The sequence below is a fragment of the Pseudodesulfovibrio indicus genome (assembly GCF_001563225.1).
In the GTDB taxonomy this organism is placed as follows: Bacteria; Desulfobacterota; Desulfovibrionia; order Desulfovibrionales; family Desulfovibrionaceae; genus Pseudodesulfovibrio; species Pseudodesulfovibrio indicus.
Genome location: NZ_CP014206.1, coordinates 1,994,543 through 2,051,662, shown reverse-complemented (window position 1 = coordinate 2,051,662; position 57,120 = coordinate 1,994,543). Strand labels below are relative to the sequence as shown.

Below are 57,120 nucleotides of genomic sequence, written 5' to 3'. Positions count from 1 at the left end.
TGACCCTACAACCAATGAAAGTCGATTGAAGGTTATTGCTCAAGAAAACACCCAGAAATCTATGCACGATTATTGGCTGGCTCCAGAAAAAGATGCATGGATCACATCTCCTGATGCGGAGCAGTATAGTGCCATGATGCAATCTATGGATGCATCATCCCTTAATGTTACTGGAATGCCCTATGGAAACATGGATGCACTTTGGGCATATGCGCCAGTCGATCAAGCCGGAGTCTTCTTGCTGTTGATTATTCCGAAAACCGACATCGTCAAGGAGGCTCAGTCATCCAAGGAATTCATTCTTAATCAAGTTGATAACCACAACACGAAAATGGGGTTCATCGTGTTGGCTGTTGCGATCTTCGTTTTGGGACTGGCTTTCTTCCTATCAAGATTATTTACCCGTAATATTTCAGAACTGGCCACTACTGTCCGAAAAGTTGCCAAAGGAGATTTTTCTGCTCGGGCAGTCCTTCATGGGAAAGATGAAATAGGCCAATTAGGCGAAGCTATCAATCAGATGATTCCTGAGCTCGAAGAGAGGGTCAATATAAAGAATTCCTTAGAAGTCGCGCAGGAAGTCCAGCAAAGTTTGCTCCCTATTGATGCACCAACTTTTTTGGGAGCAGATATAGCAGCAGTGAGTAAATACTGCGATGAAACCGGTGGAGATTATTACGGATTTATCCCCCGCGATACAGTTGACGGAAAAAGCCTTGTCGTGGCCGTAGGCGATGTCAGCGGCCATGGCATACCAGCCGCGTTGATGATGGCGTCAGCAAGAGCTTATCTTCGCTCCAATGTCGGCGGAGGTGGCCGTTTAGACGCAGTCACAGAACATGTGAATGAACTCATTTGTGATGATGTTGATCAATCTGGACGATTTATGACTCTCTTTTTGCTGGAATTGACCGAAACCAATACAATTCGTTGGATTCGAGCTGGTCATGATCCTGCTATGGTATACGACCCCTCAAAAGATAGCTTCACAGAACTAGCTGGTGAAGGTCTACCTCTCGGTGTTACTAAAGACGCAAGATTTGAACTAAACGAACACCATGATTTACCGCCGAGCGTCATTATTATCATTGGAACGGATGGAATATGGGAGATGCACTCGCAGAATGGTGAAATGTTTGGGAAAGATAGGCTTAAGAATTTAATACGAGCAACACGTGCCGAATCTTCAGATGTGATCATTCAGACCTTAATAAAAGAACTAGACACATTCCAAGGTGAAGCTGAGCAGGATGATGACATTACCATCGCGATCATAAAGACTCCCACCGCATGATATGATGAATCAAAAAAGATAACCGATTTTGCCATCTTAAAATTATACAGGCACTGCTCTTTGCCTGTATAATTTTTAATCACACCAGAGTAAACTTCAGGGGATACATCACAACTTTTTTCCAAATAAATATTGATATCTAGTTGGAACAAAAGGACATACAAGCCTGATAATCTTTGTTGGCACGCCGTTTGCCTAAACCATGGAAACAAACACGTCGAAACAATCGACAAACCATGGAGAAATTATGCAACAGATAGGCAAAACAAAAGTTGTCGCAATTATGGCCGTTATGATGATATCCTTGATAGCAGTCTCACCTTCTCAGGCTATGATGGGCGGTGGCGGCAGTTCTTCCGGTGGTTCTATGGGAGGAGGAAATTCCTCTAGCGGAATGATGGGAAGTATGGGGAACATGATGGGAGATATCTTTGGTGGTAATTCCAACCGAGGATCTCAAAATAATGATCAATACGGAGATAAACCCGAAGTTGTCTCTTCTCAGATGCAAGCCGAAACAATGGTCCGTGAGAATATCGCACGCAATCCCAATGTAAAAACAGGGGCAGTATTGAACGTGAAAATGACTTCACCGTTGATATCCTGACCAAGGACGGGGCTGTAATAGATCAAATGATCGTAGACAAAAAAAGCGGCAATATTAGTTCAATTTACAGATAAAATAAAAAAACTGATTGTCCCCACTGAAAACTGAAGCAAGGAGTAAGCCGTGAGTAATATCCGCAAAGAAGGCCTAAAAAAGTACGTGCTTTTATTAAGCATTGTCGCAATTTCAATCCTTCATTTCAGCGGCCTCCATGGAAGCATTGGATTGCATGGAATCCACAGGGAGCTTTTCTTCATACCGATCCTTCTTGCTTCATTCTGGTTCGGACTTAAGCCTGGGGTAGTAGTTTCAATAGTGGTGTCTGCAATATTCATTGCTGGGATCTATGTGGATGGTTCACATATGCCTGCAGCACTCACGATTGCCCAAATTGCAATCTTCATCTTCGTAGCCTGTATGCTCGGCTGGCTTTCCGATCACCAGCGCAGAAAGAACGAAGAACTTGTCGAAGCAGAAAAGCTCAGCATTCTTGGGCAAACCGCAGGTGTTCTCAGCTGGGAAATCAAGGACAGCGTGAGGGCCATCAAGAATCTCTTCGAGAGGGGCAATGGCCTTACGGAGTCACAACTGAACAAGGATTTCACGGACGAGCTCGACGCTGTTGATGCTTTAGCCCAATCAATGACAGAGTACGTAGCCAAGGAAAGCCTCAATATCACCACGGTGGATCTCAATGATGCCGTTAAGGATATGGTTGATCGATACCATGCTCACTTCAAGGAGCGAGGCCTCCACCTAGAAGTCAGCAATGACGCCAGCGGTTGCCCAACAAAGGTCGACCCTTCTGCCATCTCTTGGGTACTGGCAAAGCTGTTGGATAACGCCATGGATGTCTCAAAGAAAGGGAATAGTGTCTTCATTTCTACGAGTCGTCATGGGAGTCACTGTACGCTGGAAGTTGAAGACCAAGGTGTCGGGATTGCTGAAGAGCATGTGAAGAAGCTGTTCACCCCGTTCTTTAGTACCAAGCCTGGCGGGAGCGGCATCAGTTTGGCTGCATGCAAGAAGACCCTGCGTGAAATTGGTGGCGATATCAGGGTCAAGAGCGTAATTGGAAGCGGAACCTCATTCACAATAGAGATTCCTCGCCAGTCTGATTTATAACCCATACTCCATGAGATTATTCCTTGAAACTTGGAAGAACTCATAGAGACATACCTCCCCTCAGAAAGAAGGCCGCCCAAGACAAGGCGGTCTTCTTCTTTTTCCGTATTGATCTGCCCTCAATTTATGCACCGGGCTTATGCGAGTCGGCACTCTAACTGCAATCCTATTTCTCGATTTCAACTTCATATTTCTTTATCTTATTGTTAAGCGTCGTGCGGGTTATGCCAAGAAGTTTGGCGGCCTCGCTTTTATTGCCTTTCGTTGTGGAGAGCGTTTCAATGATTGCTATCTTTTCTATATCATCAAGAGAAAGCCCCGCCATGGTTTCCATGCTGGGATTATCTGTAACATCAGCAAAATGGTCTTTAATTGAAGCAGGAAAATCTCGTTCGGTTATGTAGTCACCCACTGAAAGAATCACAGCTCTTTCGATTGAGTTTTCAAGTTCTCGCACATTCCCTGGCCAAGGGTACTTCACAAGCAGATTCATTGCCGCAGGAGTAAAACCTTTCATCTTTTTCCTGTTTTTATCAGCAAATCTATCTAGGAAAAATTTAGCAAGCAATGCCACATCCCCATCTCGATCTACCAATGCAGGAACAGTAAGATTCACAACATTAAGCCTGTAATACAGATCTTCCCTAAATTTTCCTTCCTTCACTTCATCAAGCAAGTCTCGATTTGTGGCTGCAATGATTCGGACATCAACATGTATCGGAATGTCACTGCCAACACGTTGTATCTCTCGTTCCTGAATAGCTCTCAGAAGCTTAGCTTGCATCGGCATCGGCACTTCACCGACTTCGTCCAAAAAGATGGTCCCTTTGTTGGCTTGCATGAACCGCCCTTCACGTCGCTTGTCGGCCCCGGTAAAGGCTCCTTTCTCATGGCCGAACAACTCTGATTCAAGAAGGGTATCAGTCAAAGCAGCGCAATTCACAGTCACTAACTCATTGTCTTTTCGATCACTAAGATCATGGATAGCTCTTGCAAACAACTCCTTGCCTGTTCCGCTCTCTCCCGTGATGAGAACAGTGGCTTCTGTCGGGGCTACCGTTTCGACCATTTGTGTAAGTTCTAACATTACTTCACTCGAACCAATTATATTGCCGAGACGTGAATCTTGAGACAGCTTTAACTTCAAGGAACGATTCTCTTTGGCCAGAGACATATGCTCCAAGGAGCGTTCAACGACTAACCTCAACTCATCAAAATTTAAGGGCTTGGTGAGATAGTCATATGCCCCTAACTTCATGGCTTCTACTGCAACATCAACAGAGGAATAGGCCGTCATTATGATTACAGGAATGGAAGGGTTGTATTCATGAATACGTTGTAGCGCCTCAATTCCGCCGATATTGGCCATACGCACATCCATAAGAACACAGTCGAAAGAGCGCTCCCGGACTTCTTCTATCGCATCAGCACCATCCTCTGCTCCGGTTGCTGTATACCCCCAACCGCTAAAGATGGTTTCAAGCATCGAAAGATGCGCCTTGTCATCGTCAACAATCAGTATTGATCCACTCATGATTATGCACCTATCTGGAGATGTGTGGTAATTGAATTTTAAAAGTAGTGCCTCTTCCCAATGTTGAGTCTACGTCAATTTTTCCCCCATGTGCTTCAATGATTTTGTGCACAATGGAAAGCCCCAAACCAGTACCCGTAGATTTCGATGTGTAATATGGGTCGAAAATATTACCCACATCTGAGGGTGGAATGCCACATCCTGTGTCACTGATAGTCAGGGAAACGTGGCCATGTTCAGTTGCAACAAGAATCTCCATAGTTCCTCCATCATCCTTCATGGCCTGGATCGCATTGAGATATAGATTGATTAAGGCTTGGGAAAAACGGTCTGGATCGAGAGACATGAGCGGGAGGCCATCGCTAATGACAGTCGAAATGACAACTCCTGAGTTTTCAGCTTCCTGTTTCACCAAATCCAATGTGGACTCCAGCAAACTGTCAAGCTGTGTGTCCCGGCGTTGAATGTCAGAAGGCCTTGCAACTTCAAGTAATTCCGAAATAACACGATTAAGCCGCTCAACTTCAGATATGATAATATCTGCAGCTTTTTTGTTAGAAGATTCCTCCTCAAACAACCCGCTAAAATAGGTAGCATAGCCTTTTATCGAACTAAGCGGATTTCTTACTTCATGCGCAACCCCAGCAGCAAGATTGCCTATTGCAGCCATCTTTTCCTGTTGCTGTACTTCCCTTTGGAGTTGTTTGATTTGACTCAGGTCTCTCAGAACTATCATTTCTCCAACAGACTGTTTATCATCAGTGAGGATTGTCGTCGCCATAATGGCAAGCGGCAACACCCCACCGTCGGACCTAGCAATTTCAATCTCACGCTCTTGAACATTCCTTCCTTCTAGCAAAGAGACCAAGATGGTTTGCACTTGTCTGGGAAGAATGTCCGCAATGGTCTTTCCCTTTGCCCGATCCCTATTAATTCCAAGCATGTTTGAAGCAATATTATTTATATATGTTACCACACCATCGGGCTGAGTAGCGATAATTCCTTCAGGGAGACTGGCCACCATTTCAGAAGCAAATGCACGAGTGTCTTGAAGGAGCTTTTTGGATTTAGCGTATCGTTGTGCCCAGAAAAGAGAAGCGACACCAGCCAGCCCTAAAAGCAGGATTATGCCAGAAGTGAGGCCGGTGATTTTGAGGTCTTCAGTCATAGCTGCCTCAACAGGAGCGACATCCATACCAATAAATATCGTAGGTGCTGAATCTAAAGCCAGAACATTGTTGTCTGTCGTAGTCAGGCAGCCCCCCGGAGCGCACCAATCAGAATCATCCTTATGACCCCACTGCGCCCCGTGCATCATGTTTCGATTCTGCATAGAGGACGAACCATGCAGACCTGCTGGATTTTGCAACGGAAGAAATCTACTATATACCTCAAACGCAGTTGGCTTCTTTCCCGACTCCACAACTCGCCATTGGGCATCCCCTGTAGGTGAAATTGACCTCATCATTTCTGCCGTAGTGAACTGCGTCCCGATTTTACTATTTTCATTATGGGCCAGCACCTTTCCAGCGTTATCAACAAGGGCAATATAAAGAATATCCGGCAAGGTTGAAGTTTCTTCCAAGAGTGCCTGTAGGCCTGCCCCTCGTCCCATATTCCCCATCATCCCTGTTCGGGCTCCAGCTTCAAAGGATTTAATAAGAGCAGCACCTTTTGCGCTTAGAAACTCTCCCATCACCTCCTTTTCTCGGTTGTAATTCATGAAGGCTTGTATGCTGATTGCGAGAAAAAGGATCAGACTCATACCAATGATGATCCAAGGAGAAATACCTCCTTGGGATAGCTTAAAAGTTTTGGTGGATAACATAGTAATTCTCTTTTGTCAGAGGGGAGAGGTGGTTAATTGTTAGTCAGCACCACCCGCTTGTTGGTTATTTTTTAGACACACCCCTCTAGACTTTGCAAGCCTTTATTCCCTACCTTACGGGCTCACCAACAAAAAAACATGATATTTCATGGCACTATCAACATTCGGTCGGATTGGCGCAAGGCTTGCTAACTACAACTCGCTTAATCAACACTTCAAATTCAAATTATAGCTGGGAGGACAATACAATGGCATTTCTTGCAAGGTACACAATAGGAACAAAGCTAAAAGTCTGCTTCGCCATTATCGCATGCATATTCATGATTAACAGCACGTTGAACTTTATTCTCATTTCTTCGGTTGATGAAAGCGTTATGGAAGTAATCGACGAGTCTTTTCCCCGAGCTTTGAGCGCAGACAAGTTAGGAGACAGTCTGCTCCGCATTCAACAAAATTATGCGACCCTCGCCATGCAACAAGAGTCAACGCAGAACCTTCAAGCTGAAATTGATCGCCTGTCGGTTGCCTTTACCGAAGTTGCCTCAGAATTTTCTTCCCACTTTCAATCAGAAGGAGATGAAGCAAATCTTCAATTAATCACCGACATTCAAGAGTCCTTTGAATTCCTAATAATGGAAAACATAAAAACTGTGACTATGTTTCGGGAACAGGGAATGAATATGGGGCATGCAGGCCAGGAAAAGACTGGTGAGGTCTTTGAAAAGCTGGAAATGCTTATTGAAAAATTACGCACAACCCAGATTGATTTGGCCCACGATACAGCAAATATGACTGATGAGATTGTCGACCTCATGCGCATAGTCATTTTTGTAAGCGGAGCAATTGTTCTGATTGCCTGCATACTTGTAATACTCTTTGTTCGTCAGAGTATAGTCACTCCACTGCGGTCTATTGCAGCTATGGCAGGCCGGATAGCGGAAGGTGAAACGAGTTTACGCATAAATATCTTAGGGCACGATGAAATTGCAGACCTTTCTCGAGCAATTGACCTCCTCCTTGATAGGATTGGGAAATCATTGGCTCTCAATAAAGCTGTCCTCAATGCTGTCCCGGATCCCATTTTTATGACGTCTGCGACTGGTGAAATCAAGCTAGCCAACACAGCAGCAATTCAAATGGCAAGCATTCCCGAAGAAAAGGTCATAGGGCAGGACTGCACGGATACATTTAAAACAGGCACTTGTGGTACCCCCTTTCACCCCAATTCCCAAGTTGGAATGGACCTCGGTATCATTGAATACGAAAATTCTGCCGGTATTGCAGTTTATTACCAGCCCAAAGCTGTAGAGGTGACAGATGAGGCTGGTGAGAACATGGGGTTCTTGGAAGTGGCCAGGGATGTGACTCAAATGGTCGCCAACGAGAGGGAGGTCGCCAAACACCTTGAAAAGCTTAAGACAGTAAACGCTGAAGTGGACGAGGCTTCTCAGGTCATCGCTGAAACAACTGACGGTATAGCCATCCAGATGGATCAAGTCTCCTCTGGTGCCGCTGCGCAGACCTCCAAGGTCTCCCAAAGTGTTGAGGCGATGGGACAGGTCAAAATCAGAATTGACGAGATAGCAGAAAGCGCATCACAGGCATCACAGCAAGCGACAAAGGCTCAGGAACAAGCACGACAAGGTGCCTCTGTCGTTTCCAATGCAGTAGAGGCTATATCCGTAGTAAAGGTCCTGTCTGATGAATTGAGGAAAAACGTTTCCTCTCTTGGGGGACAGGCTGATTCAATTGGACGAGTCATCAATGTGATCAGTGATATTGCAGACCAAACCAATTTATTGGCCTTAAATGCAGCCATAGAAGCCGCTCGTGCCGGGGATGCCGGGAGAGGATTTGCTGTCGTTGCTGATGAGGTTCGCAAATTGGCTGAAAAAACAATGTCTGCCACAAAGGAAGTTGGTCAAGCAGTGGAACAGATTCAAGATGGAGTACGAAATAATATTGAAGGGATGGAAAAGGCCAATGGTGCAATTCAACATGCTGCAGGCCTGGCTACTGAGTCAGGAGAATCCCTTGAAGGCATAGTTCCAATAGTTGAGACTTCTTCTGAACAGATTAGCCTCATTGCCCATGCGGTGGAAGAGTTGATTTCAATAAATGACACAGTGAACAACTATATCCAAGAGGTCGATGCCGTATCCACTGAAATATCGTTTGGGATGGCTACCTCAGCAAAAGCGACAGCAGATCTGGCAGCTATGGCCCATAAACTAAAAGAGTTGGCGGACAGCCAGCAGACGTAGCGTAGAGGCGTCTTATTACTACCAATTACGTCCTGCCCCCGCGACTATAGGCTTCATAAGTATGCTTATTGGAAGAGAGCAAACAACTTTCGCTTTCAAGTATACTGGATAAACAAATAGGGTTAAGCACTCAATATGATGAATAACGCATTGTTGAAAATGTCTCCTGGATACTTCATCAAAAGGCGTATGCAAAACCTCATGCTGACAATGTATACGTTTCAAAAGTGGAGAAAAGATCACGTCAAAGCACGTCATCAGCGGATTATAAAGATAATACACTTGTTCAGCGCCTGCCTGTGGGGTGGAGCGACAGCAAGTATGACGCTTATTCAATGTCTTTTCCAACCGGAAAACACAGCTGAACTCCATGCGAGCAGCGCGTTGGCAATGTATATCGAACTTTATTTGGTGGTGCCCTCAGCATTTGGCTGTTTGCTATCGGGATTTGCCTATGCAGCACTCACGAACTTTGGCTTTTTCAAATTCAAATGGATTCTTTTCAAATGGATTGTAAACATTGGCTATCTCGTGTTTGGCTTCATTTGGTATATGCCTTGGCTGGAAAACTTGGTGTCGTACTCTGAAACAGTTTCTGCAAAAGGAATTGCTGAGACGTTAATAGTGTATCTTATGCGTATATCAATGGATGTGTTCCAAATATTGGTCGTGTTCATCATCGTTTGTGTTTCGGTATTGAAGCCTTGGGGAAGAACCACCCGATAGCAGGTTGTCACACTGACGGTTGAAACCCAACAAACCCAAAACGAGTCACCACAGGTTCTCCTTTCGGTTCGAGGAGATTTCAAGCTTCGACTAACCAGCTAACTCATTCATCTTGTCGTTATAAATGGCCACATCCTTTCGGGTGTGGTCATTTTTTATACACTCGCCTCACATTTCGATTATTTTTTAAGCACCCCTGAACTCAGGGCAAGACTCATGGATTGCTTTTTCTCAAGCACTGAAGGGTATTTAATGTATATTTTCAAAAGATTACAACTTTTCATCAGTTGTTGGCACGCTGCTTGCCTTAAGAAAGCATAATCGAACAAAACTAACTTAAGGAGATTTTAAATGAGGAATGCAACTATTACTTTGACTTTGGCCCTGGCTCTCGTTCTTGGACTGTCCACTGTAAACGCTTTCGCTTGGAATTGTTGGGGCAACGGATACGGTTCTGGCAACGGCTACATGATGAATGGAAGCCGTGCATACAATAACCCGCAGTATGACGCGTTCATGGCCGAAACCCAAACTCTCAGAACTCGTATTGCAACTGAACGCGGTGAATTGAACGCTCTTATGGCCAGCCCTAATCCCGATAGCCAGCGAGTGCGCCAACTGACAGAAAGCATTAGCCTTGGTGAAAGCCGACTCGCTGAAATGGCCCGCTCTCAAAACCTTTCTTTCGGGCCGATGATGAGCTACGGATATGGCAATGGCTGGAACTGCGGCATCGTAAGCCACAATCATGGATTCGGTAACTGCTGGTAAGTTATAGGAAAACGAGGGTGGTTTTCCTCCCTCGTTTTTTCCGCCCAAGCACTAAGGAGAATTTTTATGTGGAACTGTGATTGGATGACCCCCTTCGGCTCGAACATGATGTTCATGGGTGGCGGATTATTTGGTGGCCTGCTGAGCTTCCTTATGATCTTAGCCGTGATCTATCTCATCTACAGACTCATCAGGGCATTTGTCCCGACACAAATTGCAGCCTCTGACAAGAGTGCGTCACTCGAGATACTAAAGACCAGATATGCCGAAGGAAAGATTTCTGAGGATGAATATCAACGGATGCGGGATATTCTTGTCGGCTAATTCCCGATCAACTTGTCGGCAAAGTGGCGAGCAATCGAGACTGAGAACCATTTATATACCGCACAGTAAAATGCAAATTTTATAAGTAGTGTATGAATTTAGATGAGAAATGTATGAAGTGCATGTGTGAGCACTTCTTTGCCCCCAGATACTTTCTCATCGCGATCCCGCCAAAGTCATGTGGCGGTGCCTCCCCCAAATCCCGGGCATCGGAAACGGTGTCCGGGACCAAGGAAGACAAGCTGGCAGTTCATTGCAAAAACAAGGCATGTGTCATTCCAAGGCCGATCAATATGTATGATTTCGTCCAGCCCATGAGCCACCAGTCGAAAGGCTTACCGATTTGAAAACCATTATTTCAAACACACCTCTCGTATTAACCCTTTAACCTCCACCCCCGAAGAAGGCCGTTGTCTTGCATCGGCCTTCTTCCATTGAGAACTCACGGCACGGCTTTTTTTCAGTTTTCATACACAACGGCGAGTGACTATGGTAAAATACATCAAAAACAGTCGGTTGGGATTCTCTTAGTTGAAGTTGCTTAATAAATGACCTCCTCTAAGGAAGTCATTCCGGAATCACAGGCTTCAGGCTATGGGGATCAGGCGACAATAGGGTGTATCTTCGGATTTGTCGTGATGATGACTCTTGATGTCGCCCTCGGTTGATTGTGATTTGAGGGCATCTCCATTCTGCTTGATCCCAATATGCGGAATCAGCTAACCCTCTGGCTCATAGCCAATCAAACCGAAAGGGGGGCCATGGTAGATTCATATCCTCGCAGGAGATTCTTGAATCTACGTAAATCTTTCCCCTGAAGAGTTTTTACTGGCGGGAGCTCCAAGGTCATTGGATTTATCCGTCTTCCCTCTCTGGAAACTTCGTAGTGCAGATTCGGCCCTGTTGTAAGCCCGGTTTTTCCAACATATCCGATGACGGTACCTTGGGTAACTCTAACGCCGGGTTTCACTCCTTTGGCATAGGCGCTCAAATGGGCATACCCGGTTGTATACTCTGAGCCATGCCGTATCCTGACGTATTTTCCGTAGCTGCCGTATCTACCGACTCTTTCAACTACTCCATCTCCCGCTGCCAGGATTGGGGTCCCGATTGCGGCAGAGAAATCTATCCCTCTGTGCATCCTTTTATACCCCAATACAGGGTGCGTCCTGGCGCCGAAAACAGAAGAAAGATGGCCACTGCTTAGAGGGGTCTTAAGGAGATGGGTATCAACACTTTCTCCATTTTCGTTGAAGAATCCAGAATATCCATCAAGTGTGGTATAACGATAATACCCGATGGTTTTCTCTGGCAGAGTGAGAGAAGCGTATAACAGTCGTCCGGCATGGATACCACCCAGTGGACTATCGTCATTCTCCTCGTATACGATGCTGTATCTGTCTCCCTTGCGGATATCTCGCTGAAAGTCGACTCTGGAGCTGAACATGTTGTAAAATTCGGTAAGAACTTCTCGCGGTACACCGCTTTTCCTGGCCGACAGAAAGAAGGAAGTATTTATTTCACCTGAGTTGATCTTGGTCTCGGTCTTATGCTGCAGTTCCAACCTTTGCCCCGGAAACATATCATGATCGATATGTGTCAACTCGATAAGCGAATCACGCTCGGTCATTAATCGAAACCTTTCAACGCATCGCCTACCGTTGTCATTGACTTCGTCGGACAGCCATATCTCCATCTTGTTACCTGGTCGTAATCGCCGCAAGTCATGAAACTCTGATACAGCTTTGCTCAGTTCATACCTTTCATTGGGCATCACTGATTTTCTGGAAAGGATCTCAGTCAATGTATCATTTTGTGCGACCTCAACTATGGTCCCTGGATTTTCGTATATGGTTGAGACTTGATTCAGCATGGCCACACCGACTAAACGCTTTGGAGGAAATGTACATTCCTCTTTAACCCCCACTAAATCATTCTGAGGTTGTGTCGGCCTCGACACCGGAGGCGACTGGTCATAGCATCCGACTAAAGACGCAATGAGAAACAAGGTAATCAAGGGGGTATGTATTTTCATATTAAGCAAGAATGTGAGCATTGAGAAATGCCGGTAGGTTGATGTCAAAAATGTCTTTGTTGTAGTTAATAGATAAATGGAGCCCGTGATCATGAGATCCACTCACGGACTCCACATAATTACATTTTAGCAAGCTCTTCACGGACCACACCTACTATCTCCTTGTCGTCCGGATTGAGTTCTATGACCTTTTGCAGGTATTCTTTGCCTTTGCTGGAATCATCCAAATAGTAGACATGAATCATTCCGAGATAGTAATATCCGTGATAATTCTTTGGATTAATTGCAACTAGTCGTTCAAATTGGGCTACGGATTCATGAAACTTGTCCAGGTTCAAAAGAGCTATCGCATAATGGTAGATAGCCTTTTCATCCTGCGATTCAAGTTTCAAGTATCGTTGCCAGAATGATGAGGCCTTATCCCATGAACCGGCTTGCATGAAGAGCTCGCCAAGTCCGACCAATGCCTCAGTATTCTCTGAATTTCCTTGTAGCATTGCCATGTACTTTTGAATTTCAGCACCTTTCTCCTGACTCATTGCAGCGGGTGCAGACTGAGAAGCAGGCTTTGATGTTGCTTGTACTGGTCCTTGCAGACGATAAAAAAAAGATGACATGGCCATGACTGCCAAGCCTATGGCCAATGTCATTAGAACTATATTCTTTCCGCGGCGTGATGTTGTATTTTGCATTCCTGTTCTCCAATCTACTCTGCGGCGGTAGCCGATTCTCTATTTCTCTTGGGCAGCAAGACAATAAATGGGAACAGGCAAACGAAAGTTCCGCCTAACCATACCCAATTCACCAGCGGATTCACGCTGACGATTAACGGCTCCAGACGACCATCCTCCACATCGTGGATAGTTGCGTAAAGCTCCTTTCCAAAGCTGAACAAGGTCGACACTTCCGTATGTGGGTGGTCATTGTTCGGAAAGATGAGTTGAGATGGCTCAAGAACACCTATCTCTTTGCCTTTGTGACTTACGATGATTCGCGCCACACGAGATTTGATACCGTTGCTCTCTGAATGGACCATCTCTTTATATTCAAAATTGTATCCAGAAAACGCAAAACTTTGCCCTTCTGCCAAGACCAGCTCCTTTTTACTTTGGTACGGGCCGGATATGGCTACCCCCACAATCATCAATGCTATGCCGAGGTGTGTGCCATGAGCAATCCAAAATCTCCTGCTTGTCAGTGCCTTTTTCTGCAATGCCAGCATGATGGTTGAAACGATTACCCCGGCTCCGGCGCTGAACCCGACAAGCGGCAGAACCATTCGAATCCCGCTGAAGTATGCAGCACCCCCAAGACATACCGCTGACAGAGTTGATATGATAAAGCGCTCCCGATGCTGTATTCCTTCTTTCCATGAGAGCCATGGGCATACGAGAAGCAGCAACCCTATGCAGATAAACAGTGGCATAGTTACGGTATTGTAGAATCCTGCTGTCACGCCTACAGGATTTGATTCCCACCCCAGGCTGATAACCGGCCACATGGTCCCGAGCAATATGACACTTCCCAGAGCCAGGAAAATCCACACGGAAAAGACCAGAAGCCCTTGCCGGCTCAGTGCAATCATCTCATGTTTCGGTTTGTCGGTGTGGGCCTGCGCTGTCCCGACAAGAACAAGAAAGAGGTATGCCAATATGAATACGAGGAGAGGGCCTCCCACGCCACCGCCGCCGAAAGCGTGCACGGATTCAATAATTCCACTACGGACAATATATGTACCGACTATGCACAATAGGAAAGCGAGGTTGATGAGAACAATATTGATTCGTTTGAAGAGCCCATACCGTTGCCCAAGAATGGACGTGTGAAGGTATGCGGTAGCTGCAAACCACGGGATAATTGAAGCGTTTTCCACCGGGTCCCAGGCCCAATAGCCGCCCCAACCCAACTCCATGTAGGCCCACCAGCCGCCGAGTATGATCCCCGCGCTCAAAAAGGCCCAGGCAGGGAGAACCCAGCCACGAGTCAATTTCATCCAAGCATCCTGACCCTTTGTCAGAGCCATGGACAGAGACAGGCATGCAGGGATCGTAAGAAATCCGTATCCCAGAAAAAGTAGAGGTGGATGGAACGCCATCCCTGGATTTTGCAGAAGCGGGTTCAAGCCCTCACCGTCGGCTGGCACGGGAGACAGCGCAATGTATGGCTGGCTTAAACTTGTGAGCAGGAAAAGGAAAAAACCTTGGACTGTGAAAAACAGTAACCAAAAGGCCACTTTGGTTTGCTCAGGCAGATCACTGTATTTTTTGGTTCTAAGAAAAACGGTTCCGCTCACTGCGATGATGAGTAGCCAGAAGAGGAGAGAGCCGGAACGTCCTGCCCAAAAGGCTGTTACAGCATAAAAGTCCGGGAGGTTGAGACTCGTATATTGATAAACATATTTGAAGGAAAAGTCCCGCGACATCAACGCTGTCCAGAGTATCCCACTTGCCAGAACAAGGAGAGAAACAACTGAGTACTGCCCTCTCTCCAGCCATCTCAATGTACCAGACTGCCCCTGATACGTATCCAGACAGGCCCAGGCAGCAGCGATCAACGACAAGAGCATTGCGGCCATAAGACCAACTTCCATTAATACATGCATGTTTTCTCCAAACAGTTGACATAAATACCAAGTCCAAAACAACAAACTCTTTCGTGTAAGTCTGGATGCTCAAATGCACGCCCTAGGTGCTTACGGTGAATTCAGCAGAACTCACTTCATACATTAGATTGCTATGCAATTAAGATTCCATACTGCAACCGTATGGAATTGCTAAAAATGTTTGATTTCAGCAAGTTGAGCGAAAGAAAGATGTGCAAAGGGTGTCACAGGTGTGCATCATTTCTGTACGCCCGCCTTATCAAGCAGGCCCGATGCGAGGAGTTGGTTGGGTTTCACCCTGCTGATGAATGCGAAAGGTAGCACATGAGTGCAAGAATCGTGTGCAATCAATCACCCAATCCGCATGGCAAAAATCAGACCAATAAAGAGTAACATCATGATTTTATTATATAAAAAATATGGCACGGCTGTTGCTAAAGGGGAGAGCAGATGCATGTTTAGTCACTCTCATCATCCTCGCTGCCACGTTGTTGTGGCAGAACTCCGATTCCGTGCCGGATAGCCATGGTGGCATCCGGCACGGATAGGGGGAACTAGGTAATACGATTCTACCTTTGTTCCACTTCAGGCGAGGTTCTCTCCCCCCGCCCAGAAGAATTCATAAGTGTAGAACTTGATCATATACCGGACCAGCAACAGTTTAACCACAATACCTCCTTGACTGTTGAACACCCCCCAAACCGAAAAGGGCCACACCATGTGGCCCTTTTCACTATGTTTTGTGCAATTATGCGTTAATCACCAACAACCGTTGTTTGTTTGGGTTGAGCTGGAACTCAATATAATTGGATTAATTGGATGGAACATTTAGTGCATCTGATTTATGTTGGTCATTTTAAAATACTTTTTTGATTCCTGGCATATGAATACGGCATTGGTCGCTAACTCTAAGCCCAAATTCTTTTCAACCCAAATGACTAGGTAGTTCTATCAATGCGAGCACTTTTGATTATCTCATTTTTGTCTTTGACCATGCTATTCCCCCCACAATCTTATGCTGCAGATGAGGATGGCTGTGCGCCAAAGTTCCTGACTCTCACGGAGAGCGCTCGTGTTGAGCTGAAAGGTAAAGGCGACTTTGATATCGTCGTAGCCACTGATCCTCTTTGTGGGCATTGCAGACTTGGACACAAGTTGTTGAAAGAATACCCGGAAAAGTATCGTAGTTTAAAATTATTATTTTACCCTCGACAAAGCTTCATTGGCTCGGACATGGCAGCTTGGATTCTCGAGGACTTTGTCGGTTCAGATAGGCTGGAGACAATGGTCGATTTCGCTTATTCGGATCTCAAGCAACCCAAGACGAAAGATCTGAATGAAGCGCGCATGGGCGTGTTGATGCAATTTACAGAAGAATTTCCTAGTTTGCTGGCCAACACCACGTTACCCAAACTTTTTGTCAAACTTGGTCGAACCCATCGTGAACGGGTTCTCAAGGGAGCTTCTCTCGCAAAGGCCGCTGGACTGCCAGGGACACCTGTTCTCCTGGCTGGTGAGAATATCGTCATGGGCTATGGACCGCAGCACTGGCTAACTGCTTTGGATAAAAAAGCAATATGTAAGTAGTAGCAATATTTTTGGATCTCAGTTGATAAATAATGAAGCCCGCCTCACTGTGACTTAACAGTGAGGCGGGCTTTTCTTGAGGTAAAATTATTTTAACTCTTCAGAATTCTAGCGGAGTTTGCCAAGGCCAACAATGCCGTTCCAACATCCGCAAAAACAGCTTCCCACATCGTGGCCAAACCAAATGCACCAAACGAGATGAAGATCCCCTTGACGACGAAAGCCAGCAGTATGTTCTGCCAGACGATTCGCCGAGTCTGCTTGGCAATGGAAATAGCTTCAGCAACCTTGAGGGGAGAATCCACCATAAGAACGACATCAGCAGTTTCCACGGCTGCATCACTTCCCATAGCTCCCATCGCGATGCCAACATCCGCCCTAGCAATGACAGGCGCATCGTTAATCCCATCCCCTACAAACGCGATTTTTCCACTATCTCGATTGTTCGAATTGATCTTCTCAAAGTAATCAACCTTGTCTTCCGGCAACAGGTTTGCATGAAAGCTGTCCAGACCTAGGGTCTTGGCCACAGCAGCAGCTGTCTGTTCATTATCGCCCGTCAGCATGACTACTTCTTTCACCCCCATATCCTTGAGAGAGCGAATGGCCTGGCGTGCATCGGAGCGCAAATTGTCTCCGATAGCTATGTGCCCAGCGTATTTACCGTCTACGGACACATGGGCAATAGTGCCTTCATAGTTCTTATTCTGGTACTCTACCCCGTTTTTCTCCATAAGGCGGTTGTTGCCGACAAGGACTCTATGTCCTTCGTAAACAGCTTCAACCCCCATGCCAGAACGAACAGTATGCTCGGATATCTTTGATTCCTGGACTGGCTCTCCTTTGGCGTTCTGTATATCGACAATAGAGACAGCGATAGGATGAGTTGAATGGTATTCAGCTGCTGCGGCAAATTCGATCAGTGAATCTTTAGTGAACCCATTGTTTGTGACGACATCATTTACCTTGAAAACGCCTTCCGTCAGTGTGCCCGTCTTGTCAAAGGCGACTGTGGTAACAGATGCCAGTACATCAAGATAATTCGAGCCCTTGACAAGAATGCCTTGCATTGAAGATCGGCCAATTCCTCCAAAATATCCAAGAGGGATACTGACAACCAGTGCACAGGGGCAAGATATAACAAGCAGAACCAGTGCCCTGTATATCCATTCGCTAAAACTCGCTCCCATGAACAGAGGCGGAATAAGTGCGATGCCTGCCGCCAAAAAGACGACAAATGGGGTGTAGTATCGGGAAAAGCGAGTGATAAATTTCTCGGTCTTGGCCTTATTTGCCGTGGCGTTCTCCACCAAATCCATAACCTTAGCTATGGAAGACTCCTCAAAGGGACGGGTTACCTTGATTGTCAGTGCGCCTGTCTTGCAGATTTGGCCCGCGAGGACGCTATCGCCTTCTTCGACTACGATGGGTACGGACTCTCCCGTCAAAGCAGAAGTGTCAATCTGCGATGAGCCGCTGGTCACTTCACCGTCCAGAGGGATCTTGTCTCCAGGCTTGACCACAACGGATTGTCCTACCTGAACCATTTCCGGCTTTACTTCTTTCAGACCATCAAGCTCCAACAAAAAAGCTTTATCCGGCCTTGAGGCCAGCAAAGACTTGATTGAGCGACGAGACCGATTGACTGCAAACCCTTGAAGCAATTCACCGACCTTGAAGAAAATCATGATGCCCACAGCTTCCGGGTACGCATGGATCGCAATTGCCCCGATCGTAGCGATGGTCATCAGCACGTTTTCATCAAAAAACAGGCCTTTCTTGATGGTCTTGAGTGCCCCCAAAAGAACGTTCCATCCCGCAAGAAAATAGGCGACAAGGACAAATGGGACTTCCCAGCCACTCCACTTTGTTTGGTGGAACACATCCTCATACACAAGGGTAAAAATAAACATAGCCCCAGCGACTGCCAGGAGAATTAAATCACGTGGCTTGTCGCTCTCTTCTTGTGCTGCTTCGCTGGAAGCAGGGAGGTTGGAATAATCGATAATGCCTACTTCTGGCTCAATTACCTTCACCTTAGCTTCAATATCAGCCACATCCTCAGCTGTAATAAAAAGCGTCATTGTTGCAAAATCAACCACAGCCTTATCTATGGTTTCCATATCATTAAGGCCGTTCTCAAGCTTTGCTGCACAAGCAGCGCAGTCCAAGTTTTTCAATCCGAATTTTTTCGTAGTCATGGTGTCCTCTATCCTTTTCAAAATGGCAGAGCCAACTAGCAGGCACGGGCCATATGAACACCTATTCATTCGTTTGTCGAGTGTCAACTGTGCTTCAAAGACTACGAGCCAAATACGCTTAACAAAGAGAAGACATTGTTATGTAGACGCATGATGATAGACATAGATTTTACGCTTCTAAGTTTTTGCGCAATTTCTCAAATTCTTCTTCATCAATTTCGCTGTTTGCAAATCTGCGTTTGAGAATCTGTAAATGATCGCTGGAATATCCATTCACGTTTGGACGTGCTCTGAAGTGTTTAAATAGTCGGGTGGCGAGATAAACCAAGGAAATGATTATCAACAGGTTTAGCACCATGCCAAGCAAACCGCCCCCCATGCTCCAACCAGACCCGTGATGTCCCCAATTTGAATACCACATTATGGGCTCTCCTCAACACTATGACGAGAGGGGAAAGCCCCTCCCGTCAAGTAAGTTATCTACCAGCAACCATGGTAGCCATTGTTCATCATGCCGGGACCCATCATACCGTTGCCCATCATGCCGTTGCCCATCATACCGTTGCCCATCATGCCGTTGCCCATCATGCCGTTACCCATCATGCCGTATCTGCCGTTGCCCATCTGGGGAAGATTCTGTGCAGCTGCCTTTTCATTCAGCTTGGCAATCTTCTCGTTCATCTGCTCTGTCACGGTTCGAGCCCTCTTTGCGTCAGGGGACGGACTGGCCATGATAGCTGACAATTCGACTTGGTCTGCCGCAATACTAGCTCGGAGCTTAGCAGTGTCATTCAGGAAATCCTGATAGGCTTGAGAGTTAACTTGGGAGTTGACTCCATTATTGTAATGCATGTTGTGGCCGTTTCCATTCCAGCCGTTCATTCCCCACGCCATAGCGTTAGTTGAAATAAATGCAACAGTCATAACCAGTGCGAGTACCATAATAGTCTTCTTCATGAGTTAATCCTCCGATAGTTAAATTGTGTAATTGAAAACTATAAGGCAATCGGTGTGCCAAAGAAGCGCAGATAAAAATAACAGCTTAAAATATATTACTTTATTTTCTAAAAATTAGTCTTTTGTTGGGACGTATATTTGAACACTCCATCAATATTTGTCCATTTTTTAGGCGCACCACACCCATTGTGTTTAAAAAATGGACACACATGCATAAAGCACCTTTGCCCTAGCTCATGAAATGCACGAAGCTATCGTGGTCAAATATACATAGTGTTAAGCCACTGCGTACTGGTTAGAACGATACGAAGCGCCAACTAGAATAAGTAGCAATTGCGAGCATGCTTTGCTTACACGAGATGCGTTCTTCAGGCTCAGAAGATTATGTTGAAACGCATGACTAATTGCGATGACGAGTCGATTGACAGTGCTTCCACTCGCAAAGTAACCGATTATGGACCTTTAGCAGAAAGAATATATGCAAGTTGAAAGAAGACAATATATTTCCAAATCCCCCCCCGACAAAACGGGTGACAGATCAGAACCAATAAGGAGATTCTTTCGACGAAGGAGTCAAAGCTCTGGGTCTCAAAAATCAACGCTCACTATGATCTATTGACTGGTGGCAGGGGAACATCCAAATCCGCTTTTGTTACCCCTCTAACATTTGCGTTGTATGCCCATTGGGCTAGTTGTCCAGTGAGGATTTCAATCTGTTTTTTCATTCGCGAGTTTTCCTTTTCTAACCGCTCCAGCCTATCTAGAACTTTCTTCATTTGCCGGGGTGTATAGTACACAGGCTCAAACTCTTCACCGCTCAACTGATCTTTTTTGCGATAGTAAGCGTCTTTAATACCGCTATATTTTGACAAGGTTTGCCTTGAATACCGCCAACCAAGAGAACGCTCTACGGCTTCGACAATAAGGGGCCAGGTGAGCTTCCCTGTCCACTCATCTATGATATAGACTATTTTGTTAACCAACTTTTCATCTAAGTGCGGAGGCATAATTCACCAACCTTTATAAGAGGAATAGTGGCAGAGTTAGTTTGCCCTAAGAGTTTATTATTTCTTTTGTAGTAAGCTAGGCGCATCCTAGAATAATCACTACCTGGTAGCAGTCTAAAAAACGATCCGTCTGGGACCGTTTTGTCAGACAAGACAGCTAGGATTGACTTTAGGACATAAAGCGTTTGTTCGTCGTGTTTAAGCGCAACATCTACTCCCGTAGGCAACATGGTCAGTTTCCGATTTTCAACCAAGTTTTCATAAAAGCGTACACGTTCAGGCAGATTCGCATAAAGGCGAACATCGCCCTTAATGTAAACGTGGTCGCTACAGAGGAGATGATCATTAAATTTGTCACATATTCTTTCGCTGCCCATAACGCAGTACCCTACATCAGTCACATGAACAGTGTCCTCATAGTGAGTTCTGAGTAATCCCGCTAAAGCTTCAGGCTGATTAAAAACGTCTAATGAGCTATCAACGTTTGCTGGCGACAGTTGGCTTTGATCATAGATACCCAATGACTTATCAGCTTTGTCTAGAAGTGAAGCATGGGAATAAGCTTCATTCTGTCTAACATCCTTGCGCCCAGCGTAAAAAGCTCTGAACGTTTGGGAGACATGACTATGATCTAAAAGGCTGTCTTGGTAATGCCTAGCTGAGTGGGGTCGGAAGCGAATCTTTGATCCATCAGGCTCGTAAAGACCATACTTCTCAAAAATCGACTTCCCAGACTCATGACCGGTTTCTGCCCCATAGAGATTAGACAAAGTGCTATAAACCAGTTTTTGGACCATGACACTGGAGTATGTGTCGTAGGATCGGAAAAAATTATAAGGAAAGACAAAAAGGCTGTCTGAGTATTTCAAGCCAGAGGACTGGTGGCGAAAAGGAAAGTCTTTTGGCAGCAAAGTTAGCACAAACTTCTCCAAATCAGAAAATCGCATCAGTTTAGGCTTCATGTAGCCACCATATTCTAACATGATCCCATGTTTAGAAACGATACCACTAGAGAGGGTTGTGCTAGAAACTTTTAACAACTTCATCGCTGTTGTGCTGTCGATATATTCCTCTCCTCTTAGGGGGGAAAACTCGGGAGGAAGATACATTTGGGTTGGATTATCTTCATACCACTTAGCTATTTTCCTTCCTTCTGTGGACAGCTCTAGAACCTCATCAACAACATCCTGAAGAATGTCACGCCAAACACCCTGAATGGGCTTAACAAATGGCTCTCCACCTTTTTCCGGGAAAATCCTAAGTCCAAGCCCATCAGATTTTCCTTGATGACCATGCACCAAACAATCTTTATCCAAAGTTAAAACCTCTCCAACTCTGCATGGGTTGGAGAGTAAGATAATAGCGATACCAGCAGCGAGCCTATTTACTGGGTCTGATGATGAATGAAAAACGTCTGCTATAGCATATAAGCAAGTGTCTGTTGGAAGTTTGTCAGTTCCGTCACCATTGAAATCAACATTGTCCGTCTTTTCCCTTCTAATAGAGTGTTTCCACTGAAAAGGTGGATAAATCAACATTCTATTTTCGTTTAAAAAAGCTGATAGTTTCTGAAGAGCTTGTCCATCCCTCGCTCCATTTTTGTATCGCTTGGAAAGAAGAGACTGGCTCCTGTTGAGCACATCGACAGTGACTTGAGTAATGCATGGAGCCAACGACATTTCTAACAAAACACGTTCCAACGCTCTAAAAGCATTGAGAGGTGCGTGTGGAGATTTATTCTTTTTAAGTCCCTGAGAATACCTAATATATGCTTTGGCAAAATCACCCAGAGGGGCCTGTAAAGGTTCTCCTGTGCTGTGGCGATTGGTGTCCCAATTGCCCCAAATGAGATTCCTGTAAACGCCCCCCCTGCTCTTATAATGGTCACTCATGTCCCAGGTGGTTGCATCCCAATCAAGATCAGCACCAAACACCGTCAACTCATTCTTGGCCATCTCAATGAAGGCACTGACATTCTCGATTGCGTCTACCTCACGTTTGGGCTTGAAAAGAATGATCTGTGCTTTGCTCATTCTACCACCTAAATCCTACACTGCGACAATCAGCCGCGAATTTCCGTTCTAAGGCCCGTTCTATTTCTTTTTTGTCTCCTATGAGCACGACCTGTATTTCTGCTCGCGTTATCGCCGTATAGACCCATGAGGGGTCAAGTAATCTCGTCTGGTAGACAGGGATAATGACTCGCTTCACTTGGCTGCCCTGGCACTTGTGACAGGTGATCGAATAGGCCAATGAAAGGTCGATGAGCTGGCTCGCATCGAAGCTGACAACTTTACCATCAAGGTTTGCCGTGAGGTTGTATTCGTCACGATCCACGTCCAGCACCTTGCCCAAGCTGCCGTTGAAGACTGTTCGTTGGTAGTCGTTCTTCAAATGGATCACCGGCTCTCCTGGGCAGAAGTATTGGCCCAAGCTGCCCTTGAGTTCGGGTAACCTTGCCTGCTGCTTGTACTTGTCGTGAAAGAGACGATTGAGACGACCTACACCAGCCGGACCACGGTTGGTTGCCGTTACAATCATCAGCTCCCCGTCGAAACCGCCAAGGTCTTCTGCTACCTGTTCGACAATTGCCGGAATAGAGTCCAATGAGGCCGGGATTAAGGACACGCCTTCCCTTCGGCCTTGATACTGAGAAAAGGTTGGCATGCACCTTTCGCGCAAAGCCTTTGCAACCTTTGGAATACCGCTGTCTGCGGTCTGACGATAAATTTTGTTGAGCCGAACCGTGAGAGAGTCGTCCTTCACAAGCTCATGGAAGACGAGGCCGAAGCCAATTGGGGGCAACTGCGCCGGATCACCGGCCAGAAGCAGCCGGGAACCTTTCTTCATGTGCTTCATCAGCGCGTGGAATGTAGCAAGATCAACCATACTGGCTTCATCTATGACCACCAGAGTCCTTTCGTTGATTTCAGCCAGGTCGTGTCCTTCTTCGTCGTGATCCTCTTGGAGTTCGACCAAGGTGCGAGTCAACGTTTTTGCCAGCAGGCCAGTTGATTGAGACAGTTTCAAAGCTGCCTTACCGGAAAGAGTTGCCATCAAGACATTGCCGCCAAGTCTGCGCCAGAGCCGCACGACGTAGCGCAGGATCGTAGTTTTGCCTGTTCCGGCCCCGCCAATGAGGCAGGATAAAGGAGACCGGAGAATGTGGATCATGGCCTGAAACTGTTCTTGGTCGGGTTTCACATGGCCAGCACTGAGCGTTGTTAAAATATCTCTGACGTTCCGTTCTTCGACGTTGATCTGGCCATCGTCATCAAGTTGTCGCAAAGCACCAACGACAGCCCTTTCCATGTAGGCTGATCCGGGCGGCATCCACTTGCCATCTTGAGAAATGATAGCGCCGTAATGAAGACCGAGCTGCACCGCATCGAGAATAGATTTGGAATCGTCCAATTTGTCTTCTAGAAACGATTCAAGATCAAAGAGGCCAACAGAGGTTGAGCCGGACGCCAGAATATCTCTGGTAGCAGAATCAACGGCCCCAAGGAGTCGTTTGTTTGACCGCTCCGGTGCAGCCGATCCAATCTCAGCCAGCACTTTGAGGCCAATGGCATCGCATTGTTCCCAATTCATCATTGAGGCCAGACACCACGGGTTGCTGCGGAGTCGATCCACAGCTTGTTTACCGAAGGTGTTGGCGCACATTCTCAAGAGCTTTGGAGAGTCAATGCCATGTTTTTGAAACCAAGCAGCTAGGTCAGATTCGGCTTCTTGCTTATTCCACTCACGGCAGACAAGAGAGGCCAGCCGAACAGAAAGCAGGGGGCGACTTGGAGCGAGAACCTCTGAGATCTCAGCGATGTTGCCATTAGAGAGAACATCAGCCAGATCGTTGCCCCATTTGTCCCATAAACGCTTTGCGCGAGTCAGGCCGATGCCGGGGCAGTTACTCGACAAAAAAGAGACTATGAGTTTACCTGTAGGCCTTTGACGATAGGCATATTCAGCCTCTACCTGATCACCCCATTTAGTGCTCTTGATTGGTCCTGAGACTTCCCATGTTTCACCCAAAGAGGGTATGCCAACCAGACGCGCAGCATATGCTTTTACCTGGATGGAACAACCTGTCTGCTCGCCATCGAGAACTTCACCCGCGAAGATGGTCCCGTAAGCCTTTTGACTGACTATGCGCTGCACATGGATCTGCATTAATCCTCCGGTGACTCGGTACGGATTGCAGCACCAACGGACTCGATCTGAGCCAACCGCGATAACAACATGGTATTCTCTTCGCGTAAGGATTCGATTTCAGCTTCTTTCTCTGCTAAAGCGCGGGCAAGGTCATTCCTTTCCGTTGCGGTCCTTGCAAGGCGATCTACGGCAGCCTTGTCGTGCTGATCTGAGAGCAGCCTGGAGCCAATAGACTTGACCCCTTGAACTTGAGCAAGCGCGTTTACAGGGCTGGCCAGTTCTGGCTTGCGAAAGAAATGTTGTTCCTGAGATTGTCGCAGGCCAATAGCCTTGGCAATGCCCCTCACGTTAACCTTACCATCAGGTGTGATAGGCAAAGTGGGCTGGCGCAGGCCTTCGGGTTGGGCCTCCCAGGATTGATCTAGCTGTTCAAGGTATGGCTCTAATTTAGAGAGAATTTCAGGAGTAATACTCTTGGGCATATTGGACCTCAGAAGGAATCAACCATATCGGTTTCAAGGTCGAACTCAGAGATATCGCCTGCTTCGATTTTAGCGATAACATCTTCTACTGCTCGAATCATCGGGGCATAGCTCACAGCAAGCCCCGGCTGTGTGTTGAGTCCTTCTTCATTAAAGGACTTCAGAGACAGTTGCTTTTCTCGTTTGAGAATTTCAAGATGCTCCTTGTGAACTTCTAGATTATTGAAAGCATTAAAATTCCAACAACGATAACAAGAGAAAGGAACTCTAGCGAGAAAGGAGCTTGGTTCACCTATATCAATCGAATAGATTGCACACCCTGAAGGGTTCACACACATCCCCAGTTCTTCAGTATTCAAGGAGGACCGGACAGGATTGTATGTTTGCCTAGTACCGAAGAGGTTTGGCTTTTCGATGAGCCGCCCTCGAAAAGCGTCGATCAGAGGTTTCTGATGAGGAGCTAATTTCTTATCAATTTCATCAATAGCTTCTTGCCCAAACTGAATATATGCTTTGCATGAATGCAGATGAGAATGATCTAAAGCATGGGCAATCACTCGTCGTCCACAACCATTTACTGCCATGGTTGTTCCAATGTAATGTCGAGCACGACGTGAACCCACAGCCAGATTTTCACCTGTCCGATGGGATTTCTCGCTTATTGCTCTGCGAATCTGAGAACATGCAATTTGGGCAATCCTATCGTTGCCAGAGTGATATTCATAATCTCCTTGGCTCTTTATGTTTATCTCTTTCTTTCTTGGTTTCCAAAGAGGGAAAAGAGGAAATAATCCTTCATCGTATTTGAGTTTAATGCCCCGGAAAGATATCTCGTTTTTTAGTTCATCAATCCAAAGATTGAGATACTCCCCGATTTCGGACCCTAGCTTTCTATTTGTAAAAGCAGTGCGTTCTCCAACGTCTCTCTGCTTCACACGGGGGACATTCAAAGAATACTCTATTCCCCCTGCCTCAGTCGCACTTATAAGAAAATCACAAATCTTTAGTACTGCTATTTGCTTTGGCCTCAACCCAAACACGTTTACTAGAATCAATATAATGTAATATTCATCTCCTATTTTGCAATTTTCGTATGCTTTATGGATAGCAGAACGCAGGCCTTCAAACTCTTCAACTGTGTAGGGACCTCTAATTGGATCTAGTGTTTTTTGGGCCAGATATGGCTCGGGAGGACGCAAGTATACTTGGTTAATTAATTCAATGTCATCGGAAGTCAGCCCCCAAGGCCTAGATTATGCAGAATTCTCAAAAATCGCCTTAGTGTTTTGCTGTAAGCAGGCTCACAGACTTGGGTAAAATTCACGAAATCCAAACCTGTGATGCTATCAACTTCGCTTTCGTGCTGATACATTTCACGCAAAAAAGTCAAAAAGTATCGATAATGAAGTTGAGCTGTAGCGACTGCCAATTTGTCTAAAGAGACGACTAAGCCTATCTTTACTTCATCGACCAACTTTGAGGACAAGCACTTTCTCATTTCATCAAAGCGAAAGTGACGTCCTCTACCAGCACCCACAATATACCAGTGATCATCCGAGGGGTCATACTCATAACCATCTCTAGTGAAGCGAGAACCGCTTTGAATATAGTAACCGAGAGAAGAGACACTCATTCCTTAGAATCCTTCTTAAAGAAATTATCCTGCATCTCTAATGAAATCTCATCAGCCTTTCGTATAGTAAATCTGCGATCATAAAGGTCTGGCATTCGGGAATTTACAGACCACCCCATGAGAAAGCGGCGAGATTCCATCATAACATCATGTGGAGTTCCTTTAGCCTCTCCTGCTTCCGAAAAACGCTCATTCCAGGCATGTCGAATCAAATGTTGGGTTAGGTTGTCAGGCATTCCCGGAACTTTTTGCCTTAACTGATAGAAGATTTTCATTGCTGCTTCATAGGAAAATTCATTCCCATATCGAGAAACAAACAAATATCCATGTTTTCTGGCGTTTCTCATCCTGCGCCAGTATTTATCTATGTATAAACGGAGCAAGGGATACCAATCTCTACCAATAGCTAAAGGGCGTTCTTTAGTTTTTACTTTTGGGGCGCGCTTTCTCTTGTCTTTGGGATCATCCACACGCCTACGAATTGCGATATGAGGAGTTTTTCCAGACAGGACAACATCTTCTGTTTTAATTTTTAACGTTTCACCTAGTCTTATTCCAAGGGCCAGACAGATGGTTATATATAGTTGGTTCCTAATTTTAACGAAGTCATTTTTCCAAGGATTCTCAGGGTGATCAGACTCTATAACTTCCATAATCCGTTGCTGAACACTCAAGTCAAATCCCTTTGGTGGAACAAGACTGTTCCCACCGACTACGGTTGCTTTAGGAGTTCTTTCTTTTAACCAAGAGAGCATATTATGTTTGTTACTCAATGCCTCTTTGTATGCAGAGCTGCGAGGGTCCATATTTTTTATGCTCTCTAAAAAGAACCAATCTGTGTAGGCATGAATTTGCCTTAATCTTGAATAATGCGTTGCGGCATTAACACTCTTCATTTCCTGTTGAGGATTAAGGCTAACAACACCGCGACGAGTGCTTGCCCCAGATGCAATATTGAAATTGGAAAGCATACATTTGAATTGAAGACTGCAAGCGTAAATCAAGCTATCAATTTCAATTGGAGTTAAGACTTCTCGACGACTAAAACGCTCATCAAGATCAATTCCACACAAATCCGCCCATTGATAAAAGTGTTTTATAGAGGTCAATTTTATCTTCATTGTAGAAGATGAGTCTTTAGGACGGCAGATGCTTGTCACATAAAAAGCAGGTAATGCTGGCACACTTCCATCTGGAGCGACCAACACAGGCATATGCTCTCCTGTGTCATATCGAACATCGATCACTTTGTATGATTCACCCATAAAATTTACCTTTATTTTTATAAACATTATAAAGAAAACAGCCACAAGTAAAGGGGGTATGCCGTAAAGACATACCCCCTTGCATTCACTGAATAAAGTGCTAAGACTTTACCAAATAAATTATCGTACCGCTTCCTTCAGGACCTTGCCGGGCTTGAACTGGGCAACCTTGCAGGCCGGGATGTTCAGGGCGGTGCCGGTGCGAGGATTGCGGCCAGTGCGGGCCTTGCGCTCGCTGACGCTGAAGGTGCCGAAGCCGGTCAGGGTCAGTTTGTTGCCGGCGGCCAGCTCTTCCTGAATGGTGTCCAGGATGGCGTTCATGGCGGCTTCGGCCTGAGCTTTGGAAGTGCCGTTCTTTTCAGCGATCTTCGCTACGAGTTCAGCTTTGGTCATAGAAAAACTCCTATAGTGGTTTTTTGATGCTATTTACTTGTGACACGCGATCAGTTCTCCGTATCATACACTCTCGCCAAAGTTATGGGAAGCCCTAAAAGCGCCGCCCATCAAAAGTTTTATACAAAACCTGGAAGCTATGCCAGTACTTCGGACCGATTTCAACTGATAATGTAGCTGGTCGGAAATTCGCGTTTCAGGGCCTCCAGGACCCGCTCCGCCTGATCCCTGTCGGCGAAGCTGCCGGCCACCACGATGTGCAGTACCTGGCCGTCGCGGGAGACCATGGCGATGCTCGCGCCGGGGTAGCCTGCGCCCACCAGCCGCCGGTGTACGCGCTCGGCGTTGTCGCGCACGGCGAAGGCCCCGACCCGCACCTGGTACCGTTTGACTGCGGCCACGGAAATCCGCTCGGGCGCGGGCCCCGGGTCCAGCTGTCCAGGGCCGTGACCCGGACCTTGGCCACGCCCCGGTCCACGGTGCCGAGCTTTTTGGCCGCGCCGTAGGAGAGGTCGAGGATGCGCTGGTTCACGAACGGTCCCCGGTCATTGATGACCAGGACCACGCTGCGCTCGTTCTCCAGGTTGGTAACCCGCACGCGGGACCCCAAGGGCAGGGTCTTGTGGGCCGCGGACACCCCGTACATGTTGTAGATCTGGCCGTTGGCCGTCTTCTTGCCGTGGAAATCGCGGCCGTACCAGGAGGCCAGGCCCACCTCGTCGTACCCGCGCGGCGTCTGGAGTGGATAGTAGGTCCTGCCGAGGACCGTGTAGGGGCGAGTCTTGGGGTCGAGCGTGCCGCTCTGGGCGCGTTCGGAGGGGGGCTTGGAATAGACGTGCTGCGGATACGGGTTCATGGACCCGCAACCGGCCAGGGTGAGCAGGGCCAGCCCCGCGAGCAACGCTGTGACTTGTCGCATGCAGCCTCCTGGCCGCCCCGTGTCGGGGCGACGGAAAACGGGAGATTTTCTCGATTTAGTCTAGAAAACCCTAGAGGAACTTCGAATAAAAAGCAATCCTCGCCCGCAGGAGGCCACGGAGCGGGGCTCGCGATTCACCTGCGATGCACGTACCTCGGCTTGACCATGTTCTCCGGGCGGAGGATGTCGTCCAGCTCCTCTCGGCTCAGATAGCCCTTCTCCAGCACGATCTGGTAGACCGACCCGCCGGTGCGCATGGCCTCCTTGGCGATCTCGGCGGACTTCTCGTAGCCGATGTACGGGTTGAGCGCCGTGACCAGGCCGATGGAGTTCTCCACCAGCTCGCGGCACCGCTCCCGGTTGGCCGTGATCCCGGAAACGCACTTGTCCGCCAGGGTCAGGCAGGCCCGCCGCAGCATGTTCATGGACTGGAACAGGGAGAACCCGATGACCGGCTCCATGACGTTCAGCTCCAGCTGGCCCGCCTCGGAGGCCATGGTCACGGTGACGTCGTGGCCGATGACCATGAAGGCCACCTGGTTGACCACCTCCGGAATGACCGGATTGACCTTGCCCGGCATGATCGACGAACCGGGCTGCATGGGCGGCAGGTTGATCTCGTTCAGCCCGCAGCGCGGCCCGCTGGAGAGCAGCCGCAGGTCGTTGCAGATTTTGGACAGCTTCACGGCCGCGCGCTTGAGCACGCCGGAGAGCTGCACGTAGACGCCCGTGTCCTGGGTGGCCTCCACCAGGTCCGGGGAGGAGACGAGCTGGAGCGTGGTGTACTTGACCAGCTTCTCGGTCACGGTCCGGGCGTAGTCCGGGTGGGAGTTCAGGCCGGTGCCGATGGCCGTGGCCCCCATGTTGATCTCGTGGACCAGGAGTTGGGCCTCGTCGAGGCGCTGCATGTCCTCGCCGATCATCACCGACCAGGCCGAGAACTCCTGCCCCAGGGTCATGGGCACGGCGTCCTGGAGCTGGGTGCGGCCCATCTTGAGCACGTCGGAAAACTCCTCGCCCTTTCGCTTCAGCGCCTTGCGCAGCACGTCCATGGCGTCGATCAGCTCGCGGATGTCGAGGATCAGGGCGATGTTCAGGGCGGACGGGTACACGTCGTTGGTGGACTGGGACATGTTCACGTCGTTGAGCGGGTGGAGCCTGTCGTATTCGCCCTTGGCGAACCCCATGAGCTCCAGGGCGCGGTTGCAGATGACCTCGTTGGCGTTCATGTTGGCCGAGGTCCCGGCCCCGCCCTGCATGACGTCCACCACGAACTGGTCGTGCAGCTTGCCGGACAGTATCTCCTCGCAGGCGCGGGCTATGGCCCTGGCCTTGTCCTCGTCCAGCATCCCCAATGAACTGTTGGCCTCGGCCGCGGCCATCTTGACGTAGGCCAGGGCGTCGATGAGCCGGGGGTAATGGGACATGGGAATGCCGGAGATGTGGAAGTTGTCCATGGCGCGCCGGGCCTGGACCCCGTAATAGGCGTCCGCCGGAACGGCCACTTCGCCCAGGCTGTCGTGCTCGATTCGTTCTTTGCTCATAGCCTTGATTCCTTATTGGTAGACATGGCCGGACCAGTACTCCACGTCCGGGTTGATGGCCAGCATGCCGGTTTCCTGGGCCAGCTCCACCAGCAGGACGCAGGCGAAGGCGCTGACCAGAAGCCAGCCCATGCGCCGGGTCCGCGATCCGGCCTCGCCCTGCCGGATGAGCAGGACGCCGGGCAGGATGCCGAACAGGGTGCCCACGCCGAAGCCGCCCACGATGTTCAGGGCCTCCAGAAAGATGTTCGGATAGAGAAGACCGATGCCGATGGGCGGGATGAAGGCCATGAGCCAGATGACCGCCCCGGAGCGGACCCGCTTTCCGGCCACGTCCTTGAGAAAGGAGACCAGGGCCACGCCCGTGGCCATGTAGGACGTGGTCATGGCCACCACGGCGAACCCGATGGACGCCTTGATGAAGACCGGCGACCGGATGAGCTGGACGAGCGGCACCGTGGCGGGCACGCCTGCCTTGAAGGCGGCGATGATGGACACGCCGTCCGGGGCCTCCATGGGCAGCGTGAACATGACCGCCACGGTCCACAGCAGGGTCATGGCCGCGCCGATGCCAGACCCCAGCCAGATGGCCCTGGTCACGGCCCTGCGGTCGTTGTTCAGGGTCCGGCAGATGGTCGGGACCACGTTGTGAAAATTGAACGCCGTGACCAGGATGGGCAGCCCGGAGGTGAAGAAACGCACATCGCCCGCCCGCAGGTCCATGCCCCGGAAATGGGGGGCGACCAGGACCAGCAGCGCGCCGAACAGCAGCCACATGACGGTCATCAGCACGGCGTTGCCCTTGCGCATCACCACGCTGCCGAAGGAGGCGAGCAGGGTCGCCGCGCAGAAATAGAGGAGCAGCCACGCCCAATCCGGGAGATGGATCGGAACCGAGCTGGCGGCCACCGAGGCCACGCCCGCGAGGTAAGCGGTGAGCAGCCCGTAGAGGATGATCAGGTTGGCGGCCACCGAGAACCATTTCCCGGCGGGACCGAGGACCTCCTCGAAAAAGGTCGGCAGGTCCGCGTCGCTGTTCTGGGCCAGAAAGGGCTGGCGCGCGATGATGATCCCGGTGCAGGTCATAATCGCCCAGACGGCCACGGCCCCGAGCACGGCGGGCAGGAACCCCGAAGGCCCCAGGTTGATGGGCAGGGCCAGAATGCCCGCGCCAACCATGTTCCCGGTGACGATAAGCGCCGTCGTTATTACCTTGCCGGTGGAAGGGGAAGCGTCACCCATGGGGCTCTCCGTTCGAGTAAGACTAAGGATGGTTGCGGCTTACTGTATACAAACCGGCCAGAAATTCAATGCGCTTCACGCACCCGACGCGAAATCTCCGCTTGCCAGCCCTGCCGCTTTCGGTTAACCGCTTCCCTGCGCGCGTGCGCCTATTACCTATTATCGGAGAACTCATGAGCAACAAGGTACACAACAACCGGCTTCGCAATATCGCCATCATCGCCCACGTCGACCACGGCAAAACCACCCTGGTGGACGCCATGTTCAAGCAGTCCGGCCTCTTCCGTGACGGCCAGGACGTGGACGAACGCATCATGGACTCCATGGACCTGGAGCGCGAACGCGGCATCACCATCGCGGCCAAGAACTGTTCGATCAGCTGGAAGAACACCAAGATCAACATCATCGACACCCCCGGCCACGCCGACTTCGGCGGCGAGGTGGAGCGTTCCCTGTCCATGGCCGACGGCGCCATCCTGCTGGTGGACGCCTCCGAGGGCCCGCTGCCCCAGACCCGGTTCGTGCTCAAGAAGGCCCTGGAGCAGGGCCTCTCCCTGATGGTCGTCATCAACAAGGTCGACCGCCAGGACGCCCGTCCGGACGAGGTGCTGAACGAGATCTACGACCTGTTCATCGACCTGGACGCCAGCGAAGACCAACTCGACTTTCCCCTGCTCTACGCCATCGGCCGCGACGGCATCGCCATGGACTCCCCGGACGAGCGCGGCGAGAACCTGCACATCCTCCTCGACATGATCGTGGACAAGGTCCCCGGCCCGGTCCACGACCCGGAGGAGCCGTTCCAGATGCTCGTCTCCGACCTCTCGTACTCCGACTACCTGGGCCGTCTGGCCATCGGCAAGGTGCACCACGGCGTGGCCCGGTCCAACGACCAGCTGCTGAACATCGCCGACGGAGGCCGCACCGTGCCCCTGAAGGTCACCAAGCTCCAGACCTACGACGGCCTCAAGGTCGTCCCCGCCGAGACCTGCGAACCCGGCGACATCATCGTCATCGCGGGCATCGAGGACGTGCACATCGGCGACACCATCTGCACCAAGGAAGCCCCCAAGGCGTTGCCGCGCATCACCGTGGACGAACCCACCGTGTCCATGCGCTTCGGCATCAACACCTCGCCCCTGGCGGGCCAGGAGGGCAAGCTGGTCCAGACCAACAAGATCCGCGAGCGGCTCCACAAGGAGACCCTGCTCAACGTGGCCATCCAGGTGGAGGACACCGAAGGCCGCGACGCCTACCTGGTCAAGGGACGCGGCGAGTTCCAGATGGCCATCCTGGTGGAGCAGATGCGCCGCGAGGGGTTCGAGCTCTCCGTGGGCCGTCCCGAGGTCATCTTCAAGTACGAGAACGGCCAGCGCCTGGAGCCCATCGAGCACCTCTACGTGGACTGCGACGAGGCCTTCATGGGCATCGTCACCGAGAAGATCCAGGTCCGCAAGGGCCGCATGACCAACATGGTCAACCACGGCACCGGCCGCGTGCGCCTCGAATTCTCGGTCCCGGCCCGCGCCCTCATCGGCTACCGCGACGAATTCCTGACCGACACCAAGGGCACCGGCATCATGAACTCCTACCTTGAGGGGTACGGCGAATACCGGGGCGAGTTCACCTCCCGGTACACCGGCTCCCTGGTCTCCGACCGCTCCGGCAAGGCCGTGGCCTACGGCCTGTTCAACCTGGAGCCGCGCGGCCGCATCTTCGTGGTCCCCGGCGATCCCTGCTACGAGGGCATGATCATCGGCGAGCACAACCGGGAGAACGACATCAACGTCAACCCGGCCAAGGAAAAGAAGCTGACCAACATGCGCGCCTCGGGCAAGGACGAGGCCGTGGTCCTGACCCCGGTCAAGCCCATGACCCTGGAATACGCCCTGAACTTCATCAAGGACGACGAGGAGGTCGAAGTCACCCCCAAGTCCATCCGGCTGCGCAAAACCGAGCTTTCCGCCCTGGTGCGACATCGTGAGGAAGGAAAGAAGAAAAAGGCCAAGGACGGGAACTAGAATCCCTTGAACCGCCATCAAAAGGCTGCGTTTCGGCGCAGCCTTTTTTTTGTGCCGAAACCCGGGACTGAAATGACCCAACCCCCTCCTCAACGGGCCTAATGTGACCCAATTGCGTACTTTAAGAGTATGATTTAACTAGGCAATTGACACAAAATCCTTCTTGGCTGTATTGTGTTGTTCCAAACATATTTCTACCCTTACAAGCCAAGGAGAACATGAAATGTCTTTTCGCTTCACGAAAGTTTTTGCGGCTCTGGCCCTGACCCTGGGGCTGCTGGTCGCGGCCGGGAACGTCCAGGCCGAGCCGTCCGGCAAGCTGATCATCTTCCATGCCGGTTCCCTGTCCGTTCCCTTCGACGCCATCGAGAAGAACTTCGAGGCCATGTACCCCAAGGTGGACGTCCTGCGCGAGTCCGGCGGCTCCACCAAGATGGCCCGCATGATCTCGGAAGTGGGCAAGCCCGCCGACATCATGGCCTCGGCCGACTACGTGGTCATCGACAAGAACCTGATTCCCAAGTTCGCCTCCTGGAACATCCGCTTCGCCACCAACCAGATGGTCCTGTGCTACACGGACCAGTCCAAGTTCGCCAATGAGATCACTTCCGACAACTGGGCGGACATCCTGCTCCGCGACGGCGTGGTCTGGGGCCACTCAGATCCCAACCTCGATCCCTGCGGCTACCGCTCCCTGATGGTCCTGCAGCTGGCCGAGAAGTTCTACAAGCGGCCCGGCCTCTATGACCAGTTCCTGGCCAACCGGCCCGAGAAGAACGTCCGGCCCAAGTCCGTGGAGCTGATCTCCCTGCTCCAGTCCGGGCATATGGACTACGCCTGGGAATACCTCTCCGTGGCCGTGCAGCACGGCCTGAAGTACGTCACCCTGGACAGCCACCTGAACCTCGGCGACTACACCATGGACGACTTCTACGCCTCGGCCACGGTCAAGGTCACCGGCTCCAAGCCCGGCACCTTCATCGAGCGCAAGGGCTCCTCCATCACCTACGGCATCACCAAGCTCGACAAGGCCCCGAACTCCGAGGCCGCCGACGCCTTCCTGGCCTACCTGTTCTCGCCCGAGGGCGGACTGAAGATCCTCAAGGACCTGGGCCAGCCCCCGTTCGTTCCGGTGCGCGTTGGCGCGGCGGGCATGGACAAGCTGCCCGAATCCCTGAAGCCCCTGGCCACCGTGGCCAAGTAGCCGGTGCCTGAAACGACAATACGGGGAGGGAACGGCTTCATGCGGTCCCTCCCCGGCCGCATATTCCAGGGGTGGATGCTCGTCTCGGCCGCGCTGGTGCTGCTGTTCATCGGCGTGCCCATGGCCACCACCCTGACCGGCCCCACCTGGGAGGTGTTCGTCGAGACCCTGGGCGACGCCGAGGTCCTCGGCTCGGTCTGGCTGTCCATGTCCACCTCGGCGGCGGCAGCGGCCATCGCCTTCGTGTTCGGCACCCCGCTGGCCTATCTGCTGGCGCGCAACGAATTTCCGGGCAAGAAGGTGGTCGAGAGCCTGGTCGATCTGCCGATCATGATCCCCCACCCGGTGGTGGGCATCGCCCTGCTCGGCCTGACCAGCCCGAACACCGCCTTCGGCGCGTTCCTGCAATCCATGGGCGTGGAGATCATGGGCACCACCACGGGCATCGTGGCCGTGCTCGTGTTCGTGGGGCTGCCTTTCTACGTCAACGCGGCCAAGTCGGGCATGGAGTCCATCCCCCGGCGGCTGGAGAACGTCTCGCGCTCCCTGGGGGCCGGGGCCGGGGCCACCTTTTTCCGCGTCACCCTGCCCCTGTGCTGGCGCTACATGCTGGTCGGCATGATCATGTGCATGGCCCGCGCCCTGTCGGAATTCGGGGCCATCATCATCGTGGCCTACCACCCGATGATCGCGCCGGTGCTCATGTACGAGCGGTTCACGGCCTACGGCCTCAAGTACTCCCAGCCAGTGGCCGTCATCCTGATCCTGGTCAGCATGCTCTTCTTCCTGCTCCTGCGCTCCCTGTCCCTGCCCAAGGGGGAACGCGCATGATCCGCCTCACCGACCTGACCATCAACCTGCCCGGCTTCACCCTGGACCGCGTCTCCCTGCACGTGCGCAAGGGGGAATTCTTCGCCCTGATGGGTTCCACCGGGTCGGGCAAGACCCTGGTCCTGGAGACCGTGGCCGGGCTGCTCCGCCCGGACGGCGGGACCGTGCGGATCGACGGACGCGACGTCACCCGGCTGGCCCCGGAGGAGCGCAGGGTCAGCCTGGTCTACCAGGACCACGCCCTGTTTCCGCACCTGACCGTGCTGGACAACGTCATGTTCGGCCAGCGGTATCACGGTATCGACAGGCGTGAGGGACGGCGCGAGGCCCGCGCCCTGCTCGCCGAGCTGGGCCTGTCGAGGCTGGAGAACCGGCGGCCCGAACACCTTTCCGGCGGCGAGAAGCAGCGCACGGCCCTGGCCCGCGCCCTGGCCTGCCGCCCGGACGTGGTCCTGCTGGACGAACCGCTCTCCTCCCTGGACCCGCAGTTCCGGGGCGAGCTGCGCCGGACCCTTCAGACCGTGCATCAAACCACCGGGACCACCTTCCTCATGGTCACCCACGACTTCACGGACGCCATGATCCTGGCCGAGCGCGGCGCGGTCATCAAGGACGGGGTCCTGCACCAGCAGGACACGGTGTCCAACATCTTCCGCCGTCCGGCCACGCCGTTCGCCGCCGCCTTCGTGGGCATGACCAACGTGTTCCCGGCCACCTATGCGAACGGGCTGTGCGCCTTTGCCGGGCGGACCTTCGACGGGCTGCCCGAAGTCCCGCGCCGTGAGGCCGGGTTCGCGGCCCTCAGGCCCGAGGACGCCTTCGTGGGCTGCAAGACCGATTTTCCCGAGGGATGGCAGACGTTGGACGGAACCGTGGAGCGGCTGGAGCGCGAGGGATTCACCTGGACCGCGGCGGTGCGCTGCGGCGACCAGATGCTGACAGCCCTGGTGGACCGGCACATGGTCCTCAGCCGGGGCCTGGACGCCGGGGCCGAGGTGACCGTCGGCTTTGCCGGGGAGCACCTCCACCACATGCCGCCCGAGGGCTAGAGGGTGTCGTGACGAAATTTTCGACGCGAGTTTCGCACTGTATTTCAAGCGGCAAGGCGGAAGGTAAAAAAGGATCGCAGGCGTAGTCGAGCTACGTCGAGATTCATTTTTCCCGACAACGCAGCCAGTTGGAACACCCTGCAAACGCAGCGGAATCTCTCGTGACTATACTCTTTAACTCCGGCTCTGCACCGTGATGTAGAGGGTCAGGCCGCCCATGGTCAGGCCGATGCCGAGCCAACCCAGCAGACCGGGCATGACGTGGCCCAGGAGCAGCGCCTCCCCGACCAGCGAAAAGACCACTTCCATGGACTGCGTGCAGTCCGCGGCGGCCAGTTCCGCCGTGGACGAGGCCGTGTGCCGGGCCACCAGGAACAGGCTGGTGGCGATCACCCCGGAACAGGCGGCGACAACGGCGGTCTGGGCCAGCTGGCCCATGGACGGGAGCGGCGGCGCGGTGAAGAGGATGAGCGCGAACCACAGGGGCAGGGAGCCGAGCGTCAGGAGCAGCACCCGGCAGAACGGGTCGTCCATGGCCGGATGATCGATGGCGGGCAGGTACGTTTTCTCGCCCCGCCGCGCCTCCCAGACCAGCTGGTTGCCGAGCGGATAGGCAAAGGCCGCCACCAGCACGGGCAGGGCGCCGAGGAGCACCTCGCGCAGCCCGGTCTGGGTGGCCTGCTCGATGTTGACCAGGACCACCCCGGCGAAGATCAGCGCGGTCAGGGCCAGGGCCTTGAGCGGCACCCTGCGCCCGAAACCGAGCAACACCAACGGCGTGGCCAGGATGGTGGTCTGCCAGGTGGCGGCCACCACCCAGCCCGGCGCGAACACCGAACTGAAGGTAATCAGCGCGTAGAACACCCCGAAACCGATGGACCCGGCCACGGTCCAGAACACCCAGTGGCTCCGGTACAGGGCCACGGACTCCCGCGCCAGCCGGGCCTTACCCGTGGCCGCGAGCCAGCCGAGGAGCATGGCGAGCATCCAGAAATAGCGCAGAGAGGCGGACCACACCCAGTGGCCCCCTTCCAGGCTCATGGCCCGGTTCAGGACAAAGGTCGAGGAAAAGAAGAGCGCGGCCAGGACGCCGAGGAGGATGATTCGGAACATGATCGGGCTAGATGAACAGGTAGATGACCGCGCTGGCCAGGATGACGCCGAAAAGGAGCATCTCCGGGACCACGTAGAGATCGCCGGAATCGAAGCCGAGCTCCTTCTCCAGCCGGTAGTAGCGCCAGCCCGCGAAGAACATGAGCACCGGCCCGCCCAGGAAGGCGAACTTGCCGAGCATCGCCAGCTCGGTCAGGACCTTGGGCGGCACGGTTAACTTTTGCATGGCCACGAAGGCGTCCACCTTCTCCAGCAGGAAGCCGAAGGTCATGAAGGCCAGGGAGGTCCGACACCAGGCCAGAAAGGTCCGCCGGTTGGCCAACCGGGTGCGGTTCCTGGCCATGTCGTTCCGTTCCCGGGCCAGTCTCGTTCTCAGGTCTTCGCTCGCGTCGCTCATCGCATCCTCCGCCACCGGTGTAGCAGAACGGAGCGGGATTGTCGCCCGCCAAGATGTTGACTTCGCGGGTTTAAACGATACAATCCCACCATACTCGTTGCACCTTCAACAATAGAGTCCGCCATGAGACCTCCCTTCGTCAAGCAATCGACCCTGAACTACTACCGCGCCTGCCGGGACAAGGGCATGTCCCTGTTCGACTTCATCCACGGCTACGTCTACGGCCGCTGGTGCTACCACTACATCGGCCTGGCCGGGGACAAGGACCCCTGGTGGCGCTGGCTCTGGGTGCCGTTGATCTTCATCATCGACCGGGTGCACCCCTTCAAGGACTCCCCCCGGAGCCGAACCGGGGACCTGGGACAGGACAAGGCCACCTGGGGCGATGCCTACCACGGCAAACCCCTGCCCCTTAACGAGGCCACCAAGCTGATCCGGCTGGACCGCCCGGTGAACACGGAAATTCCGGAGAGCGTCCTGCCCTACACCCGCGCCCGAGAGATCATCCTGGGAAACCCGGAGAAGATCGTCCTCCTGGACTGCCCCTGCCGGTCCGGGATGAAGAATCCCTGCACGCCCATCGACGTCTGCCTGCTCATCGGCGACCCCTTCGCCTCCTTCATGCTGGAGCACCACCCCTCCCGCACCCGCGCCATCACCGCGGACGAGGCCGTGGAGATCGTCCGGGCCGAACAGGCGCGCGGGCACGTGTCCCACGCCTTCTTCAAGGACGTCATGCTCGGCCGGTTCTACGCCATCTGCAACTGCTGCTCCTGCTGCTGCGGGGCCATGAAGGCCCACGCCATGGACATCAAGATGCTCTGCTCGTCGGGCTATCTGGCCGTGGTGGACCAGGACAAGTGCACCCGCTGCGGGACCTGCGCCCAGAAGTGCCAGTTCAAGGCCATCGGCTTCGACAAGAACGGCGCGTTCATCCGCGAGGACCGCTGCATGGGCTGCGGGGTGTGCACCCTGTCCTGCGCCAAGGACGCCCTGACCCTGCGCCTGGCCCCGGAAAAGGGCGAGCCCCTGGAGATAGACTCCCTGCACTAGCCTCCGACCGGCAACCCGGCACAGGACGCAAAAAAACGGCCCGGATTGCTCCGGGCCGTTTTTTTCTCGCGCTTCGGGCGTCAGCCCAAGGTGATGGTCAGCGGGATGACGTGCAGCTCGCGGGAAATCTCGCGGGTCGTGCCGAGCTGCCAGGCGGCTGCGTCGCTCCCGGCGTGTTTGGCCACTTCCTCGGCGATGCCGCCCACATTGATGATCGGATGGCGGGAAAAGACCTGGGGCAGCCCGTAGGTCAGGTTGCAGGCCAGACACTTGCCGGGACGCTGGGTCAGCCGCAACTCGAAATCGAGCTGCTCGCCCGAATCGCCCGCATAGGCCAGGGCGATGTCGTAGCTTCCTTCTTCGGCGTCGCCGAACAAGGCGTCGAAAAAGGCTTCGGTCCGCTCCTGCGGAAAGATGGTGCGCAAGATGTCCTCGGTGAAAATGTGCCCGTATCGGCTCATGAACGGCTCCCTCTCAAAGTTGGTATGGTCCCCTCGGCAAAGTTAGCCATCTACCTAAAAACCCACCAAGGAGCAAGGAATTCCGACCCCCTTAGACATAGAGGAAGAACAGCCCCACGCCCGACGCCAGGAAAACCAGGCACGGCCCCACCACCTTGCGCCAGGTGCTGGCCAGATCGCACTGGAAGTACTCGCAGGTCAGGATGAAGCAGATGTGGATGGGCGAGATCATGACCCCGGTGAACCCGCAGAAGGTGGCCAGGACGATGTACGGGATCATCTGGTCCTGCATGCCCAGCGAAGCCAGCACGCCGAGCAGCAGCGGGAAGGTCGCGCCGACAAAGGCCACGTTGATGCCGGCCACCAGCCCCACCAGGAACGGCAGGAACGCCGCCGAGGCGAACAGGGCCGCCTCGCCGCCCGCCACCCGGGCCATCTCCTCGACCACGCCCGCGGCCTGGAGGATGTCCTTGAACACGAAGATGGCGGTGATGACGAAGATCATGGACCACAGGGATTTCTTGGTCAGCACGTCGCGCAGGAACTTCAGCCCCAGCTGGGTGTTCTGGACCATGACGCAGACCACGGCACCGGCCAGGGCGGCCACCACGCCGAGCTCGAAGGGGATGGTCGGGGCGAACGCCGCGATGGACGTCTCCAGCCCGATGGCCCCGACGATGGCGATGAGCAGCGGCAGCCCTTCGCGCAGGGCGGCGGACTTGCTGCGCTTGACCGGCAGCATCGGGATGGCCAAATCCTTGGCCCCCAGCACGCCGGGCCGCAGGAAGAATATCCAGCCGGCCAGGAGCATGATCGGGGTGCCGGGCCAGGTGTAGGAGATGAGGTCGATAATCTGGATGTCCGCCAGGGCCAGGGTCAGGATGATCCCCGGATACAGGGGCCAGATCAGCTCCCAGACGTGGCGGAACCAGTAGTTGAGCACGGCCCGGTCGGAGTTGGAGATGCGCATGTCCTCGGACACGGTCTTGATCATGGGCGCGGAAAAGACCGCCCCGCCCGGCATGGGCAGGAGGCCGATGAGCGCGGGGAAGAAGACCAGCCGCAGCCGGGGGCTGGTCAGGAAGCCGGACAGCGCCTCCATGAGCCGCTTGGACTGGCCGGACCGCTCCATGGCGTCGCTCAGGATCAGGATGAAGCCCACGATGGCCGCGAGGAAGAGGAACTTCTCCTGGGTCAGGGCGAGCACCCCGGTCCGGGCTATGGGCAGCAGCCCCATGCCGAAGAGCAGCCCCATGATCGCGCCGCCCGCCAGGATGGACAGGCCGAGGCCGATCTTGAAGCGCATGCCCGCGAGCATGATCAAAAAGGCGAACAGGACTTTGAGAAACGGGGCCAGGGTGGTGAAGAGGGATTCCATGGGGTGTGTCCTTGTGTGCTCCGGTGCGGTCCGGGATAACGGCGTCAAGCCGAAAAGTACCCTCTTTCCCCTTGAAAGGAAACGCTAAAAACCGCACAACGGGCCAAAAAACAGAACAATCAGCGCCCTCGGCCCCTTGCCCGCCCCGTCACATTGCGATACACAGTAAGTCGCGTCGAAGGATTGATCACCCAGCGGAGACAACCATCAATGAGCATGAACAAAAAACAGATCCGAACCCATATCTTCTCCACCATCATGGCCAAGGTCGAAGAGCAGGACGAGACCAAGCGCCAGGAGGCCCTGAACGAATTCATGGCCGTCACCGGCACGGCGGGCAACGCCTCCGAGCAGGTGGCCAGCCTCATCCCGCCCATCATGCACGATCTCTACGAGAAGTGGATCACCATGTTCATCGACCGGCTCATGGAGACCGTCCCGCTCAAGAACATCGAACTGTTGTGCGACGGGTGCGACGGCAACAACGGCGCCCTGGTCCTGGCCTACATCATGTTCCTGGAGTCCGCGCGCATGGAGAAACAGATCGACGAGGACCTGCGCCAGCACGGCATGCGCGGCGGGGACAACGACGAGCTGGGCGACCTGGCCGCCAACTACATCCGCGCCCAGATGGCCAAGATCGCCCGCCAGACCAACAACGACGACGAGCCCAAGGGCCATTGCTAGCAGACAGTTGATAAGCGGCGATCTGCGTCGTTAAGTGAATTGTTCTCGAATCTTCGAGACTTACGCCATCTCATGACATTGTTATGCCGCAAAAAGCCCCGCCACCGTTTTCGGTGGCGGGGCTTTTTGCGCGTTTGCGGCTAGCCGACCTGGTCGCCGGATTCGGCTATGGCCTTTTCCACGGCCAGGGCGATCTCCTCGTCCGGGTCGGGCTGGCCCGACTCCATGAGCCCCAGCTGCAGGTTCAGCTCGCGCATGACCTTCACGCAGGACGGGTTGAAGTACCGCCCCCACACGCCCGGAGCCTTGTCCGAACGGCCCAGGCGGACCAGAGTCAGTCCCAGATAGAGGAAGGCGTCGGAGTACCCCTGGTCGATGCGCAGGCAGCGCTCGAACTCCAGCTTGGCCTGCCGGTACTTGCCCACCTTGTAGGAGCAGACCCCCAGCCGGTAGCGCACGTCCGCGTCGTTCTTGTCGCCCTCCAGGCACTCCTTGTATTTCAGGCGCGCCTCCTCCCACTTCTCGTCCACGTACAACGCGTTGGCCGCCTTGACGGTGTCGATGCACCCGGCGGTGGACGCCACGGGCTGGGCGTCCTCCCTCTTTATGCGGCGCACGGCCCCGAACAGGAAGTTGCGGCGGGACTTGTCGATCTTCTTTTCGGCCATCATTCCTCCGGCGCACAGGATACCCATTTCGCGGACGGGGTCAAGACGGCCAACCGGTTGCCTTTTCAGGCGGTTCGTGAAAGATTCCTCCCATGAGCGGACGATTCGGCTGGACCGGCACGGTCCTTTGCATAGACCTGACGTCGGGCGCGATCACCCTTGATCACCCGGACGACGACCTGTACCGCGCCTTCCTCGGCGGGCGCGGCCTGGCCGGTCATTACCTGCGCCCCTTTGCCGCCCGCGAGCACACCGACCCGGACCTCCCCCTGCTCATCTTCACGGGTCCCCTGACCGGCACGGATTCCCCCACCTCTGGCCGGGGAACCATCATGACCCGCTCGCCCCTGACCGGAGCCATCTGCGACGGGTCCATCGGCGGCGGGCTGCCCACGCGCCTCAAGAAGGCGGGCTTCGACGGCCTGGTGATAACCGGGCGCGGCAACGTCCCCTGCGGCATCGAGATCGACGACGCCGGGGTGCGCGTGGTGGAGACCGACCTCTGGGGACGGGACACGGACGCCGTCCTGGACACCCTGGAGCAGCGGCTGCCCGAGGACACGTCCCTGGCCTGCATCGGCCCGGCGGCCGAAAACGGCTCGCCGCTGGCCACCGTGGCCGTGGACCATCGCCACGGCAACGTGCGCGGCGGTCTGGGGCTGGTCTTCGCGGCCAAGAATCTCAAATATTTGACCGTGCGCGGCACCGGGGACGTCCCGGTCCGCGACCCGGACGGACTGGCCGAGGCGCGCCGGGCCATCCTGCGCCTGACCGCCGCCTCGCCCGTGCTCATGGGCCGCTACGGCTTCTCCGAGTGGGGCACCGGTGCGCTCTACGACCTCATGGACGCCCGCCGGATGATGCCCACGGACAACTTCAGGCGCACCCGGTTCGAACACGCCGCCGACACGGGCGCGGCGGCCATCGCCAAGCGATACTCCCCGCGCGCCCACGGCTGTCTCGGCTGCCATATCCGCTGCCGCCGCATCGCCGGGACCGGCCACGCCATGCCCGGCTACGAGACCCTGGCCCACTTCACCGCGCTCATCGGCAACCCGGACCCGGACCTGGCCCTGCTCGGCGCGGACATCTGCTCCCGCCTCGGCCTGGAGACCGTGTCCACGGCGGCGACGCTCGCCTGCCTGCGGGAGCACACCGGCCAGGACTTCAACGCCAAATCCCTGCGCACCGCCCTGCACGACATGGCCGAAGGCGGCGACCTCGGCCGGGGCGCGGCCTTTCTCGCCCGGACCCTGGGGACCCCGGACACGGCCATGACCGTCAAGGGGCTGGAGCTGCCCGCCTACGACCCGCGCGGGGCCATGGGGCTGGCCCTGTCCTACGCGGTGTCCACGCGCGGCGGGTGCCACCAGCGGGCCTTCTCCCTGAGCCACGAGATCCTGCGCAAGCCCGTGGCCACGGACCGCTTCTCCTTCAGCGGCAAGGCGCGGATCATCAAGCTGGCCGAGGACGGCCTGGCCGCCGCCGACTCCATGAACGGTTGCCGCCTCATCTTCCTGGCCGCCGGGCTGGAGGAATACGCCAAGGTTCTGGAAGCGGTCACCGGCCTCGAGTTCTCGGCCCAGTCCCTGCTGGAAACCGGCGAACGGATCACGGTCAACGAGCGGCTCATGAACGTTGCCAACGGCTTCACCGTGGCGGACGACGACCTGCCGCAGCGATTCTTCACCGAACCCGGCACCTCCGGCCCCGGCATGGAGATCAAGCCCATCGACCGCGACGAGTTCCTGCGGGCCCTGAACAACTACTACGCGGTGCGCGGCCTGGACCCGTCCGGCCAGCCCACGGACCGCACCCTTGAACGGCTGGGCCTGACGCGATGAAAGACCTGTGCGAAAAATACGCGGCCAAACTCCTGGCCCAGGGGCTGGCCTCATCCGAGGACGCGCCGCTCATCGGCGGCCTGGACGCCGAACTCGTCTGGAACCGCGAGGACCCGCGCACTGAGGTCCTGGCCGGACTGTTCGACCGGCTGTCCATCAATTCCCTGGTCTTTTCCCGCCCGGCCGAGCCGTACCAAACCATCCTCGACTTTCTGGCCGAACGCTGGCCCGGGACCATCCGTCCCGAGGACACCGAGACCCGCACCTTCCTGCACGACATCCCGGTCTGCCGCGAGTTCACCGCCGACGCCATGGGCGCGCAGCTCGAGAAGCGCAAGGTTGTGGTCCTGCCCGGCCTGGGCGTGGTCTCCTGCGGCTCGGTCAGCCCGGAACAGGGGTTCGTCTACCTTTCCTCGGCCCTGTTCTCCTGCTTCGTGCTCTTCTTTTCCGAATATCTGAACCGCGCCCGGCAAGGGACCCTGGACCACGATTACCGCGCCGCCTTCGAGCGCGCCGTGTCCCTGCTGCCCGCGCCGCGCACCGCGCCGCCCGCCCTCGCTCCCGCCCCCCTGGACACCGAGGAAAAGGCGCTCACGGCCATCTTCGAGGCGGGACGCCAGGTGGTGGGCCACGGGCTGGTGGACTCCTTTTTCGGGAACATCTCCCTTCGGTTGGGTGACACCATCCTCATCTCCCAGACCGGCTCCTCCCTGGACGAACTGGAGGGATGCGTCGATCCCTGCCCCATGGACGGCAGCGCCACCACCGGACTGACCGCGTCCAGCGAACTGACCGCCCACGAGGACGTGTACCGCCGCTCTGACTCCACCTGCATCCTGCACGGCCATCCCCGGTTCACGGTGATCATGTCCATGGACTGCGCCAAGGCCGACTGCCCCAACCGGGGCGAGTGCCACATCCGCTGCACCGAATGCCGCACCGTGGACGGTGTCCCCATCGTGCCGGGCGAGGTCGGCACCGGCCCCACCGGACTGTGCAACACCCTGCCCCCGGCCATGGCCTCCGAAGGGGCGGCCATCGTCCACGGCCACGGCCTGTTCACCGCCGGGACCGCCGACTTCAACGAACCCTTCGCCCGGCTGCTCGACATCGAGAACCGCTGCCGCGAACTGTATTTCGAGAGGATCGCCGAATATGCCTGATCCGCGGACCGCACCGTTCAGGCCCGGCCCGGTCCTGGCCTACGTCCTCCTGACCCTGGCCCTGACCTGGACCGTCGAATACGCGGTCATCGGCGAAGGGTTGCGTTTCGACGACCTGGTCGGCAAGTCCGCGCCCGGGCTGTGGCTCATGGGAGTGATGTGGATTCCCGGCCTGGTCGCCCTGGCCGTGACCCTGGTCACCGAACGGACCGGCCTGCGCGGCCTGGTCCCCGCACTGCTCCTGCGCATGGGGTCCGTCGGCCCCTACTTCCTGGCCGTACCGCTCATCCCGCTGGCCTACGCCGTCATGTACCTGCTCACCTGGGCGCTGGGCCTGTCCTCCATCGACCCGGACCTGAACAGCCTGGCCGCCGTCAGCGGCCAGCCCATCGGCATGGACGCGGCCCTCAAGCTCATGCTGCCCCTCTCCGTGGTCGTCGGGCCGCTCATCAATTTCGTCTTCGGCCTGGGCGAGGAACTGGGCTGGCGCGGCTATCTCCTGCCCCGGCTCATGCCGCTCGGCAAGCTCCGGGCCTACGTCGTCCTCGGCATGGTCTGGGGCGTCTGGCACGCGCCCCTCATCCTGGCGGGCCTCAACTACCCCGGCTATCCCGTGGCGGGCGTCCTCATGATGTGCCTCGTCTGCCTCGCCTTCGGCCTGTTCCTCAACGAGATGACCCTGCACTACCGGTCCGCGCTCCTCGCCGCCTTCCTGCACGGCGCGGCCAACGCCCAGGGCTACGGCATCTGGGGCTGGATGTTCCCCGACGCCCACCCCCTGCTCGGCGGCGCCATGGGCTTCACCGGCGTCCTCACCTGGCTCGCCCTCGCCGCCCTCACCATGGCCGTCCTCCCCCGCCTCCGGCGGGATTGAGGAGGGACGCCTCCGGCGGCCGGGGGAAGGGGAGAGGGAAACCTTTTGGAAAAGGTTTCCTTCTCCCCTTCCCCCGGACCCCCATCCCCTCTTCCTTCCAAAACTTTTTGTCGCCGCTTCGCGGGGCTGGACGCGCTGAAAGACCTTCGCTTGCTGGAGCGAAGGCCATGTTTTGTCAACCGCCTCTTCCTTGGAGCGCTTTTGGGGCGTCAGCCCCAAACAGCGGCTCTCCCCCGCGCCCGCAAGCCGCCGCCCGGCAACCTCGCAAACAAACAGAAAAGGCCCCAATTCATGGGGCCTTTTCTGTTTGTTTGCGAGGTTGCCGTACTCCGGGCCTCTACCAAAGGATCATTGGTTTTAGGGGTTGCCTTGAAACTCGGAAACTCTGCCGCTAAAACAGAATCTTGAGGTTTGTCGGGCGTTGCCTTGAAACGCTTCCTTTGACTTGGCTCAACCATACGCCGTTTCGGCGGATGATGGCAATGGGCTTAGACGACTTTTTTACAGTTTTTCGAAATATTCCTTTTCCGCGCCGCACTTGGGGCAAACCCAGTCGTCCGGCAGGTCTTCGAACTTGGTCCCGATGGGGATATTGTTGTCCGGATCACCCTCGGCGGGATCGTACACGTAACCGCAGGGACATTCCCATTTGTCCATATCTGGTACCTCCATTGGTTTCTCGTTTGTCCAAACGATACCAGAACGGGGTGGGGAAACAACTGTTTTCTTGGGAATGACTACCGGCTAGAACAGCGACCGCTGGTCGTCTTCCATGCGCAGCTTGAGGTGTTGGTACGCCTTGGCCGTGGCAACGCGGCCGCGCGGGGTGCGCTTGAGGAAGCCGCACTGGATCAGGTACGGCTCGTAGATGTCCTCGATGGTCCGGACCTCTTCGGCGCAGGCCGCGGCGATGGTCTTGAGCCCCACCGGGCCGCCGTTGAAGTTCTCGACCATGAGCGAGAGGATCTTGCGGTCCATGTTGTCCAGCCCGTACTGGTCCACGTCGAGGCGCTCCAGGGAGGACTCGGCCAGCTCGCGGGTGACCACGCCGTCGCCGTGCACCAGGGCGTAGTCGCGCACGCGCCGGAGCAGCCGGTTGGCGATGCGCGGGGTGCCGCGCGAACGGCGGCCGATGACCAGCGCGCCCTCGGGCTCCACCTCCACGCCGAGAATCTTGGCGCTGCGCTCGACGATAAGGCCCAGCTCCTCGGGCGAATAGAATTCGATGCGGAAGATGCAGCCGAACCGGTCGCGCAGGGGCGAGGTCAGCAGTCCGAGCCTGGTGGTGGCCCCCACCAGGGTGAACGGCTCCAGGTCGAGCTTCACCGTGCGCGCCCCGGGGCCGGAGCCGATGACCAGGTCGATCTGGAAGTCCTCCATGGCCGGATACAGGACTTCCTCGACGGTGGGCGGCATGCGGTGGATCTCGTCGATGAACAGGATGTCGCCGCGCTCCAGGTTGGTCAGGATGGCGGCCAGGTCGCCGGATCGCTCCATGACCGGACCGGAGGTGGAGACCATGTTCACGCCCAGCTCGGAGGCCATGATCCGGGCCAGGGTGGTCTTGCCCAGGCCGGGGTTGCCGTAGAACAGGGTGTGGTCCAGCGAGCGTTCGCGCTCCCGCGCCGCCCTGATGAAGACGTCGAGGTTGGTGCGCAGGTCAACCTGTCCGATGAAGTCGGAGAGGCTTCTGGGCCGGACGTTTTCCTCGGGAAGAGTGCATTTGCTCATGAGCGTGCCGCGTTGATTTTCTTGAGCACCGCGCGGATGGCCCCGGCGGCGTCGAGATCGGGTTCTTCGTCTAAGACGTCCAGCAGCAGGGGCCGGGCCTCGTCCTCAGAGTAGCCCAACCCCTTGAGGCCCGCAAGCGCGTCCAGGTACTCGCCCTGCGGCCCCTGCGGACCGGCGGCGGCGCGGGTGGTCACCGGGGTCAGCTTGTCCACCTTGTCCTTGAGATTCCAGAGGATCTGCTTGGCGGACTTGGGGCCGATGCCGGGCACGGTGGACAAGGTCGTGACGTCCTCGCGATAGGCTATCTCGCGGAGGTGGGCGGCGTCGAACATGGACAGGATGGCCATGGCCTTCTTCGGCCCGAGCTTGTCGATGGAGATGAGGGTCCGGAACAGGTCCAGGTCGTCGGCGTCCAGGAAGCCGAACAGGTCGATGGCCTTCTCCCCCACCTGGGTGTGGACGAACAGCCGCACCTCGCCGCCCTTGGCGGGCAGCTTGGCCAGCACCGAAGTGGGCGCGGCCACCTCGTAGCCCACGCCGCCGGGAGTGAGCAGGAGCAGCCCCCTCTCGTCCGCGGACAGCAGTTCACCCTTGAGATACCCGATCATGCGTTCCCTCCTCGCCGGACAGTAGCCGAAGATCGGATGCAATTCAAAGGATATCCGCCGTGACCAAAGGTGCGGTTTCAACGTATTGCCAACAAACGACTTCCATCTTTTTCCGAAAGGGGTATAGTGGAACAAACCTTCAATAACAGGAGTCATCATGACCAAAATCGCATACGCACTCATGACCCTTGCCCTGGTGCTGGCCTTCTCCCTCCCGGCCTTTGCCCAGGAGGCCGATCCCATGACCCAGGATGAGCTGATCTCCCTGGTGGGCGAAGCCGTTGTCGAAGAGGCCGCCAACTCCTCGGACGAGCTCCGGAAGGCCAAGGACATCCTCGACGCGGTGCGCAACCGCAAGGGCGCGACCGAGCAGGAGCAGACGGCGGCGGAGATGGATTACCAGCAGGCCCGCGACCGCTACAACAAGGCGTCGAACAACCTGGACAACGCCCGGGTGGACGCCCTGGCGCTGGAGTGCGGCAAGACCAGCGACGAGATCCGCGCCATGCGCAACTCCGGCATGGGCTGGGGCCGCATCGCCAAGGAATGCGGCGTGCACCCCTCCGCCAACGGCAAGGGCCAAGGCAAGAACAAGGACAAGGGCATGGGCAAGGACAAGAGCAAGGACAAGGGGAACAAGAAGCCCAAGAAGTAGCCGCGCAAACGACGCGAAAAGGCCCGTCCGGCATGACCGGACGGGCCTTTTTTCGCGCCTTGGAAACGGCTACGCTCCCGTCAGCCTGCGCATCCGCCGCTCGTTGAGATGGCAGATGGCCACGGCCAGGGCGTCGGAGGCGTCCTCGGGCCAGTCGGGCTTCTTGATCCCCAGGCAGTGGGCGACCATGAAGGCCACCTGGGACTTGGGCGCGTTGCCCAGGCCAACCAGGTTCTTCTTGATCTTGGACGGCTCGTACTCGCCCATGGGGATCTTGTTGGTGGCGCAGGCCGCCATGCAGGCGCCCCTCGCCTGCCCCAGCTTGAGGGCGGACGAGGGGTTCTTTGCGACGAAAACGTTTTCAATGGCCGCTTCCGCAGGACAGTGCTCGCGAATCAACTCCTGGAGGGAGTCGAAGAGCACGCCCATGCGGGTGGCCATGTCTTTTTTTACCGGGGTGCGGATGGTGCCGGTGGCGACCAGCTCGGCCCTGCCCGAGAGCTCCCGGACGAAGCCGTAGCCCGTGACCCTTGAACCGGGGTCCAGGCCCAGAACGACCAGCCCTTCCGCCATGCGCCTATTCCTCGTCGAACAGGTCGTCGGGCAGGTCGGCGTTCATGTAGACGTTCTGGGTGTCGTCGTTGTCGTCCAGGGCGTCGAACAGGTTCATGACCTTCTTGCCCACGGAGGCGTCCACCGGAACGTAGGTCTCGGGGACCATGTTGAACTCGGCGGACTCGTATTCCATGCCCGCGTCGGCGAACGCCTGCTGCACGACCATGAAATCGCCGGGGGCGGTGTGCACGGTGAAGGAATCGCCGTCGTCGATGATGTCCTCGGCACCGGCTTCCAGGCCGATTTCCATCAGCTGGTCCTCGGTGAACTTTTCCTTGTTGAAGACGATGACGCCCTTGCGGTTGAACAGGTACGACACCGCGCCGTTCTCCGCCATGTTGCCGCCGTGCTTGGAAAAGGCGTGGCGAATTTCGGCCACGGTGCGGTTCTTGTTGTCGGTGGCCACTTCCACGAGCATGGCGACGCCGCCCGGCCCGTATCCCTCGTACATGATCTCCGCCAGATCGCCGCCGGCCAGTTCGCCGGTGCCCTTCTTGATGGCGTTCTCGATCCTGTCCTTGGGCAGGTTCACCGCTTTGGCCTTCTGAATGGCCAGCCGCAGGGTGGAGTTGTCATCCGGGTTGCCGCCGCCCGCCTTGGCCGCCAGGATGATGTCCTTGGCCGCCTTGGTGAAAAATTTCGCCTTCTTGGCGTCCTGGCGACCCTTGCGGTGCTGAATGTTTGCCCATTTACTATGTCCGGCCATATTTCCTCCTGAATATCTCGATGCAGTCTATTTTTGTGGTCGGTCCAATCTTCTACCCGTCAACGCCCTTAAAGCCAAGCGCAACGATGAATATCTCCTTGCTCTCGGACCGGGAACTGTACGGCTTGAAATTCTTTATCTTCTCGAAATACGGGCGGATCATGTTCCGGTAGTCGTTGATCTCGCCGCCCTCGAATATCTTGACCGCGAAGTGGCCGCCCTTCTTGAGGCGCTTGAGCGCCACCTCGAAGGCGCGCTCGCACAGTTCGAGCGAATTGGCCTGGTCCGCGAACTTGATTCCGGTTGTCTTGGGGGCCATGTCGCTGATAATGACGTCGAAGGGCGTCAGCGGCTCCATCGCCTCCAGCAGCTCGGGCGCGTCGGAGAACACGTCCGCCTGGAGAAAGATGATGTTGTCCGCAAAGGAATGCTTGGTGGTCTGGATGTCCACGGCCAGCACGCGCCCCTCCGGTCCCACGCGCTCTCCGGCGAACTGGGTCCAGGAGCCGGGAGCCGCGCCGAGGTCGAGAACGGTCTGGCCCTTCTTGAAGATCTGGAACTTCTTGTCCATCTCCTTGAGCTTGTAGACCGAGCGCGCGGCGTAGTTTTCCTTTTTGGCCCGTTTGAAGTATTTGTCCTGGTATTGTTTCATGGTATCGCTCCGTCAATGCGGCGTGGAGCGCTTAGTAGCCGAATCCGCCGAAAAAGCCAAGCGAACGACGTGCAAAGACCCCGATATGCCACCATCGCGGACGAACTGGGTTTGACCAAGTCCATGCCCGCGTCCGCCGACCAGTTCGAATGGCGGCCGGGGCGCGGTTCGGGCCAGTCCCCCACGGTCTTCCTCGGTCTCGGTCCCGAGCCGGACAAGCTGCCGGAATGGTTCGACCTTCCCCCGGACAAGCCGGTCCTCTACCTGGAGAGCCAGGCCTTCATGGACCAGATCGACGGGTACGCGGCCAGGGTTCCGGCCCATTTCATACATATAAGCCCGGACGAGTTCACCGCGCCCCTGGCCGACCGTGCGCGCGCGGCGCGCTACCTGCCCGCGCACCGGGCGTTCCCCTCCTTTTTCGCGCCCCTCACGGCCCGCCTGACCCTGGGCGGTCACTCCCGCACCCGGCTCGAGCGCACGGTCTGGCTGCCCTGCGGCGACGCCGACCTGCTCATTGCCGAACTGACCGCGGCGTTCACGGCCAAGGGGTATTCGGTGCGCCACATCGATCACGAAGCCTTGGGCAAGCATCCGGGGAGTGTGCTGCCCGACCTGCTGCGCGAGGGCGTACCCGACCTGTTCTTCTCGATCAACTTCAAGGGGCTGGACCACTACGGCCTGGCCTGCGCCCTGCTCCGCGAGGCCGGTACCGAGGTGGGCGTGTGGCTGGTGGACAACCCGTTCAACGTGCTGCCCTCGGTGCGCTCGGGCTACTGGCGCGACGTCCGGCTGTTCGTCACGGACCACAGCTTCATCGGCCCGCTCATTAAGGCCGGGGCGCGCAAGGTCACGCACCTGCCCCTGGCCGCCGCGCCCGCGCTCCTGGACGGCACCGTCCTGCCGGACCACGCCCGCGACCTTGCGGGCAAGCTCGTGTTCGTGGGCCGCTCGGCCTTCCCGGACAGGGACAAATTCTTCGCGGGCGAGACCGTGGGGGACGAGGCGCGCGCCCTGGTGCTCGGCGACACCGGGACTCGGCGCTACGACTACCATTGGTGGCGGGACCGGCTGGGCGTGGACGCGCTCTGGCCGGGCAACGCGGGCCGGGCCGTGGGCGCGGGCGCGGAGTTCGCCTCCCGCGCCTGGAAGTTCCGCTGCCTGGAGGCGGCGGGCAGGATCACGGTCTTCGGCGACGACGGCTGGCGCGGGCTGGCCAACCCGGACGCGGACCTGCGCGGGCCGCTGGACTACTACGCCCACTTGCCCGCCGTGTACCGCGAGGCGGCCGTGACCCTGAACGTCACCGGCCTCCAGCTCCCGGCCGGGCTGAACCAGCGCAACTTCGACGTGTGGTGCGCGGGCGGTTACCTGATCACCGACACCCATCCCGGCCTGTCCATCTTCCCGCCGGAGCTGACCGACCCCATAGCCTACGCCCGCCCGGAGGAAATCCACGACCTGGTCATCCGCCACCGCGAGGACACCCGAACCCGCCGCGATCTGCAACGAGCCTGGCGCGAATGCATCCTCCGCGACCACACCTACGACAACCGCGCGGAGACCATCCTGAAAACAATGCGCCTTTGACCCCGTCAAAATGCTTGAGCTTCCCGACGAAAAGCGGTAACAACGCTCCACCAACACGGGGACGTAGCTCAGCTGGGAGAGCACTGCCTTCGCAAGGCAGGGGTCGAGAGTTCAAATCTCTTCGTCTCCACCAAAAAACAAAAATCCTATCAGCAAGTTAGCTGATAGGATTTTTGTTTTTTGCCATTTTGTACAACCCCTGTACAACTTTTTTGATTGATACTCACTTTCAAAAATTTATACAATTAATACAAACAATAGATATAGTCTATAAAAATTAAAAGAACCACCAGCAAATGCCAGTGGCTCTCTTCTTTACGAAGCCCGGACGATCAGTCTTTCATCGTCAGCCGTTTCCTCTTCAATTTCATCCTCCAACTCATCCTCCTCGTGTTCGACGAAACGAGGCTTTTCATCCTCTTCCAGCGCGTAAACACCAGTAACGGCCAGAATGCCGACAACTACTGCACCAATAAATGTCCAAAAGTCTCGCATGATTTTCTCCTTGGTTTACTTATCGAATTCTGTGCCGCACAGGTTGCAGCGCCATTCACAGATAATGTGCCGGTCAATGTGCTCGCCGATTTGGTTGCCCACGGCTGACCCGGCAAAGAATCCAGCTACCGCCCCAGCCAATCCACCGGTGAGGACACCGATGCCGGTTCCGACGACAGGAATTACGGAGCCGATGATTCCGCCTGCGGTCGCTCCTGCGGAAGTGCTGTAGTATCCGACGGCTCCGCCAGCAGCACCGCCGATCGCCGTGCCGATCTTCTGGGAAGCATTTACCAATACGACATGATCCGAACTGCCGCAGCTCGGGCATTTGGGAGTCTCTTCACTCATTTTTTCCTCGTGATGATGAGAGGTTATCGGACGAGTGCACTGCGCAACATGCCGAACATGGCTGGGGCCAACTCGGACAGGTCATTGACAGTACGACTGTGGTCAGGAAGCAGTTTATTGATGGTCTCGGACAGGACGCCTAGGCCGTAGATCTCGACGCCGAACCTTCTGCCCTCTTCAACTGCATCAAGGGCAAGTTGGAATGAATCCGGATCGCCGTCCGTCAGGATCAGGATTATCTTCCTCGATTCGAGAAGCGGTTGCATTTGCTGAAGCACCCACCACAAGGCTTCACCGAGAGGCGTACAGCCGGTAGCGGTCATGTCGAAGTTGGCGTGAAGTCGTTCTCCGTGCCTCAGTATCGGGCAGACCGTGGGGTCAGAGCTATTCTCATTTCCACCGTCTGTGGGAGAACCTGCCGGGAATGCCGTCACAGCCACTTTGATACCGTTGATGGAATCCAGGGCCGTGGCCACGGCATGACAGATCTGGGTCGTCAGCATGATACGCCTTCGCATGGAGCCTGAGCAGTCCAGTAGGATATGCACAGCAGTGTCGATGCCGATCTTGCGCCCGTTGCGCTTGAATACACGAGCATCAGCCACCGAGACTCTATGTAGTTGCCGTGCATCCAATCGACCATGACGACCGATCTTGCTTCGCGTGAGCACTGAGGATTGCAGCAGTCCCTGGAGCTGGGTCCACAGGGCAATCGACGCCCGCTTTGTGGCAACAATGCCCTCGGGCTCGATGGGCTTTACGCTCTTGGTTCCCAGTTGTGCCACTCGAAGGGACTCGTCCAGGTTTACCGGCGTCTCATCCCGCAGTTTGGCGGCCAGAGTCTCACCAAGGTCCGTGGGCAAGTCGTTTTCATCAGCGTGAACCAGGCACTCAAGCTGGCGTCTCGAATCGATGCTGACAGTATCCAAGGGTAGCCCATCAGAACTGCCTATCACAGCCTTCTTATCCGATTGATCGCCCCTGTTTGCCTGGAGTTCAGAGGCCAATTTGTCCTTGAGGATCGAAACGACCTCCCGTGCGTAGAGGATGCAATCCTGGGTCGAATCACAGTACGCATGCACCTTCTTCAGGACGTGGTTCAGTCGAGAGATCAACCCCGGATAATGGCTTTCGATGAAGCTGCCCACGCCATCACGCTGGCCGATCAACGAAGGAACGTCCCACGCCCGGACTGACAGCAACAGCCAGTTGAGCACAGCCATGGCCGGATCAGTTGCCTGCTCGTTGTCATTGCCGAACAGATGCAGAATGAGCCAGTTGAAGTTCTGCCTGCAACCAGGAAACAGTTTGGCCAACCGATGTTCCACGCGCCAGTCCTCAAAAGTGTTCCACACGTGCATCTCCAGCGGCGTCAGGTTCGCCAGACGAAGCCAGTCAAACCGGGTTTCCCGGATATGTGCAGCCTCATGGTCGATGTAGCCACGGGCCAGACCGATGAGGGTCTCACTGCATTCCAGAGGGAGTGCAGGCAGGTGGACAGTATTGCCGTCCGTGTACGCGCCCTTGCCGCCGATGACGACTTTCACACCGTATTTCCGTCCAAGAACGGAGGCGACCATAGGCAGGGACTTCATGATGAGGTTGTTCGTCATGACGATCACCAAAGCCCATGGCTGTCGATTGCGTGCTGATGCACCGACTCAGGCACAAAACCGATCGTTGCGGCAGGTACTTTCTCCCGCACAGCCGGAATCGTATCCGCAACCAGACCTGACAGGATGTCTGCCGCATCATGCCCTTCCAGGATCTTCTGCCCATGTACAAGGAGTGTAGCCGGATCTCGCAGCAGCGACACCACCCCCTGAAGCATGACCAACGCACTTCCCTGGATATGCCCTCGTTTGGGCATGCGGTTGAAGGCAGTATCAAGGAGATCCATCACAGGCATGACGCGGGGTTCAACAAAGCTGAGACCAGACAGTTTGCTGTGGATGGAGCGTAGGGGCGACAGCGCCTTGTGGGTCACTTTATCCTTGCCCTCGAAGCAGCGATGCCAGGTATCGGTTGCTGCCTTGGCGACTTCGCCGAAGAGCGTGTCGCCGAGTTCGCTCACTTCCTCATGCAGTCCCTGGTGGACAGTACCATCCGTGGGCGGAAGCAGCTTGAACAACTGCCACTTGAAGCCGATACGGCTGCGGACGTAATCCGCACTGACCGTCGAAGCGCCGATCAGCCGCTCCCAGCCGGGATGCTGAGCGATCCAGTTTTGCACAGCCTGGTCATACCGATTCAGGAACTGTTCTTTTGCCATCAGGAAATCATCCCGGATGGTTGTCAGTTCGGTCACGATTTCATCAGCCTTGTCTTCGGGGATAGCCCAGCCGCCGAGGAAACGGACGCCGGTCCGATCAAGAAGGTTTACCGCACGGGCCTTGAGGGTGCCAAAGACACGCAGTTCCCTCGGGTCGCAGACCTTCTTGCTGCCGAGCGACGCGAGTTCTCCGGGCGGCAATTCCGCTCC

General features: G+C 54.9%; 53 protein-coding genes, 1 tRNA gene and 1 pseudogene (2 of these 55 only partly in view). 20 read left to right on the top strand and 35 right to left on the bottom strand.

All coding sequences use genetic code 11. The features are described from left to right. The 3 genes from AWY79_RS09085 to AWY79_RS09080 all read left to right on the top strand — a co-directional run. Positions 1 to 1,294, top strand: partial view of a PP2C family protein-serine/threonine phosphatase gene (locus tag AWY79_RS09085; RefSeq protein WP_066802724.1) — the 3' portion only. It extends 818 nt beyond the left edge of the window; 1,294 of the gene's 2,112 nt are visible here — the last part of the coding sequence; its start codon lies off the left edge, out of view; it ends in the stop codon at positions 1,292 to 1,294. A 247-nt stretch (positions 1,295 to 1,541) separates the two neighbouring features. After that, positions 1,542 to 1,901, top strand: coding sequence for a hypothetical protein (locus AWY79_RS18805; RefSeq protein ID WP_133987116.1), 360 nt, complete (start codon positions 1,542 to 1,544; stop codon positions 1,899 to 1,901). 123 nt (positions 1,902 to 2,024) lie between these two features. Next, positions 2,025 to 3,026: a sensor histidine kinase gene (locus AWY79_RS09080; RefSeq protein WP_066802723.1), complete on the top strand. Its 1,002-nt coding sequence runs from the start codon at positions 2,025 to 2,027 to the stop codon at positions 3,024 to 3,026. Positions 3,027 to 3,192: 166 nt separating this feature from the next. On the opposite strand, the gene AWY79_RS09075 is transcribed toward AWY79_RS09080, so the two are convergent. After that, complete coding sequence (locus AWY79_RS09075) at positions 3,193 to 4,560, bottom strand: sigma-54-dependent transcriptional regulator (RefSeq protein WP_066802718.1); 1,368 nt, start codon at positions 4,558 to 4,560, stop codon at positions 3,193 to 3,195. A 10-nt stretch (positions 4,561 to 4,570) separates the two neighbouring features. Next, on the bottom strand, positions 4,571 to 6,388 hold the full coding sequence (locus tag AWY79_RS09070) for an ATP-binding protein (RefSeq protein WP_066802716.1): 1,818 nt from the start codon (positions 6,386 to 6,388) through the stop codon (positions 4,571 to 4,573). 320 nt (positions 6,389 to 6,708) lie between these two features. Here AWY79_RS09070 and AWY79_RS09065 point away from each other — a divergent pair, with 320 nt between their 5' ends. From AWY79_RS09065 to AWY79_RS09055, 4 genes are all read left to right on the top strand, one after another. Then, positions 6,709 to 8,652: a methyl-accepting chemotaxis protein gene (locus AWY79_RS09065; RefSeq protein ID WP_233490887.1), complete on the top strand. Its 1,944-nt coding sequence runs from the start codon at positions 6,709 to 6,711 to the stop codon at positions 8,650 to 8,652. A 135-nt stretch (positions 8,653 to 8,787) separates the two neighbouring features. Further along, positions 8,788 to 9,378: a hypothetical protein gene (locus AWY79_RS09060; protein ID WP_078063726.1), complete on the top strand. Its 591-nt coding sequence runs from the start codon at positions 8,788 to 8,790 to the stop codon at positions 9,376 to 9,378. 351 nt (positions 9,379 to 9,729) lie between these two features. Beyond that, positions 9,730 to 10,149, top strand: coding sequence for a hypothetical protein (locus AWY79_RS18800; protein WP_133987114.1), 420 nt, complete (start codon positions 9,730 to 9,732; stop codon positions 10,147 to 10,149). Positions 10,150 to 10,215: 66 nt separating this feature from the next. Beyond that, complete coding sequence (locus AWY79_RS09055) at positions 10,216 to 10,473, top strand: SHOCT domain-containing protein (protein WP_078063725.1); 258 nt, start codon at positions 10,216 to 10,218, stop codon at positions 10,471 to 10,473. A 742-nt stretch (positions 10,474 to 11,215) separates the two neighbouring features. On the opposite strand, the gene AWY79_RS18345 is transcribed toward AWY79_RS09055, so the two are convergent. The 3 genes from AWY79_RS18345 to AWY79_RS09045 are packed head-to-tail and all read right to left on the bottom strand — an operon-like array spanning position 11,216 to position 15,110. After that, entirely contained in the window at positions 11,216 to 12,601 is a 1,386-nt protein-coding gene (locus AWY79_RS18345) for a M23 family metallopeptidase (protein WP_233491048.1), read from the bottom strand. 26 nt (positions 12,602 to 12,627) lie between these two features. Beyond that, positions 12,628 to 13,200, bottom strand: coding sequence for a tetratricopeptide repeat protein (locus AWY79_RS09050; RefSeq protein ID WP_133987112.1), 573 nt, complete (start codon positions 13,198 to 13,200; stop codon positions 12,628 to 12,630). Between the two features lie 14 nt (positions 13,201 to 13,214). Then, a complete protein-coding gene (locus tag AWY79_RS09045) occupies positions 13,215 to 15,110 on the bottom strand; it encodes a heme lyase CcmF/NrfE family subunit (protein ID WP_066802701.1) in 1,896 nt (631 codons plus the stop codon). A gap of 954 nt (positions 15,111 to 16,064) precedes the next feature. Here AWY79_RS09045 and AWY79_RS18795 point away from each other — a divergent pair. Beyond that, a complete protein-coding gene (locus AWY79_RS18795; RefSeq protein WP_078063723.1) occupies positions 16,065 to 16,697 on the top strand; it encodes a DsbA family protein in 633 nt (210 codons plus the stop codon). A gap of 92 nt (positions 16,698 to 16,789) precedes the next feature. On the opposite strand, the gene AWY79_RS09040 is transcribed toward AWY79_RS18795, so the two are convergent. The 15 genes and pseudogenes from AWY79_RS09040 to AWY79_RS09000 all read right to left on the bottom strand — a co-directional run bounded on the left by AWY79_RS09040 (position 16,790) and on the right by AWY79_RS09000 (position 32,492). Further along, positions 16,790 to 18,898: a heavy metal translocating P-type ATPase gene (locus tag AWY79_RS09040; protein ID WP_066802699.1), complete on the bottom strand. Its 2,109-nt coding sequence runs from the start codon at positions 18,896 to 18,898 to the stop codon at positions 16,790 to 16,792. A gap of 169 nt (positions 18,899 to 19,067) precedes the next feature. Then, the gene (locus AWY79_RS18790; RefSeq protein ID WP_133987110.1) at positions 19,068 to 19,319 is read right to left on the bottom strand and encodes an SHOCT domain-containing protein; all 252 of its coding nucleotides are present in this window, start codon (positions 19,317 to 19,319) and stop codon (positions 19,068 to 19,070) included. A gap of 59 nt (positions 19,320 to 19,378) precedes the next feature. Then, on the bottom strand, positions 19,379 to 19,855 hold the full coding sequence (locus tag AWY79_RS09035; protein WP_066802688.1) for a Spy/CpxP family protein refolding chaperone: 477 nt from the start codon (positions 19,853 to 19,855) through the stop codon (positions 19,379 to 19,381). A gap of 605 nt (positions 19,856 to 20,460) precedes the next feature. Beyond that, on the bottom strand, positions 20,461 to 20,862 hold the full coding sequence (locus AWY79_RS18785) for a hypothetical protein (protein ID WP_133987108.1): 402 nt from the start codon (positions 20,860 to 20,862) through the stop codon (positions 20,461 to 20,463). After that, positions 20,847 to 22,895 carry a hypothetical protein gene (locus AWY79_RS18780; protein ID WP_133987106.1) on the bottom strand — a complete coding sequence of 683 codons (2,049 nt, stop codon included), beginning with the start codon at positions 22,893 to 22,895 and terminating at the stop codon, positions 20,847 to 20,849. The genes AWY79_RS18785 and AWY79_RS18780 overlap by 16 nt, the downstream gene beginning before the upstream one ends. A 1-nt stretch (position 22,896) precedes the next feature. Then, positions 22,897 to 25,032, bottom strand: a complete 2,136-nt coding sequence (locus AWY79_RS09025) for an AAA family ATPase (RefSeq protein ID WP_066802685.1) — start codon at positions 25,030 to 25,032, stop codon at positions 22,897 to 22,899. After that, positions 25,032 to 25,496 (bottom strand): hypothetical protein, encoded by a 465-nt coding sequence (locus AWY79_RS09020; RefSeq protein WP_066802683.1) that lies wholly within the window; start codon positions 25,494 to 25,496, stop codon positions 25,032 to 25,034. Before AWY79_RS09020 ends, AWY79_RS09025 begins: the two co-directional genes overlap by 1 nt. 8 nt (positions 25,497 to 25,504) lie before the next feature. Next, positions 25,505 to 26,695 (bottom strand): hypothetical protein, encoded by a 1,191-nt coding sequence (locus AWY79_RS18775; RefSeq protein ID WP_158509883.1) that lies wholly within the window; start codon positions 26,693 to 26,695, stop codon positions 25,505 to 25,507. Positions 26,696 to 26,730: 35 nt separating this feature from the next. Continuing rightward, positions 26,731 to 27,129, bottom strand: coding sequence for a hypothetical protein (locus AWY79_RS19020; RefSeq protein WP_158509882.1), 399 nt, complete (start codon positions 27,127 to 27,129; stop codon positions 26,731 to 26,733). Further along, positions 27,126 to 28,343 carry a tyrosine-type recombinase/integrase gene (locus AWY79_RS18335; RefSeq protein WP_158509881.1) on the bottom strand — a complete coding sequence of 406 codons (1,218 nt, stop codon included), beginning with the start codon at positions 28,341 to 28,343 and terminating at the stop codon, positions 27,126 to 27,128. The genes AWY79_RS19020 and AWY79_RS18335 overlap by 4 nt, the downstream gene beginning before the upstream one ends. Positions 28,344 to 28,514: 171 nt before the next feature. Next, a complete protein-coding gene (locus tag AWY79_RS09015) occupies positions 28,515 to 28,787 on the bottom strand; it encodes an HU family DNA-binding protein (RefSeq protein ID WP_066802681.1) in 273 nt (90 codons plus the stop codon). 161 nt (positions 28,788 to 28,948) lie between these two features. After that, positions 28,949 to 29,143: an SPOR domain-containing protein gene (locus AWY79_RS19345; protein ID WP_233490886.1), complete on the bottom strand. Its 195-nt coding sequence runs from the start codon at positions 29,141 to 29,143 to the stop codon at positions 28,949 to 28,951. Between the two features lie 137 nt (positions 29,144 to 29,280). After that, positions 29,281 to 29,643 (bottom strand): annotated as a pseudogene (locus AWY79_RS19340) (septal ring lytic transglycosylase RlpA family protein); the annotation flags it as partial. 197 nt (positions 29,644 to 29,840) lie between these two features. Then, the gene (gene aspA, locus AWY79_RS09005) at positions 29,841 to 31,250 is read right to left on the bottom strand and encodes an aspartate ammonia-lyase (RefSeq protein WP_066802677.1); all 1,410 of its coding nucleotides are present in this window, start codon (positions 31,248 to 31,250) and stop codon (positions 29,841 to 29,843) included. Between the two features lie 12 nt (positions 31,251 to 31,262). Further along, positions 31,263 to 32,492, bottom strand: a complete 1,230-nt coding sequence (locus tag AWY79_RS09000; protein ID WP_066802675.1) for an aromatic amino acid transport family protein — start codon at positions 32,490 to 32,492, stop codon at positions 31,263 to 31,265. A gap of 173 nt (positions 32,493 to 32,665) precedes the next feature. On the opposite strand from AWY79_RS09000, the gene typA reads away from it, so the two are divergent. The 4 genes from typA (at position 32,666) to AWY79_RS08980 (ending at position 37,597) form a co-directional block, all read left to right on the top strand. Beyond that, a complete protein-coding gene (gene typA / locus AWY79_RS08995; RefSeq protein WP_066802673.1) occupies positions 32,666 to 34,513 on the top strand; it encodes a translational GTPase TypA in 1,848 nt (615 codons plus the stop codon). 223 nt (positions 34,514 to 34,736) lie between these two features. Next, positions 34,737 to 35,717, top strand: coding sequence for a tungstate ABC transporter substrate-binding protein WtpA (gene wtpA / locus AWY79_RS08990; RefSeq protein ID WP_066802671.1), 981 nt, complete (start codon positions 34,737 to 34,739; stop codon positions 35,715 to 35,717). Between the two features lie 39 nt (positions 35,718 to 35,756). Continuing rightward, the gene (locus AWY79_RS08985; protein ID WP_066802669.1) at positions 35,757 to 36,548 is read left to right on the top strand and encodes an ABC transporter permease; all 792 of its coding nucleotides are present in this window, start codon (positions 35,757 to 35,759) and stop codon (positions 36,546 to 36,548) included. Further along, the gene (locus AWY79_RS08980; protein ID WP_066802667.1) at positions 36,545 to 37,597 is read left to right on the top strand and encodes an ABC transporter ATP-binding protein; all 1,053 of its coding nucleotides are present in this window, start codon (positions 36,545 to 36,547) and stop codon (positions 37,595 to 37,597) included. The genes AWY79_RS08985 and AWY79_RS08980 overlap by 4 nt, the downstream gene beginning before the upstream one ends. A 174-nt stretch (positions 37,598 to 37,771) precedes the next feature. On the opposite strand, the gene AWY79_RS08975 is transcribed toward AWY79_RS08980, so the two are convergent. Together AWY79_RS08975 and AWY79_RS08970 are read right to left on the bottom strand one after the other, a co-directional pair. Next, positions 37,772 to 38,710 (bottom strand): DMT family transporter, encoded by a 939-nt coding sequence (locus AWY79_RS08975; protein ID WP_066802666.1) that lies wholly within the window; start codon positions 38,708 to 38,710, stop codon positions 37,772 to 37,774. 7 nt (positions 38,711 to 38,717) lie between these two features. Next, a complete protein-coding gene (locus tag AWY79_RS08970) occupies positions 38,718 to 39,107 on the bottom strand; it encodes a YidH family protein (protein ID WP_066802664.1) in 390 nt (129 codons plus the stop codon). 123 nt (positions 39,108 to 39,230) lie between these two features. Here AWY79_RS08970 and AWY79_RS08965 point away from each other — a divergent pair, with 123 nt between their 5' ends. Continuing rightward, positions 39,231 to 40,160, top strand: coding sequence for a 4Fe-4S binding protein (locus AWY79_RS08965; RefSeq protein WP_066802662.1), 930 nt, complete (start codon positions 39,231 to 39,233; stop codon positions 40,158 to 40,160). Positions 40,161 to 40,240: 80 nt separating this feature from the next. On the opposite strand, the gene AWY79_RS08960 is transcribed toward AWY79_RS08965, so the two are convergent. Together AWY79_RS08960 and AWY79_RS08955 are read right to left on the bottom strand one after the other, a co-directional pair. Next, entirely contained in the window at positions 40,241 to 40,621 is a 381-nt protein-coding gene (locus AWY79_RS08960) for a pancreas/duodenum homeobox protein 1 (RefSeq protein ID WP_066802654.1), read from the bottom strand. A gap of 91 nt (positions 40,622 to 40,712) precedes the next feature. Next, complete coding sequence (locus tag AWY79_RS08955) at positions 40,713 to 41,999, bottom strand: DUF401 family protein (protein WP_066802652.1); 1,287 nt, start codon at positions 41,997 to 41,999, stop codon at positions 40,713 to 40,715. Between the two features lie 210 nt (positions 42,000 to 42,209). Between AWY79_RS08955 and AWY79_RS08950 the strand changes: the two genes are divergently transcribed. Beyond that, positions 42,210 to 42,686 carry a hypothetical protein gene (locus AWY79_RS08950; RefSeq protein WP_078063720.1) on the top strand — a complete coding sequence of 159 codons (477 nt, stop codon included), beginning with the start codon at positions 42,210 to 42,212 and terminating at the stop codon, positions 42,684 to 42,686. A 140-nt stretch (positions 42,687 to 42,826) separates the two neighbouring features. Here AWY79_RS08950 and AWY79_RS08945 read toward each other — a convergent pair whose 3' ends face one another. Then, positions 42,827 to 43,354, bottom strand: a complete 528-nt coding sequence (locus tag AWY79_RS08945) for a tetratricopeptide repeat protein (RefSeq protein ID WP_066807121.1) — start codon at positions 43,352 to 43,354, stop codon at positions 42,827 to 42,829. Between the two features lie 92 nt (positions 43,355 to 43,446). Between AWY79_RS08945 and AWY79_RS08940 the strand changes: the two genes are divergently transcribed. Genes AWY79_RS08940 through AWY79_RS08930 form a run of 3 tightly spaced genes read left to right on the top strand, consistent with a single transcriptional unit; the run spans position 43,447 to position 47,235 of the window. After that, positions 43,447 to 45,198, top strand: a complete 1,752-nt coding sequence (locus AWY79_RS08940) for an aldehyde ferredoxin oxidoreductase family protein (protein WP_066802650.1) — start codon at positions 43,447 to 43,449, stop codon at positions 45,196 to 45,198. Beyond that, positions 45,195 to 46,361: a class II aldolase/adducin family protein gene (locus AWY79_RS08935; protein ID WP_066802648.1), complete on the top strand. Its 1,167-nt coding sequence runs from the start codon at positions 45,195 to 45,197 to the stop codon at positions 46,359 to 46,361. Before AWY79_RS08940 ends, AWY79_RS08935 begins: the two co-directional genes overlap by 4 nt. After that, positions 46,354 to 47,235: a CPBP family intramembrane glutamic endopeptidase gene (locus tag AWY79_RS08930; RefSeq protein ID WP_066802646.1), complete on the top strand. Its 882-nt coding sequence runs from the start codon at positions 46,354 to 46,356 to the stop codon at positions 47,233 to 47,235. Before AWY79_RS08935 ends, AWY79_RS08930 begins: the two co-directional genes overlap by 8 nt. A gap of 501 nt (positions 47,236 to 47,736) precedes the next feature. Here AWY79_RS08930 and AWY79_RS08925 read toward each other — a convergent pair. From AWY79_RS08925 to ruvA, 3 genes are all read right to left on the bottom strand, one after another. After that, complete coding sequence (locus tag AWY79_RS08925; protein ID WP_066802645.1) at positions 47,737 to 47,892, bottom strand: rubredoxin; 156 nt, start codon at positions 47,890 to 47,892, stop codon at positions 47,737 to 47,739. A gap of 87 nt (positions 47,893 to 47,979) precedes the next feature. Further along, the gene (ruvB, locus tag AWY79_RS08920; protein WP_066802644.1) at positions 47,980 to 48,966 is read right to left on the bottom strand and encodes a Holliday junction branch migration DNA helicase RuvB; all 987 of its coding nucleotides are present in this window, start codon (positions 48,964 to 48,966) and stop codon (positions 47,980 to 47,982) included. Continuing rightward, complete coding sequence (gene ruvA, locus AWY79_RS08915; RefSeq protein ID WP_066802643.1) at positions 48,963 to 49,574, bottom strand: Holliday junction branch migration protein RuvA; 612 nt, start codon at positions 49,572 to 49,574, stop codon at positions 48,963 to 48,965. The genes ruvB and ruvA overlap by 4 nt, the downstream gene beginning before the upstream one ends. A gap of 157 nt (positions 49,575 to 49,731) precedes the next feature. On the opposite strand from ruvA, the gene AWY79_RS08910 reads away from it, so the two are divergent. After that, positions 49,732 to 50,229, top strand: coding sequence for a hypothetical protein (locus AWY79_RS08910; protein ID WP_066802641.1), 498 nt, complete (start codon positions 49,732 to 49,734; stop codon positions 50,227 to 50,229). Positions 50,230 to 50,298: 69 nt separating this feature from the next. Here AWY79_RS08910 and ruvC read toward each other — a convergent pair whose 3' ends face one another. Genes ruvC through AWY79_RS08895 form a run of 3 tightly spaced genes read right to left on the bottom strand, consistent with a single transcriptional unit; the run spans position 50,299 to position 52,202 of the window. Beyond that, the gene (gene ruvC / locus AWY79_RS08905) at positions 50,299 to 50,802 is read right to left on the bottom strand and encodes a crossover junction endodeoxyribonuclease RuvC (RefSeq protein WP_066802639.1); all 504 of its coding nucleotides are present in this window, start codon (positions 50,800 to 50,802) and stop codon (positions 50,299 to 50,301) included. A gap of 4 nt (positions 50,803 to 50,806) precedes the next feature. Then, complete coding sequence (locus AWY79_RS08900) at positions 50,807 to 51,550, bottom strand: YebC/PmpR family DNA-binding transcriptional regulator (RefSeq protein WP_066802637.1); 744 nt, start codon at positions 51,548 to 51,550, stop codon at positions 50,807 to 50,809. A 52-nt stretch (positions 51,551 to 51,602) separates the two neighbouring features. Then, positions 51,603 to 52,202 carry an RlmE family RNA methyltransferase gene (locus AWY79_RS08895; protein ID WP_066802634.1) on the bottom strand — a complete coding sequence of 200 codons (600 nt, stop codon included), beginning with the start codon at positions 52,200 to 52,202 and terminating at the stop codon, positions 51,603 to 51,605. Between the two features lie 69 nt (positions 52,203 to 52,271). On the opposite strand from AWY79_RS08895, the gene AWY79_RS08890 reads away from it, so the two are divergent. Both AWY79_RS08890 and AWY79_RS08885 read left to right on the top strand, forming a co-directional pair. After that, entirely contained in the window at positions 52,272 to 53,792 is a 1,521-nt protein-coding gene (locus AWY79_RS08890; RefSeq protein ID WP_158509880.1) for a glycosyltransferase family protein, read from the top strand. A gap of 57 nt (positions 53,793 to 53,849) precedes the next feature. After that, a tRNA-Ala gene (locus AWY79_RS08885) sits at positions 53,850 to 53,925 on the top strand. 182 nt (positions 53,926 to 54,107) lie between these two features. On the opposite strand, the gene AWY79_RS08880 is transcribed toward AWY79_RS08885, so the two are convergent. The 4 genes in view from AWY79_RS08880 to AWY79_RS08865 are tightly spaced (at most 23 nt apart) and all read right to left on the bottom strand, a layout consistent with a single transcriptional unit that may run on beyond the window. Continuing rightward, entirely contained in the window at positions 54,108 to 54,287 is a 180-nt protein-coding gene (locus tag AWY79_RS08880) for a hypothetical protein (protein ID WP_066802631.1), read from the bottom strand. A 15-nt stretch (positions 54,288 to 54,302) separates the two neighbouring features. Further along, positions 54,303 to 54,638, bottom strand: coding sequence for a hypothetical protein (locus tag AWY79_RS08875; RefSeq protein WP_066802629.1), 336 nt, complete (start codon positions 54,636 to 54,638; stop codon positions 54,303 to 54,305). Positions 54,639 to 54,661: 23 nt separating this feature from the next. Next, positions 54,662 to 56,251, bottom strand: coding sequence for a VWA domain-containing protein (locus tag AWY79_RS08870; RefSeq protein ID WP_066807120.1), 1,590 nt, complete (start codon positions 56,249 to 56,251; stop codon positions 54,662 to 54,664). A gap of 5 nt (positions 56,252 to 56,256) precedes the next feature. After that, positions 56,257 to 57,120 carry the 3' portion of a DUF3150 domain-containing protein gene (locus tag AWY79_RS08865; RefSeq protein ID WP_066802627.1) on the bottom strand. The gene runs 105 nt beyond the window's last position, so the window shows 864 of its 969 coding nt (coding positions 106-969); the start codon falls outside the window, past its right edge — the gene reads right to left on this strand; the stop codon is at positions 56,257 to 56,259.

Coding starts and splice junctions, on each gene's coding strand:
- AWY79_RS18805 (WP_133987116.1), top strand. CDS start 1,542: ATGCAACAGATAGGCAAAACAAAAGTTGTCGCAATTATGGCCGTTATG.
- AWY79_RS09075 (WP_066802718.1), bottom strand. CDS start 4,560: ATGAGTGGATCAATACTGATTGTTGACGATGACAAGGCGCATCTTTCG.
- AWY79_RS09070 (WP_066802716.1), bottom strand. CDS start 6,388: ATGTTATCCACCAAAACTTTTAAGCTATCCCAAGGAGGTATTTCTCCT.
- AWY79_RS09065 (WP_233490887.1), top strand. CDS start 6,709: ATGATTAACAGCACGTTGAACTTTATTCTCATTTCTTCGGTTGATGAA.
- AWY79_RS09060 (WP_078063726.1), top strand. CDS start 8,788: ATGATGAATAACGCATTGTTGAAAATGTCTCCTGGATACTTCATCAAA.
- AWY79_RS18800 (WP_133987114.1), top strand. CDS start 9,730: ATGAGGAATGCAACTATTACTTTGACTTTGGCCCTGGCTCTCGTTCTT.
- AWY79_RS09055 (WP_078063725.1), top strand. CDS start 10,216: ATGTGGAACTGTGATTGGATGACCCCCTTCGGCTCGAACATGATGTTC.
- AWY79_RS18345 (WP_233491048.1), bottom strand. CDS start 12,601: ATGATCACGGGCTCCATTTATCTATTAACTACAACAAAGACATTTTTG.
- AWY79_RS09050 (WP_133987112.1), bottom strand. CDS start 13,200: ATGCAAAATACAACATCACGCCGCGGAAAGAATATAGTTCTAATGACA.
- AWY79_RS09045 (WP_066802701.1), bottom strand. CDS start 15,110: ATGCATGTATTAATGGAAGTTGGTCTTATGGCCGCAATGCTCTTGTCG.
- AWY79_RS18795 (WP_078063723.1), top strand. CDS start 16,065: ATGCGAGCACTTTTGATTATCTCATTTTTGTCTTTGACCATGCTATTC.
- AWY79_RS09040 (WP_066802699.1), bottom strand. CDS start 18,898: ATGACTACGAAAAAATTCGGATTGAAAAACTTGGACTGCGCTGCTTGT.
- AWY79_RS18790 (WP_133987110.1), bottom strand. CDS start 19,319: ATGTGGTATTCAAATTGGGGACATCACGGGTCTGGTTGGAGCATGGGG.
- AWY79_RS09035 (WP_066802688.1), bottom strand. CDS start 19,855: ATGAAGAAGACTATTATGGTACTCGCACTGGTTATGACTGTTGCATTT.
- AWY79_RS18785 (WP_133987108.1), bottom strand. CDS start 20,862: ATGCCTCCGCACTTAGATGAAAAGTTGGTTAACAAAATAGTCTATATC.
- AWY79_RS18780 (WP_133987106.1), bottom strand. CDS start 22,895: ATGAGCAAAGCACAGATCATTCTTTTCAAGCCCAAACGTGAGGTAGAC.
- AWY79_RS09025 (WP_066802685.1), bottom strand. CDS start 25,032: ATGCAGATCCATGTGCAGCGCATAGTCAGTCAAAAGGCTTACGGGACC.
- AWY79_RS09020 (WP_066802683.1), bottom strand. CDS start 25,496: ATGCCCAAGAGTATTACTCCTGAAATTCTCTCTAAATTAGAGCCATAC.
- AWY79_RS19020 (WP_158509882.1), bottom strand. CDS start 27,129: ATGAGTGTCTCTTCTCTCGGTTACTATATTCAAAGCGGTTCTCGCTTC.
- AWY79_RS18335 (WP_158509881.1), bottom strand. CDS start 28,343: ATGCCTGTGTTGGTCGCTCCAGATGGAAGTGTGCCAGCATTACCTGCT.
- AWY79_RS09015 (WP_066802681.1), bottom strand. CDS start 28,787: ATGACCAAAGCTGAACTCGTAGCGAAGATCGCTGAAAAGAACGGCACT.
- aspA (WP_066802677.1), bottom strand. CDS start 31,250: ATGAGCAAAGAACGAATCGAGCACGACAGCCTGGGCGAAGTGGCCGTT.
- AWY79_RS09000 (WP_066802675.1), bottom strand. CDS start 32,492: ATGGGTGACGCTTCCCCTTCCACCGGCAAGGTAATAACGACGGCGCTT.
- typA (WP_066802673.1), top strand. CDS start 32,666: ATGAGCAACAAGGTACACAACAACCGGCTTCGCAATATCGCCATCATC.
- wtpA (WP_066802671.1), top strand. CDS start 34,737: ATGTCTTTTCGCTTCACGAAAGTTTTTGCGGCTCTGGCCCTGACCCTG.
- AWY79_RS08985 (WP_066802669.1), top strand. CDS start 35,757: ATGCGGTCCCTCCCCGGCCGCATATTCCAGGGGTGGATGCTCGTCTCG.
- AWY79_RS08980 (WP_066802667.1), top strand. CDS start 36,545: ATGATCCGCCTCACCGACCTGACCATCAACCTGCCCGGCTTCACCCTG.
- AWY79_RS08975 (WP_066802666.1), bottom strand. CDS start 38,710: ATGTTCCGAATCATCCTCCTCGGCGTCCTGGCCGCGCTCTTCTTTTCC.
- AWY79_RS08970 (WP_066802664.1), bottom strand. CDS start 39,107: ATGAGCGACGCGAGCGAAGACCTGAGAACGAGACTGGCCCGGGAACGG.
- AWY79_RS08965 (WP_066802662.1), top strand. CDS start 39,231: ATGAGACCTCCCTTCGTCAAGCAATCGACCCTGAACTACTACCGCGCC.
- AWY79_RS08960 (WP_066802654.1), bottom strand. CDS start 40,621: ATGAGCCGATACGGGCACATTTTCACCGAGGACATCTTGCGCACCATC.
- AWY79_RS08955 (WP_066802652.1), bottom strand. CDS start 41,999: ATGGAATCCCTCTTCACCACCCTGGCCCCGTTTCTCAAAGTCCTGTTC.
- AWY79_RS08950 (WP_078063720.1), top strand. CDS start 42,210: ATGAGCATGAACAAAAAACAGATCCGAACCCATATCTTCTCCACCATC.
- AWY79_RS08945 (WP_066807121.1), bottom strand. CDS start 43,354: ATGGCCGAAAAGAAGATCGACAAGTCCCGCCGCAACTTCCTGTTCGGG.
- AWY79_RS08940 (WP_066802650.1), top strand. CDS start 43,447: ATGAGCGGACGATTCGGCTGGACCGGCACGGTCCTTTGCATAGACCTG.
- AWY79_RS08935 (WP_066802648.1), top strand. CDS start 45,195: ATGAAAGACCTGTGCGAAAAATACGCGGCCAAACTCCTGGCCCAGGGG.
- AWY79_RS08930 (WP_066802646.1), top strand. CDS start 46,354: ATGCCTGATCCGCGGACCGCACCGTTCAGGCCCGGCCCGGTCCTGGCC.
- AWY79_RS08925 (WP_066802645.1), bottom strand. CDS start 47,892: ATGGACAAATGGGAATGTCCCTGCGGTTACGTGTACGATCCCGCCGAG.
- ruvB (WP_066802644.1), bottom strand. CDS start 48,966: ATGAGCAAATGCACTCTTCCCGAGGAAAACGTCCGGCCCAGAAGCCTC.
- ruvA (WP_066802643.1), bottom strand. CDS start 49,574: ATGATCGGGTATCTCAAGGGTGAACTGCTGTCCGCGGACGAGAGGGGG.
- AWY79_RS08910 (WP_066802641.1), top strand. CDS start 49,732: ATGACCAAAATCGCATACGCACTCATGACCCTTGCCCTGGTGCTGGCC.
- ruvC (WP_066802639.1), bottom strand. CDS start 50,802: ATGGCGGAAGGGCTGGTCGTTCTGGGCCTGGACCCCGGTTCAAGGGTC.
- AWY79_RS08900 (WP_066802637.1), bottom strand. CDS start 51,550: ATGGCCGGACATAGTAAATGGGCAAACATTCAGCACCGCAAGGGTCGC.
- AWY79_RS08895 (WP_066802634.1), bottom strand. CDS start 52,202: ATGAAACAATACCAGGACAAATACTTCAAACGGGCCAAAAAGGAAAAC.
- AWY79_RS08880 (WP_066802631.1), bottom strand. CDS start 54,287: ATGCGAGACTTTTGGACATTTATTGGTGCAGTAGTTGTCGGCATTCTG.
- AWY79_RS08875 (WP_066802629.1), bottom strand. CDS start 54,638: ATGAGTGAAGAGACTCCCAAATGCCCGAGCTGCGGCAGTTCGGATCAT.
- AWY79_RS08870 (WP_066807120.1), bottom strand. CDS start 56,251: ATGACGAACAACCTCATCATGAAGTCCCTGCCTATGGTCGCCTCCGTT.